Below are 57,671 nucleotides of genomic sequence, written 5' to 3'. Positions count from 1 at the left end.
GGCAGACGGTTCCGGTGCTCATGCGGATTCCTCCCGGATGTTCCCGGGGGTGAACTCGACGGCGCAGGGACGGTGATCGGTGAAGACCCGGTCGAGCTCCCAGCGGGAATAGCCGTGCCTGCTCGGTGGGCCGGGGGCGATCCACAGCACGCGATCGGTGAGATCCATGACCATCGAGTAGACCGTTGCGGTCTGCTCGGCAACGGGCACCGCGGGATCGGGGTGGCGGCAGATCCCGTCCGGGAAGGACCACTCATCGCGCAGCGCGGACACGATGTGCTCGACTCCCACTCGGTGTTCGGTCAGCGCGTCCTGCAGCAGATGGCGGGCCCGCAGTGGTCGCAGGAGGGTGAGCGCGCTCGTGGCGGCTTTCCGGTCACCGACTGGAATGTCGGTCTGGAAATGGTTGGCGTGGGTGATCAATCCTTCCTCGGGATACTGGGCGCCGAAGGCATCCGGGGCCAGTTCGAAGTCGATCGATTCCCCACCGCTGCCGTCCGCGAGCAGCGCGTTGCCGGAGGAAATCCGGTCCACGGCAAGCAGTTTCCGGTGCGCCTCGGACATCGTGGCGGACTGCAGCGCGCCGCGGAGCAGGAAGTGATAGGGCACGCCACGGCCACCGCGGTCCCGGTCCGAGACGAGCAGATTGGCGCACACCCCGAGGCCCGCGGAGTTGAACCCGCTCTTGGCCAGCATGCCCGCCTCGGTCAGCGAGAGCACGCCGAAGCCGGATTGGTCCCGGGTTGCCAGCAGGAAGGTGACCTCCGCCTGCTCGGGATGCCAGTCCCAGTTCTGCGCGAGCAGCGTGTGCCCGTTCGCGGTGTATCGCGGCAGAACCGAAAGGGAGGTGCAGCCCTCGTCCCGGTAACCGGTGCCGTAGAGCATTTCGGTGCGCGCGTTGAGTGCGGCCAGCCGCGCGGCCGGGTGGCCCGATCCCTGTGCCATCCCGTCGAGCAGGGCGGCGATCTCCGGCGCGTAGTCGGCGGCGATGTCCAGGTACACCGCGCCCCAGCGATCGATGTCCTTCTGGGACAGCCCGGCATCCGTGCGGAATCGGTGGGTGTAGGTCTCCAGGCTGCGTGCGATGAGCTCGGCGGTTCGGGTACCGAGTTGTTCGCCCATCTGCCGGTAGCTGCCTTCGACCACGATCATCCGGGGTTGCTGCACGGTGAACCTCACTTCAGCTCGGACTTGTAGGTTTCCGGCATCGCGCACACCGTGGCGAAGGTGATGAGCGCGGCCGCGGTCGGGAGCACGGCCACCAGCAGTGCGTTCCCGGAGACATCGATCAGTGCGGTGGCGATGAACCCCGCGGTGCCACCGAAGGCCATCACGGAGAAGTTGTAACCGATCCCCAGCGCGGAGTACCGGACATTGGTCGGGAAGATCTCGGAAAGGGCAGCCGGTCCCGGTCCGGAGAACGCGGCGATGACCAGGGCGATGAGGATCTGGCCCAGATAGGCCCCGGCCGTGCTGCCGGTCTCGAACAGCAGCATCGCCGGGAAACTGAGCAGCACGAGACCGCCGGAACCGATGAGCAGCAAGGGTTTGCGCCCGATCCGGTCGGAGAGCCTGCCGAACAGATAGATCGCGACGGTGAGCACCGCGAGCCCGACCAGGTTCGAGGCCTGCACGGTGCCCGAGGACAGGCCGACCTGTTCACGCAGATGCGTCGGCAGATAGGTGAGGAAGAAGAAGTAGGCGACCGTCCAGCTGACGGTGAACAGGAAACCGCGAGTCATCGCGGCTTTCTGGGTACGGAAGGCGAGTGTGAGCGGGCTGGTGCTCGTGGTCCCGGCCCGCTGCTCGGCCTGATAGGCGGGAGTGTCCTCGAGCCCGAACCGCAGCACCAGGGCGACAAGGGTGGTGAGCACACCGAGCAGGAACGGTATCCGCCAGCCGAACTCGAGCATGCCCTGCTCGGTCCAGAACAGCGAGTTCAGCGCGACCACCGCGGCGGCGACGAGGAATCCGGCGGCCGTGCTGACCTGGTTGAAACTGCCGTAGCGCCCGCGTGCCCCCGGCGGCGCGTATTCCACGAGCATGGCCGCGGATCCGGCCCACTCACCGGCGACCGCGAACCCCTGGAACAGCCGCAGCAGTACCAGCAGTATCGGGGCGGCGAGGCCGATGGTGGCCGCGCCCGGCAGCAACCCGACCAGCACGGTGGCCGAGCCCATGAGGACCACGCTGGCGATCAGGGCGGGCCGGCGCCCGAGTTTGTCCCCGATATGGCCGAACACGATGGTGCCGAGCGGCCGGGCGAAGAACCCGACGGCGAACACGGCGAAGGTGGACAGGATGCCGGACAACGAGTCGCCGGAGGTGAAGAATTCGGCACTGAGATAGACCGTGGAGTAGGCGTAGACGAGATTGTCGTACTGCTCCATCAGGTTGCCGATGCTGCCGGACACGACCGCCCGGACCTGCAGCGTGGACCGATCGTCTCGGCCCGCCATGGACGCGCGCTGGGCACTCATACCGGATCCTTCGTGATGCGGGGGAAAATGGGCTTCAGCCGGCCGCGAGGTAGCCGCCGTCGACCGGAACCAGGGCACCGGTCACGAACGAGGATTGCTCCGAGGCCAGGAAACCCACCACCGCGGCGAGCTCGCCGACCTCCCCGGCCCGGGCCAGTGGCGCACCCTCGATGCGGGCCCGCAGCGCCTCGGCGGGCAGATCGTCGAGCAACGCGGTCCGGAACACCCCGGGCAGCACCGCGTTCACCCGGATACCGCGCGGGGCGAGCTCGACCGCCGCGACCTTGGTGAGCTGGTGCACCGCCGCCTTGCTCAGCTGGTACGCGATCGAGGAGGGCACGGTGCCCGGACCGCCCGGTGGCGTGGTCGTCCCGTAGATCGATCCGATGTTCACCACCGAACCCCGTGTCCGCCCGAGATCCCCGGCGAAGGTCTTGATCCCGCGCCAGGGGCCGAAGGCGTTGACCGCGAACACATCCTGGAAGTCCGCGTCCCGGGTGCCGAGCAGATCGGTGCGGGCACTGATCCCGGCATTGTTCACCAGCACGTGTATCGGGCCGAACCGGTCGTGCACCGAGTCGCGCAGCCGGTCCCAGGAAGCGCCGTCCCGCACGTCGAGTGACAGATGGTTGCGATCCTCCTGCGTCCCGGCGGGGTAGCCGATGTCGGCGCGCACCACGGTGGCGCCGAGCCGGGCGAGATTCTCGGCCAGCGCCGCGCCGATCCCGCGCCCGGCGCCGGTCACCACGGCGACCTTGTTCCGCAACTCCATGCACACCCCTGGCTGTCCGCACCGGGCCGGTCCCGGTGCGAGCGACGATAGGCAGCACAGCGGCGGCGGGCATCGGTCAACTGACCGATGCGGCGATCCGTTTCGTGGGATCGATCCGCAGTGCCGCGAGACCGCCGATGAGCAACAGCACCGCGGACAGCGCGAACGAGGCCACCCAGTCCCCGGTGAGATCGACCAGCAGGCCGAACAGGATGGGGGAGAGGATGCCCGCGATCCCGTAACCGGTGTTCATCAGCCCGCCCGCGGTCCCGGCATGACTGGGCGCGATGTCCATGGGAATGGTCCACAGCACCGGATTCGTGAGCTCCAGCAGGAAAAAGGCCACGGCGAGACAGATCGTGGTGAGCATCAGCTGATGCACGACCAGGGTGGGGATGATGAACGCGAACGAACCGAGCAGCCCGATGACGAGCACACTGCGCCGTGCGATCCGGAGGCTGCCGGTCCGGCGTAGCAGCGCGTCGGAGATGAGCCCGCCCGCCATGTCCCCGAGTACACCGGCGACCAGCACCAGGGTCGAGAAAAGCGCGAAACTGCCCAGGTTCAGGCCGTAACTGTCCTGGAAGAAGGAGGGGATCCAGGTCAGATAGACCCACAGCATCCAGCCGTAGCAGAAGTCCACGAACGTCACGGGCAGGATCCGGCGCAGCAGCGCACCCCACGGCAGGCGGGGGCGGGTGGCCGCGCGTTGTTCGGTGCTGAGCTCCTCGAGTTCGGCCGCGGTCATCTTCGGATGGTCCGCGGGACGGTTGCGATAGATCAGCGCCCAGGCGAGCGTCCACAGCAGACTGATCGCCCCGAACACGTAGAACGCCAGGCGCCAGTCGTAGAGGGCGATCAGTCCGGCGACCGCGATCGGCGCGATCGCGTTGCCGATCCGGGAGCTGGCATGGGTGATGCCCTGGCCGAACGCGCGCCGATCGCTCGGCAGCCAGGTGGCCATGGCGTTGGTCGCGGTCGGGAAGGATGCGCCCTCACCGAAACCGAGCCCCAGCCGTGCGGCGAACAGGGTGACCAGTCCGACCGCGAATCCGGTGCACACCGTGGCGATCGCCCAGAGCGCACCGACCACCGCGAGCACGCGCCGCGGGCCGAATCGGTCGCTGAGCACCCCGCCGAACACCTGGAAGAACGCGTAGGGGATGGAGAACGCGGAGAGCGCGAGTCCGAGCTGCGTGTCGTTGAGCCCGAGATCCGCCTTGATGTACGGGGCCGCGGTGGAGATGTTCACCCGGTCCAGATAGGTGATGAAGTACATCGCGCACAGCAGCGCGAGCACTCTGCCCCGGACCCGGTGCCGGAAGACGCCGAGCAGGCTGCGCGCCGCCGGGCGGGGAGATCCTTGTCGTGCGGTCCGTTTCGCGTCCTGGGTCATGACTCCTCCGCATGCGATGAAGATCGGGCGGATCACGGGTCGACCGTCGAGTCGAAGCGCATTCCATAAAGTGGAATAGGATTTCAAGGAACCGTAGGTCGGGTTCGGGACTGTGTCAACGGTCACTTCGCGCAGACCGGGTTTCCGTTCGTGCTTGCCATCGCCTTCGGACGACCGGGCGTGACGAGCGAATGTGAGTCACGTCATAGGTGAGGTTCAGGGGTGCACTGCTAGCGTCATGGAATACGTTGCCACATTGTGAAACAGCCAAAGCTTGCGCTGCGGGTGCGGTGAACCTGGTGGCGCGGTACCGGAGGGTTCCGAGATGACCGATCAACTCCAACCGGTGGAAACGGCCGAGGCGGCTACGGTGATCGAATCGATGATCGCCCGGGCGCGGATCGCGCAGGGGGTGTTCGAAACCTTTCCCCAGGACCGGGTCGACGATGTCGTCGCGGCGGTGGCCTGGGCGATCTACGAACCCGAACGTGCCCGTGCGCTCGCCGAACGTTCGGTGGCCGACACCGGTCTCGGCCGGGTCGCGGACAAGGTGGCGAAGAACCAGCGCAAGACCATCGGCACACTGCGCGATCTGACCGGGGCACCCTCGGTCGGTGTGCTCGGCGAGGACACCGAGCTGGGTCTCACCGAGTACGCCAAGCCGGTCGGTGTGGTCGCCGCGGTGTGCCCGTCCACGAATCCGGCCGCCACGCCCGCGAACAAGGCCATGATGGTACTCAAGGGCGGCAATGCCGTGATTCTCTCGCCGTCCCCGAAAGGAGCCTCCACCTGTGCCCTGCTGGTCGACTACATCCACGCCGAGCTGGACAAGGTGGGTGCACCACGGGACCTGGTGCAGTTCGTGGCACAACCGGACAAGGCGCTGACCAATGAGCTGATGCGGCAGGGGGACATGGTCGTGGTCACCGGTTCGCAGCGCAACGTGCGGCAGGCCTACAGCAGCGGGACACCGGCCATCGGTGTCGGGGTGGGCAACGCGCCGGTGATCGTGGAGGCGGACGCGGACCTCGCGGACGCCGCCGAGAAGATCAAGCGCAGCAAGGTGTTCGACTACGCGACGAGTTGTTCCTCGGAAAACTCGGTGCACATCAACGCATCGGTGTACGCCGAGGCACTCGAGCAGTTGCGCGCCAACGGCGGATATCTCCTCACGGCCGAAGAGAAACAACGGCTGCGTGCGGTGATGTGGCCGGCGGGCAAGCTCAGTTCCGCGGTGACCGCGCAGTCACCGCAGAAGCTCGCGGAACTCGCCGGGCTGGACTCCCCGGGAGCACGGTCCGCGGAGTTCTTCATGGTGGAGGAGGACGGTGTCGGCCCGGAGTATCCGTTCAGCGGGGAAAAGCTCTCCGTGGTGCTGACGGTGTACCGCTTCACGGACTTCGACTCTGCGCTGACCAGGATTCAGCGGCTCCTCGACCACCAGGGCGCGGGCCATTCCTGCGGTATCCACACGAGATCCGAGCAGCGCGCGCGAGAAGTCGCCCAGCGGTTGCGGGTGGCCCGGGTGCTGGTCAATCAGGCGCACTGTTTCGGGACCGGCGGCGGTTTCGACAACGGGCTCGGGTTCACGCTCACGATGGGCGCCGGAACCTGGGCGGGCAACAGCATCAGCGACAACCTCTCCTACCGGCATTTCCTGAACATCACCCGGCTGGCCAGGGTGATCGAGCCGCGTGTCCCGACCGAGGACGCATTGTGGGCCCGCTACTTCGAGACCTACGGACGGTGAATCGTGCAACTGCTGGAATACGAAGGAAAACAGCTGCTCTCCCGCGCCGGTGTGCGAACCCCGGACGGTGCCACGGTCAGCGATCCCGGCGAGGCGGCGACCATCGCCGCGGCACTCGGCAACCAGGTCGTGGTGAAAGCCCAGGTGCCCGCGGGCAAACGAGGAAAAGCCGGTGCGGTGCGGTTCGCCGACAGTCCCGGCGAGGCACGGGACGCGGCCGCGGAACTGCTGGGCCGCGTGGTCGGCGGGTTCACGGTCGGTGAGGTGCTCGTCGAGCGGGCCGCCGCGATCACCGGTGAGCTCTACGCCGCGATACTGAACGACCCGGCGAGCAAAGGTCCACTCCTGCTGTTCTCCACCGAGGGCGGGATGGACATCGAGGAGGTGAACGCGCGGAATCCGGAACGCGTCCGCCGCCTCCCGGTGGACATCCGTGCGGGACTTTCCCAGGCGGCGGTGGAAAATCTGCTGGCGGACAGCGAAGTTCCCGCGGCCGCGCGGGAACCGCTCGCCGAGACGTTGGTGACCCTCTACGGCCTTTACCGGGAAGCCGATGCCGAACTGGTGGAGATCAATCCGCTCGCGCTGACCGAGAACGGCGGCATCCTCGCACTCGACGCGAAGATCGCGCTCGATCCCGGTGCGCTGGCGCGCCACCAGGGCACATTGCCCCGCCGTTCGGGAACCGGTCCCGCGGCGACCGAGACCGGGCTCGAACGGCAGGCACGCGAACTCGGGCTGCAGTTCATCGAGCTCGGGGGCAGTGTCGGGGTGCTCTCCAACGGCGCCGGACTGACCATGACCACGCTGGACGCGGTGCACCACTACGGGGGGAGCCCGGCGAACTTCCTGGAGATCGGCGGGGACGCCTACACCAAAGCGGTCCCGGCGCTGCGGCTCGTGCTCGGCAATCCGAACGTGCGCAGCCTGCTGGTGAATTTCTGCGGCGCCTTCGCCCGGACCGATGTGATGACCGAGGGCGTGCTCGACGCGATCGAGGAACTACGCCCCGGGATCCCGATCAGTTTCTCCATTCACGGCACCGGGGAGGCCGAGGCCATCGCCATGGTCCGGGACCGGCTCCGGGTCGAACCGTACGAGCACATGGACGACGCCGTCCGCGCCGCGGTGGCGGCCGCGAGCTAGGAGGAAAGGCATGCTGACCACTCGGCACGACGCGGTCGTGGTGCAGGGAATCACCGGGAAACAGGGATCGTTCTGGACCGAGCGGATGCGCGAGGTCGGGACGAACGTGGTCGCCGGGGTCAGTCCCGGAAAGGGCGGACGGCAGGCGGCCGGTGTTCCGGTCTACGACTCCGTCACGGAGGCCGCGCGGCAGCACCCGATCGAGGCCAGTGTGCTGTTCGTCCCGCCGATGGCGGCGAAATCCGCGGCACTGGACGCGATCGCGGCCGGGGTGCGGGACATCGTGTTCCTCACCGAGCACGTGCCCTACCAGGACGTGATGCACGTGCTCGCCGAAGCGCGGGACGCGGGAGCAAGGGTGCTCGGACCGAACACCGCGGGACTCGTCCTTCCCGGCCGGGCATCGCTCGGCATCATGCCCGCCTTCGCGGAGAACATCTTCCGGCCCGGCAGCATCGGGGTCGTCTCGCGCAGCGGCAGCCTCGGCACGCTGCTCGCGCTCAACCTGGTGACCGGCGGATACGGCGAATCGGTGTTCCTCGGTATCGGCGGGGATCCGATCCTCGGCACCACAACCCTGGACGCGGTCCGCATGCTGGACGCGGATCCGCGCACCGAGGCCGTCGTGCTCGTCGGCGAGATCGGCGGCACCATGGAGGAGGACGCGGCGGGGTACATCGCGGGAATGAGCAAACCCGTGGTGGCCTTCATCGCCGGGCGCAGTGCCCCGCCGGAGCGGCGGATGGGCCATGCGGGGGCGATCGTGAGCGCAGGCAAGGGCGACGGCGCATCCAAGGTGGCCACCCTGCGCGAGGCCGGGGTCACCGTGCTGGATGTGCCGAGCCAGGTCACGGCGGCGCTGGCCGAGCGCGGGGTGCTGCCCGCCGAGGTCTGTTCGGGTACCTGAGCCGATGCGTACTCGCCGCCGCTTGTTAGATTGATTTCAGCATGTGGAAGGGCGAGAGTGTGGACACCACCGGGGAACAGACGCGGTCGGAGGCCGAACAGGTCGCCGGCACCCAGACGATCACGCGGGCGCTCGCGGTCCTCGGGGTGCTCCGGGACGCCGAGGACGACGTCGGCGTGACCGAGCTGGCCCGCGCGCTCGGCCTGCACACCAGCACCACCCATCGCATCCTGCGCGCCCTGGCCTCGGCCCGATACGTGGTGCAGAACAGCCAGACCGAGCGATACCGGCTCGGCCGCGAAGCGCTGCTGCTCGGGCGCGCCGCGAGCCGTGCGCTCGGCTTCGACGCCGCGCTCCCGCTGCTCGAACAGCTCGCCGAGACCACGGGGGAGTCGGTGAACCTCAGCGTGCGGGACAACGACGACGCGGTGGTCGTGCTGCGCGTCGAATCCGCCCACCCGCTGCGCTTCATCCAGCCCGTCGGCACCCGTATTCCGCTCTACTGCACCAGCACCGGCAAAGCGCTGCTCGCGTTCGGCGCGGACCTGTACGCCGAGCTGGCCAAACTCGGTGAGCTCGCGCGACTGACCCCCGACACACTCACCTCGCCACGTGAACTGCTCGCCGATCTGGAGCAGACCCGGGAACGCGGCTACAGCGTGAACTACGGCGAACGCATCCCCGGCGTGTGCGGCGTCGCGGCACCGGTGCCCGGCGAGGTCGGTCTTGCCATGGGCGCGGTCGCGGTACAGGGGCCCGAGGTGCGCATGCCCGGGGAGCGGATCCCCGAACTCGGCCGGCTCGTCATGCAGACCGCCACCGCGGTGACCGCGACGATCCCTTCCGGGTACTGGATCTGAAGGCACCGGCGTCGAGGTCCAGGCACGCTAACCGAGCGCCGCGAGTTCCTCGTCGGTCAGCAGCCGGGACCGGATGAGGAACCGGACGCCTTCCGGTGCCTCCAGGGAGAATCCACTGCCCCTGCCGGGGACCACGTCGATGGTGAGGTGGGTGTGTCGCCAGTATTCGAACTGGGCGGCCGACATCCACACCTCGATGGATTCGGGGATGCCGTCCACGAGCAGTTCCCCGAGGAGCACATCCGAGCTGCCGGTGCGGAATTCGCCTGCGGGATAGCACATCGGCGCACTGCCGTCGCAGCAGCCGCCGGACTGGTGGAACATCAGCGGTCCGTGCTGTTCGGCGAGCCCGCGCAGTAGTTCGGCCGCGGTTTCGGTGAGCTGGACGCGTTGTTTCCGGGCGGGCTGGTTCATCGTTCGCTCCCTCGAAACGGTCCGGCCGGGACAGCCGCCCCGGCCGGGCCGTGTCACTCTCGCTCGCGTGCCCGCCCTAGAACAGGCCCTGGGCCTGCTGGGCGTAGGAAACCAACAGGTTCTTCGTCTGCTGGTAGTGCTCGAGCATCATCCGGTGGTTTTCCCGCCCGATCCCGGACTGCTTGTAACCGCCGAAGGCGGCGTGCGCCGGATAGGCGTGATAGCAGTTGGTCCAGACCCGCCCGGCCTGGATTTCCCGGCCCGCCCGGTAGGCGGTGGCGCCACTGCGCGACCAGACACCGGCGCCGAGACCGTAGAGGGTGTCGTTGGCGATCTTGATGGCGTCGTCGTAATCGTCGAATTTGGTGACGGCCACGACGGGTCCGAAGATCTCCTCCTGGAAGATGCGCATCTTGTTGTCGCCCTCGAACACCGTCGGCTGAATGTAGTACCCGCCGGAGAGTTCGCCGCCGAGTTCGGCTTTCTCCCCACCGGTGAGCACCTTGGCGCCTTCCTGTTTACCGATGTCGATGTAGGACAGGATCTTCTCGAACTGGTCGTTGGATGCCTGCGCACCGATCGTGGTCTCGGTGTCCAGCGGGTGGCCCTGTTTGATGGTGCCGACCCGTTCGACGGCATCGCCCAGGAACTTGTCGTAGATCGAGGACTGGACGAGCGCGCGGGACGGGCAGGTGCACACCTCGCCCTGGTTGAGCGCGAACATCGTGAAGCCTTCCTGGGCCTTGTCGTAGAAGGCGTCCTGGGTGTCGGCGACGTCGGCGAAGAAGATGTTCGGGCTCTTGCCACCGAGCTCGAGGGTGACCGGGATGATGTTCTCCGAGGCGTACTGCATGATCAGCCGCCCGGTGGTGGTCTCACCGGTGAAGGCGACCTTGCGGATCCGGCTGTTCTGGGCGAGCGGTTTCCCTGCCTCGACACCGAACCCGTTCACCACGTTCAGCACGCCGGGTGGGAGCAGATCGGCGATGAACGAGAGCAGCACGTGAATGGAGGCCGGGGTCTGCTCGGCGGGCTTGAGCACCACGGTGTTGCCCGCGGCCAGCGCCGGAGCGAGTTTCCAGGTGGCCATGAGCAGAGGGAAGTTCCACGGGATGATCTGCCCGACGACGCCGAGTGGCTCGTGGAAGTGATAGGCGATGGTCTCCGGGTCGATCTCGGAGATGCCGCCCTCCTGTGCGCGGATGGCGCCCGCGAAGTACCGGAAATGGTCGATGGCCAGCGGGATGTCGGCGGCCAGGGTTTCCCGGACCGGTTTCCCGTTCTCCCACGCTTCGGCGACCGCGATGGCCTCCAGGTTCTGCGCGATCCGGTCGGCGATCTTGTTGAGCAGTTCGGCGCGCTCGGCCACGGGGGTACGCCCCCAGCTCGCCGCCGCACCTTCGGCCGCGCTGACCGCGCGATCGATGTCTTCGCCGGTGCCCCGAGCGAGCTCGGTGAACACCTGTCCGGTCACCGGGGTCGGGTTCTCGAAGTACTGTCCCTTGGCCGGGGCAACATAGTCCCCGCCGATGAAATGGTCGTAGCGGGAACGGTAGGCCACGACACTGCCCGGCTCACCCGGCGCGGCGTATTTCGCCATGTGGAAACCCTCCTTCTGCTCGGGCTCGGCACGAATACCGGGAAGGTAGGCTCCGCTACGTTGCAGTCACGTTGCACGGCGCACTTGCCCCTCGGGCCGCAGGTAGGCATGCTTGACCGTGGGCTGAACCACAACGGAGTGCGGATGAGCGGATCGACGTTTTCCGACCTCGCTGCGGATCCGGGTGCCCAGCACACCCTGTTGCGCGAGGTGCACGAGGCGACGCTGGCCGGGGACATCCCGCCCACGTCGCCACGTTCGGTGATCTCGGAATCCTGGGAGCGGTCACTGGCCGCACACGTCGATCCGGAGGATTTCCGCCCGCCGATCGTGTACGGCCGTGGCGAGGTGGACGAGGTCCGCACGGTCCACCCACTGCACGCGGTGGTTCCCGTACTGCGCGAGATGCTGGTCAGCATCGCCGACGAGGCACACCACGTGATGATCGTGACCGATGCCGACGGCACCATCCTGTGGCGGGAAGGGGCCGTGGAGCTGTGCCGGCGCGCCGATCCGGTCGGGCTGTGCGAAGGCACCCGCTGGGCCGAGGAGGCGATCGGCACCAACGCCATGGGCACCGCGCTCGCCCTGGACGCGCCGGTGCAGATCTATTCGGCCGAACATCTGGTGCGCACGTACCACTCATGGACGTGCGCGGCCGCGCCGATCCATGATCCGGACACCGGGGCGGTGCTCGGATCGATCGACATCAGCGGACAGCTCGACCGCCTGCACCCGGCGACGGTCTCGCTGGTCAACGCCACCGCTCGGTTGGCCGAGGGGCACCTGCGCAGCGAGATGGAGGCCAACGACGAGCGGTTGCGGGCCAGGAACCTTGCGCGCCTGTCCGCGCTGCGCGGGCAGCCGGGTGCGCTGCTGACCCCGAGCGGGCGGGTGATCGCCGCCGAGCCGCACGGTCCGTGGCCGAGCCGGATCGCGCTGCCCAGCGGTGCCGAACGGGTCGCGCTCGACGGCGGCCGGGAAGCCATCGTGGAGCCCGTCTCCGGTGGCTACCTGCTGCGGCTGCCCCGTTCGGCCGCGCAGCGAGACCGCTCCCGCCTTCCTGCCCTTTCGCTGTCCTTCCTCGGCGAGCGCCCGACCGCGGTACTCGACGGGGAACCGCTCGCGCTGACCCTGCGCCGTGCGGAGCTGCTCGCCCTGCTCGCGCTGCGGCCGGACGGGCTCACCGCCGATCAGCTCGCCCTCCAGCTCTACGGCGAGGTCGGTAACCCCACGACCGTGCGCGCCGAGGTGCACCGGCTGCGCAGCCAGCTCGGCGACGCGGCGATGAGCGCGAAACCGTACCGGCTGCGCGCCGAGGTCGACGCCGATTTCCTGACGGTGCGGGACGCCCTGCGGCGTGGCGAACTCCGCGCCGCCGTGCAGGCCTGCCGCAGCCCGCTGCTGGTGCGTTCGGATGCCCCGGCGATCCGGGCCGAACGCGAGCAACTGCTTGTCACGCTGCGCTCGGCGGTGCTCGGCCAGTCGGACGCCGATCTGCTGTGGCAGTTCGCCCAGACCGAATCGGGGCGGGACGACATCGAGGTGGCCGAACGGCTCACCGAACTGTTGTCCCGGCACGATCCGCGGCGTTCCGAAGCCGAAGCCAGGCTCACCTGGTTACTCGGCGAACACGACTGATCGAACGGCCCACGTAGCGCGGCGCCGGTGCAACGTCGCTGCAACGTGGGAGTTCGTAGCGTTCCTGCTGCCTCGACCGCAGTCCCGAGAAGGGCAGGATGCGCCATGGCCGAACTCGACCCGGCACTCGATTACCCGCTGGCCGCACGCCGGCCCGAACTGTTGCGCACCCCGACCGGCAAACGCATCGAGGACATCACCATGCAGGCGGTGCTCGACGGCGAGGTAGGCCCGGAGGATCTGCGGATCGCCCCGGAAACCCTGCGCCTGCAGGCCGAGATCGCCGACGGTTCCGGCCGTCGTCAGCTCGGCGAGAATTTCGCCCGCGCCGCGGAACTGACCAGGGTCCCGGACCAGACCGTGCTGGAGATCTACAACGCCTTGCGTCCCTGGGCATCGACCAAGCAGCGGCTGCTCGAGATCGCCGAGCAGCTCGACCGCGAGTACACCGCGCCGGGTTGCGCGGAACTGGTGCGGGAGGCGGCCGAAGTGTACGAGCGCCGCGACATTCTGGCCGGCTGAGCGGAGGACGACGTGAGGCATTCGAAGCGCACCGAGATACTCGAAGCGAAACCGGTGAATCTGGACGGTTTCGTCGAGGAATGGCCCGAGGTCGGCATGGTCGCGATGGACAGCCCCTACGATCCGGAACCGGGTATCCGGGTCGAGCAGGGGACCGTCGTGGAGATGGACGGCAAGCCACGCGCGGAGTTCGATTTCATCGACCAGTTCATCGCCGATCACGCGATCGACGCCGATATCGCGCCGGAGGCGATGGCGCACAGTGCCGAGCACATCGCGCACCTGCTGATCGATGCCACGGTGTCGCGGCGCGCGGTGCTCGGCGTGGTGCGCGGACTGACCCCGGCGAAGCTGCTCGCCGTGGTCAAGACGATGAACGTGGTCGAGATGATGATGGCGCTGCAGAAGATGCGTGCCCGGCGCACACCGTCGAATCAGGCGCATTCCACCAGCGCGCGGGACAACCCGGTGCAGATCGCCGCGGACGCCGCCGAGGCCGCGCTGCGCGGCTTCCGGGAACTGGAGACCACCCTGGGCGTGGTGCGTTACGCCCCGCTCGCGGCGATCGCGCTACAGGTCGGGGCGCAGGCCGCCCGGCCTGGTGTGCTCACCCAGTGCGCGCTGGAGGAAGCGACCGAACTCGAACTCGGCATGCGCGGCATCACCGGCTACGCCGAGACGATCTCGGTCTACGGCACCGAACCGGTGTTCTGCGACGGGGACGACACCCCGTGGTCGAAGGCGTTCCTGGCCTCCGCCTACGCCTCGCGCGGGATCAAGATGCGGTTCACCTCCGGGACCGGATCCGAGGTGCAGATGGGCAATGCCGAGGGAAAGTCCATGCTGTACCTGGAAATTCGCTGCATCCTGGTCACCAAGGGCGCCGGGGTGCAGGGGCTGCAGAACGGTTCGATCAGCTGCATCGGCGTTCCCGGCGCGGTACCGGCGGGTATCCGTGCGGTGCTCGCGGAGAACCTCATCGCGAGCACCGTGGATCTGGAATGCGCCTCCGGCAACGATCAGTCCTTCTCCCATTCGGACATGCGCCGCACCGCGCGGCTGCTTCCGCAGTTGTTGCCCGGCACCGATTTCGTCTGCTCCGGATATTCCGGTGTGCCCAATTACGACAACATGTTCGCCGGGTCGAACCTCGATCCAGAGGACTACGACGACTGGAACACCATCCAGCGCGATCTGCAGGTGGACGGCGCGCTGCGACACGTCCCGGAGGAGCGGATCCTCGCGGCGCGCGCCCATGCCGCACGCGCACTGCAAGCCGTGTTCGCCCACCTGGAACTGCCGCCGGTCACCGACAAGGAGATCGAGGCGGTCACCTACGCGCACGGCAGCCAGGAGCTGCCGCTGCGGGATGTGCTGGAGGACCTCAAGGCAGCGCAGTCGGTGCTGGACCGCGGCATCACCGGGCTGGACATCGTCAAGGGGCTCGAAGCGGGCGGTTTCACCGAGGTCGCCGAATCACTGCTGACGGTACTGCGCCAGCGGATATCCGGGGATCTGCTACATACCTCGGCGATCCTGACCCCGGAGATGGAAACGCTGTCCGCGGTCAACGACGCCAACGACTACGCCGGGCCGGGCACCGGTTACCGGCCGAGCGGGCAGCGCTGGGAAGAGATGAAACGGCTGCGGCACGTGGTCAGCGCGAGCAATCCCGAGGAAGAGGTGAGCTGAATGGGCCGCACGCTGTCCCTGACCGAACGGGGGCCCGCCACGCCGGGGCGGCATTCCGATGAGGTGGTGATCGGGATTTCGCCCGCCTTCGGGGCGTTCTTCAGCAAGACGATCGTCGAGCTGCCGCATGCCGAGGTGTTGCGTGAACTGCTCGCCGGTATCGAGGAACAGGGCATGCGCGCCCGGGTGATCCGGTACCGGAGCGGTTCCGATCTCGCGGTGATCGCGCACACCGCGGCGCGGTATTCGGGCTCGGGTATCGGTGTCGGCGTTCTTTCCCGTGGCACGACCATGATCCACCAGAAGCAGCTGCTGAAGCTGTCCAATCTGGAGCTCTTCCCGCAGGCGCCGCTGCTGGATCTGGAGACCTTCCGCAAAGTCGGCCGCAACGCCGCGCGCTACGCGAAGGGAGAATCACCGGAGCCGGTCCCGGCGCGCAACGACTACATGGCCCGACCGCGCTGGCAGGCCAAGGCGGCGCTGCTGCACATCAAGGAAACCGAGTTCGTCACGCCACGCGCGGAACCGGTCGAGCTCGAGGTGGCCATCTCGCTGGCCGACGCGGGGTGAGCCGATGCTCGTCGTCGGGGTGGACATCGGTAACTCGACCACCGAGGCCTGCGTGGCCGAACTCGGTACGGGGCCAGCGGTCTACCTCGGTTCGGCCCTGGCGCGCACTACCGGAGTGAAGGGCACGACCGAGAACGTGCATGGTGCCGAGCGCGCGATTCGTGCCGCACTGACCGAGGCCGGCCGCGGGATGGACGAACTCGCGACGGTGCTGGTGAACGAGGCCACCCCGGTGATCAGCGGGCTGGCCATGGAGACCATCACCGAAACGATCATCACCGAGTCAACCATGATCGGGCACAATCCGGACACGCCCGGTGGGGCGGGCCTCGGAGTGGGCACCTGCGTGGCCTTCGCGGAACTGCCCGGCCGCGTGGCGGGGGAGGAGGTGGTCTGTGTCATCGGCACGGGCGTCGATTTCGAGGACGCCGCCGCGGGAATCAACGCCGCCACCGCGCGCGGCGTCGTGGTCACCGCGGCCGTGGTGTGCGCGGACGACGCGAACCTGATCGTGAACCGGCTCGGCCGGCCGGTCCCGGTGGTGGACGAGGTCACCCTGATCGAGAGGGTGCCACTCGGTATGCGGGCGGCGGTCGAGGTGGCCGAACCGGGGCGCACCATCCGCACGCTGTCCAATTCCTATGGCATTGCCACCGTTTTCGAGTTGGACGCGGAGCGGACCAGGATGATCGCTCCGGTGGCGCGCGCCCTCGTCGGGAACCGTTCCGCGGTGGTCGTGCGGACCCCCGCCGGGGACGTCACCGACCGCCGCATTCCCGCGGGAAGCCTGACGCTGCACGGGGAGCGGGGACGGCGCACGGTCGGTATCGCTGAGGGGGCCGAGGCCGTGATGGCGACTGTACGCGGTATCGCACCGGTGATCGATGCGCACGGCGAGCCGGGAACCCACGCGGGCGGAATGATCTCCCAGGTGCGGGACACCATGTCCGAGCTGACCGCCTCGCCGGTCGACGAGGTCCGTATCCGGGACGTGCTCGCTGTGGACACCTTCGTTCCGCAGCGGATGACCGGCGGACTGGCGGGCGAATTCGCGTTGGAGAACGCGGTGGCGCTCGCGGCGATGGTGCGCACCAGCCAGGGCCCGATGGCGCTGCTGGCCGAGGAACTGCGCCGCGCTCTTGGTGTCGAGGTGCGCGTCGGTGGGGTGGAAGCGGATATGGCCGTGCTCGGCGCGCTGACCACGCCGGGCACCGACCGCCCACTCGCGGTGCTGGATCTCGGTGGCGGCTCCACCGATGCCGCGCTGGCCGCCGGCCAGGTGCACTCGGTGCATCTGGCCGGTGCCGGTGATCTGGTCACCAAACTCATCGACGCCGAGCTCGGACTGGACGACACCGAACTGGCCGAGCAGCTCAAGCAGCATCCGCTGGCGAAGGCGGAGAGTTTCTTCCAGTTGCGCATGGAGGACGGCACCGTCCGATTCCGCGATGAACCACTGCCCACCGAGTGCTTCGCCCGGGTCGTGGTGCTCGGTGAACACGGCTTCCTTCCGGTGCCCACCAGCCATCCGGTGGAGAAGATCCGTAACGTGCGGCGTTCGGCGAAGCATCGGGTGTTCGTGGTGAACGCGGTCCGCGCGCTCGAACGGATCGCACCGGGCGGCGATCTGCGCGGTCTCGGTTTCGTCGTGGTGCTGGGCGGTTCGGCGCTGGACTTCGAAATCCCGGACATGATCGCCGAGGCGCTCGCCCCGTACGGCATCGTCTGCGGCACCGGAAATGTGCGTGCCAGTCAGGGACCGCGCAACGCGGTGGCCACCGGGCTGGTCACCGCACACGCGGCCCGTCCCGCCGAGGCCGCCCGGTGACCCGGCCCGCGGTGCTGGTCTGGCAGCACGACGCGCCCGCCGAATGCCTGCGCCAGCTGACCGCCGGTCTGGAGGAGGAAGGCGTGCCGTTCCTGGTGGAATCGCACCGCGGGGCGGCGGCCGAACTCGCCGAAGGTGCCGCGGCGGCGTCCACAGTGGACATCGGGATCGGGGTGGACGCCCATGGGCGGATCTGCGCCCAGCACGCGAAGCTGACCGGCCGGGTACCGCTCGCGCCGGAGACCGCCGAGCACGCCCGGCTGCTCGGGCACAACGCCGCCCGCCTGGCGGTGGGTATCCCGTTGAAGCGAAAGGAACAGTAGCGGTGACCGCGAAACTCTCCCTTGCCGAAGCGCAACGTGCCCTGAACGGCGCACTGGCCAAGGCCGACGAGATCGGGCAGCCGATGAACGTGGCGATCGTGGACGACGCCGGCCATCTGGTCGCCTTCGCCCGCCAGGACGGCGCGATCCTCGGCAGCATCGACATCGCGGTGCGCAAAGCACGCTCGGCGGCCTATTTCCGGATGACCACCGCCGAACTGGGTGCCGCCGCGGCGCCCGGTGCCCCGCTGTACGGCATCGAGCACACCAACGACGGACTGGTCATCTTCGGCGGCGGGATCCCACTGGCCAAACAACGCGGCGGGCCGCTCGGCGCGATCGGGGTCAGCGCGGGTTCGGTCGAACAGGACACCGTGGTCGCCGAGGCCGGGCTCACCGCCTTCCGCGGCAGGTAGCGCGGCTCGGTGGGGTGAGGCAGGCAGACCCCTCCAGCTGTCCGCGGCGACGGCCTCGCGCGACGCCTACCCGCTCTGGTCCAGATGCTGGCCCCGGGCTTTTTCGGATGGCCAGCGGAATACGGCAAATGGGCTGGGGCTGGTCGGCGCGGCAATCCGCGGATCTTCACGAGCCTGGGCAGGAAGTAGATGCCGTAACCGGCCTCGACGAAAACGAGAACGCGGTTCGAGTCGGTGGCGTAGTGCGCGATCGCGGCCGGAAACCGGCGGCGGTGCATCCGCTGAGGGCGAGCGCATGCCGGTCGGTGCCGGTGGGCTCGGGCACGATCCAGTTTTCCAATGCCGCCTCGTCGAGCAGCGAGCTCTGGTCGTCCCAGGTCGGGCTGTTCGCGTTCGGGACGATCACCGCGAGATCTGTTGCCTGCCGCGGTGCGAGCTGGGCGGCCGGGGTGCGCTTGACGTTCCGGCCTTCGCGGATCGACAGCTCAGCCCCGAGATCCGGGACGAGCGCCCGGACTTGCCGGGGCACCGCGAACGGGGCCAGGTACAGTGCCCGGGCGACGGTGGTCACGCCACCACACTGCTCGAGCGCGTAGCACCTGCAGACGACGCAAGCCGATCGGTCAAGCGTCGGACAACAGAATCATGCGATGACCGAGTCGGGTGGTAAGAATGGGTGCGTGTCGAAGAAGGTCAGCGCTCCGCGCACGCGTAACCGTTGGGGGGAGGGCGAACGGCTGCGCGGGGAGATCCTGGTCGCGGCCAGCCGGTTGCTGTCCGGGCTCGACGGCGAGGACGGGCTGACCATCCGGGGTGTCGCCCGCGCCGCCGATATCGCACCGGCTAGTATCTACCAGCATTTTACCGATCGTGCCGCGCTCGTCGCGGGCCTGACCGACTACGAGTTCGCCCGGCTGCATGCCGCGATGAAGGCGGCCCGGGACCGCGTCGACGTCGGCGACGTGGTGGGCCGTGTGCGGGCGATGTTGCACGCCTCCTGCCGGTTCGCGATGGACAATCCGGGGCACTACCGGCTGATGACGGCCAACGGGCCTCCGCAGGCCGCGCCCGGTGTTCGGCAGGCCGGGCCGCTGGCCGACGTGATCGAGCTGCTCGTGGACGGCTTCGCGTGCTGCGAAGCGGCGGGGATCACGCTCCGCTCCTCCGCGCGGCGAGCGGCGGTGATCGCGTTCGTCGGCGCGCACGGTCGTGTCGTCCTCTTCCAGAACTCGGCCAAGCATGCCGATGCGGACTCCGTGACGTCGTTCGTGGACGAGTTCCTTTCGCTGGTTTTCGCCTGAACACGGCAGTTTCTCCCCATTTCCTGCCGTTGGACAAGCACCGTCAAGTCGCCTAACATGTGTCCGGTAAAGTCTCCGAACAATTGTTTGGTAACTGTCCGTGGGAGGGCTGCGATGTCAGAGCTCGTGTCCGGGGCTCACCGGGACCCGAGGATCGTCGATGTGCACGCCCATTTCTTGCCTGCTGCGTATCGGCCTGTGCTGGAGACGTTGACCGCGAAGTCCGGAACGCCGACCGCGACTCCGGAGAGTGCGGCACCGGAGGTGCGCCGAGTGTTCGCGGCGATGTCCGATGAACCGGGGATGATCGATCAGCGTCTCGACATGATGGACGACGCCGGAGTGGCGCGGCAGATTCTCTCTCCCGGCAGTATGGCGCCTTACGGACGGGAACCCCGGATGGCGGTCGAGGCGGCTCGGCTGCTCAACGACAGCTACCGCGAACTGACCGGCTCCCGTACGACCCGTTTCTCGTCCTTCGTTTCGCTACCCTTGCCGCATATCGATGCGTCACTCGAGGAACTGCGGCGCGGGCTGGACGAGTTGGGCATGGCCGGTGTGGCCCTCGGCTGTTCCGTGTTCGACCGCTCCACGGCCGAAGCGGAATTCGAGCCGCTGTACGAGGAAATGAACGCGCGCGGAACGACTCTTTTCTTTCATCCATGTCAGAACGGCATCTGTTCACCATTGATCAATGACTACGGCTTCACGACGGCGGCCGGTGCGTCCCTGGAGGACACCGCTATCGTGCTCCAGTTGATCAAGCGAAACATCCCGGCTCGCTACCCGGACATCAAGATCATCATTCCTCATCTGGGTGGCCTGATTCCGATGCAACTGGCGCGGCTCGATGCCCAGGCAAGCACGCCGGACCTGCTTGGACCCCCGAGCGTGATGGCTCGCAGCCTCTACTACGACACCGTCGGATGGGGTTCGCAAGCCGCTCTCCGGTGCGCCTGCGAGGCCTTCGGGGCCGACCATCTCGTGCCCGGGAGCGACTTCTCGGCCTTGCTGGCGGTCGAGTCCTATGCGCGGACGTTCGAGTACATCAAGGAATCCCGATTGTCCGAACAGGAAATCGAGAAGATCCTCTACGGCAATGCGCCGGCTCTGTTCGACTTCGACAAGCCGATCCCGGTGTGAACCAGGAAAGGGGCGACGTGTTTCACCTGGATCATCTCTGCCTCGGTGTCCGCGACCTGGCGGACGGGGTCCGCAGGGTCCATGCGGAAACCGGGCTCGCCTACTACGACGGCGGCGCGTTCGCCGCCGGTATCGCGAACACGATCTTTCCGCTCGGTGGGGACGCCTATCTGGAGGTCGAGGCGGTCACCGCGCCGGCGGCCGAGCAGGAACCCGGGGTCGCGTGGTTCGACCGGGTCGTCGCGGACGGCGACCGGTGGATGTTCTGGAGCCTGCGCGCCGACACCCTCGAGGAGATGACCGCGGTCGGGCAGCGGCTCGGCGGCGAGATGGCGCGGGTACCCGGCCGCGTCCAGCCCGACGGCACTCAGCGCATCATCACCACCGCGCCCGGTCCCGGCCGCGCGCTCGACACGTGCTGGCGCCGCGGACTGCCGAACTGGTTTTACCGCGCGGATCCGGCCACCAACCCCGACCGTGGGGTGACCGGACACGGTGACCGCGGGGCGGCCGTGGCCCGGTTGGAGATCGGCGCCGACACCGGGGAACTGCGCGAGCACATCGGCGCCAAGACCTTCGACCGGCTGCCGCTCGCCATCGTGCCCGGCCGGCCGGGCGTGCACGCGGTCACGGTGCGCACCGCATCCGGGCGTGAGGTCACGCTGCGCAGGGACCCGGCCGAGCTGTAGCAAGACCCGGCCGTTCATCGCCGGGCTCGGTCAGTGTCTGCAGTGGCGGGCATCGGTGGCAAACGCCGATAGTGGCGAGCCAGTGAAATGTCCGAGTCCGGGTGAATTTTCGCATTGTCATGGGCTTGCCATTTTTCGATGGCACTCCGATTCCGCGGTGCGGTGGATGAATACGGTCATCGCGCCCTTGCGTGTGATATCCGGACATGTCCACCGGCCGTTGTTACCGCGGAGTGGGCGGCCTGTGGAAAGGGGCAAGACCACGCTCCGTTTCGCGGCCCGGAGCGGCGGGCATCATCTCCCGTGCCCACCGGACTTTCGATGTGATCGACACACGACCGCACTGCGCGGCTCCGGTACTCGCCGGTGTGCCGCACCACGGGGCCGCGCCAGCACCCGAGCCGGATCGGAAGGCAGGCAATGACTACTGCGGAAGACCAGGACAGCGTCGGCGATATCGCCATCGTCGGCATGGCGGGCATCATGCCGGGCGCGCCCGATCTCGCCGCTTTCTGGGCGGATCTGTGCGCGGGGCGGGACGGGATCACGCGGATGACGCGCGAGGAGCTGCGCACCGCGGGTGTTCCGGCCGAGCTCGCCGATGATCCCGCGTTCGTCCCGGCCGCCGGTGTGCTGCCCGGTATCGATCGGTTCGACGCGGCCTTCTTCGGCTACGACCGTGGCGAGGCCGAACTGCTCGATCCGCAGCACCGGCTGTTCCTCGAATGCGCCTGGCACGCACTGGAGGACGGCGGGATCGACCCGGACCGCCTCGACGGCCTGGTCGGTGTGTTCGCCGGTGGCGCACCCAGTTCCTATCTGCTCACCAATCTTCTGGCGAACGACGAGATAGTCCACGCGGTCGGGCCGGACCAGCTGATGCAGATCAACGAGAAGGATCTGATCGCCTCGCGGCTTTCCTACGCGCTGAACCTCGGTGGGCCGTCGATGAGCGTGCAGAGCTGCAGTTCGACCGCGCTGGTCGTACTGGCCCAGGCCGCCACGAGCTTACTCACCGGCGAGTCCGATGTGGTCGTCGCCGGGGCGGTGTCGATCGTGGTCCCGCAGATCCCGGGGTACCTCTACCACGAAGGCAGTCGGCTCGCGCCGGACGGCGTCAACCGGGTTCTCGATGCCGGGGCGAACGGCAAGGTTCCCGGCAACGGTCTCGGCGTGGTGGTGATGCGGCGGCTGGAGGACGCGCTCGCCGACGGCGACCGGATCTACTCGGTGCTGCGCGGATGGGCGGTCAACCACGAGGGCTCCGCGGGACGCCGGGCGTTCAACCTGCCCGGCGTGCCCGGGCAGGCCGCGGTGATCGAACAGGCGCTGGCCGCCGCCGGGGTCGGCCCGGAGGACATCGATCACGTCGAATGCGATGTGATCGGCACACCGTTCGGTGACGCGGCCGAACTGTCGGCGCTGCAACGGGTATTCGATGTCGAGGGAGTGGATCAGGTCACGCTCGGCGCTTCGGACGGCAACACCGGGCACATCAACCAGGCGGCCGGGATCGCCCGGGTTCTCAAGGCGTCGCTCGAGCTGTACCACGAGAAACGGGTCCCCGCGGTCCACTTCGAACAGCCCAGCGACCAGATCGCGCACGCGCACGGCAGGCTGACCGTGCAGACCGGGCTCGGCGAGTGGCCGCGTGGCGAACGCCCACGACTGGCCGGGGTGACCGCGTACGGATTCGGTGGCACCGACGCACATCTGGTCCTGCAGGAGGCACCGGTACCCGAGGAAACCGAACGTCCACCGGCCCGGCCGCACCAGGTACTCGTCTGGTCGGCACGTACCGCGGCCGCGGCCGATGCGGCGACAACGCGCCTGCGGGAGTCCTCGGCCGAGTGGACGGACCTCGCGGACGTCGCCTATACGCTCCAGTTCGGCCGCAAGGCGTTCGGGCACCGGCGGATGGCGACCGTGTCCTCTGTGGACGATGCGGCCGCTGCGCTGGGCTCGGATACGCGGATGTCCGCGGGGGCGGAGGTCGTGTCCCGGCGGGCCGGGCTGCTGCTCGCCGGGGTCGGTGAGCAGTACTCGGGCATGGCGGGCGGGCTCTACCGAACCGAACCGGAATTCCGTGCCGCGATCGAGGAATGCTCCGCGCTGTTCCGCGCACACCTGGGGTTCGACCCGGTCGCGAGCCTGGTCGGCGAACGGGCCGGGAACGGAAACGACCTCGCCCGGTTGCTCGGCCGCGAGACCGGCCCCGAATCCGCCGACACCACTGTGGTGCAGCCGGGAGTGTTCTCGATCGGTTACGCGCTCGGCCGGCTGCTGCGGGCGTGGGGGATCGAACCGGAAGTCATCGCCGGGTACAGCGTGGGGGAATTCGCCGCCGCGACCTTGGCGGGCAGCCTCACCCTGGAAGAAGCGGCCGGGCTCGTCGCCGCCCGGGCACGACTCATCGCGCGGCTGCCCGCCGGTGCAATGGCCGCGCTCCCACTGTCCGCCACCGAACTGGGCGAGCTGGCCGGGGACTCGGCGGCCTCCGGTGTCGAGGTCGCCGCGGTGAACGGACCGCGGATGACCGTGGTCTCCGGCTCGGTCGAGGCCGTCGCGAAACTGACCGAAAAGCTCGCCGGGAACGGGGTTCCGGCGCGCCCGCTACGTACCACGCACGCCTTCCACTCGCGTGCCCTGCGCCCCGTCGCGGCCGAACTGACCGCGTGGGCGCGCGCCAATCTGGATCCGCGGACACCGGACGTGCCGTACCTGTCGAACGTCACCGGTGAGCCGATCACCACCGCTCAGCTCCGGGACCCGGGTTACTGGTCCGAGCACATGTGCCGGCCGGTCCAGTTCTCCACGATGATCCGGCAGTTGGCCACCGAACACCCCTCGACGGTGCTCGTCGAACTGGGCGCGGGGCAGTCACTCGGTTCGATGTTCCGCGGGCATCCGGACTTTCCCCGCACCGCCTGGGAACAGCTGGTGCCCTCGCTGCCCGGCGAAGCCGATCCGAAGACGGACACCGAGACGCTCACCGAGGCACTGGGCCGGCTCTGGCTGTCCGGAGTGGACCTCGATTGGGGCGCCTATCACGCGGGCCGGGCACCTCGGAAGACCTCCCTGCCCGGCTACGTCTTCGACCACCAGAGCTACTGGGTCGAGCCGAGTCCGCACGCGGCCGGGATCGGTTTCCCGTCCGGTGTGGGCGAGCAGCGGGTTTTCCTCGTCGACACGGACACCGATGAAGCCGGCCGCGCGCTGGCCACCCGGGTCGCCGCCGAGCTCGGCGCAGAGCTCGTGTTCGGTCAGGACGCCGAGCGCGTGCGGCGCGAACACGGGCGGCTCGACGGCGTCCTCGACCTCACCACCGTCGGCAACACGAGCACCGGGCCGCGGTGATCCGAACAAGGAGGTGTGCCAATCATGAATCCGGCAACCGGGTCCGCACCGATCGAGGTTCCCCCGTTCGCGGTGATTTCCGGGGCCCAGGTGCACGATGCCCTGCGGGGCAAGGAGAACGAGATCGTAGAGCTGGTCGAGCGGACCTATCGGCTGCACGGCGCCGGTGATTCGGTCAACCCGCCGTCCTATTTCCTGCGGTTCCCGGACCGCCCGACCGACCGGATCATCGCACTGCCTGCTTCGATCGGCGGGGCGGGGCGGGTCGACGGGCTGAAATGGATCTCCAGCTTCCCGGGCAACATCGCGTCCGGTATCGCCCGCGCCTCGGCGGTGCTGATCCTCAATGCACACGACAGCGGATATCCGTTCGCCTGCCTGGAAAGCTCCATCATCAGCGCGACGAGGACCGCGGCATCCGCGGCACTGGCCGCCGACCGGCTCAGTCGCGACCGGCCGCGGCCCACCCGGGTCGGTTTCGTCGGCACCGGCCTGATCGCCCGCCATATCCATGCCTTCCTGGAGGCGACCGGCTGGTCCTTCGAGCGGATCGGGGTACACGACCGGTCCCCGGAGCGGGCGGCCGAGTTCGGCGCGGACCTGGAGCGGTCGGGCACCTCGGGCAGCGTGGTCGTGCACGACAGCGCCGAGCGGCTGATCCGCGCCAGCGATCTGGTCGTCTTCGCCACCGTGGCCGGGAAACCGCACATCGACGATCCCGACTGGTTCGGCCACGGCCCGCTCGTACTGCACGTGTCCCTGCGGGATCTCGCACCGGAGATCCTGCTCTCCTCGGCCAATATCGTCGACGACGTCGACCACTGCCTCAAGGCGGAAACCTCACCGCATCTGGCCGAGCAGCGCACCGGCGGCCGCGAATTCCTGACCGGCACCCTCGACGAGGTCCTCACCGGGCGAGTGCGGCCACCGGCCGATCGGACCCTGATCTTCTCGCCGTTCGGCCTCGGCGTGCTCGACCTCGCCGTCGGCAAATACGTCTACGACCGGATCGCGGGCTCCGGCGCCTTGCACGTGATCGACGACTTCTTCCCCGAGCCGCGCCGGCAGGGTTAGCGCGGACGACCATCCGGTGCACTAGGAGACGATCGTGCCAGTCATCACCGCACCCGAGAACTACAATGCGGAAGAACTCTACGTCGATCTCCGCCCGAGCTTCGGGCAGCCGCTCTACTTGAAATGCGAGGGTTTCAACTTCGCGGGCTCGATCAAGCTCAAAGCCGCGACAGCCATGGTCGAGGCCGCCGAACGAGACGGCCTGCTGAACCCGGACTCGGTCCTTGTCGAATCCTCCTCCGGCAATCTCGGTGTCGCGCTGAGCATGCTGGCGGCCAGCAAGGGATATCGCTTCGTCTGCGTGACCGATTCCCGGTGCAACCTCGCGACCCGGCGAGCGATCGAGGCACTGGGCAATGACGTGCACATCGTCACCGAACCCACTCCGCAGGGAGGACTGCTCGGCGCCCGGATCGACCACGTCCGCGAACTCTGTGCGGCGGACCACCGCTATGTCTGGCTCAACCAGTACCGGAATCCGAACAACTGGCAGGCGCACTATCGCAGCACGGCACCCGCCATCGCCCGGATGTTCCCGGAGCTCGACACGCTTTTCGTCGGTGCCGGAACCACCGGCACGCTGATGGGCTGCGCGCGGTACTTCCGCGAATGGCGGCGGCCGGTCCGGATCATCGCGGTGGACGCCGTCGGCTCGGTCATCTTCGGCGGCGCACAAGGGCAGCGCAATCTGCCCGGCCTCGGCGCGAGTGTCCGCCCCGCACTGCTCGATGATTCCTATGTGGACGATGTGATCCTGGTGCCGGAACCCGACACCATCCGCGCCTGCCATCGCCTTGCCCACGCCGGGTTCCTTTTCGGTGGCTCCACCGGAACCGTGGTCAGCGGTGCCATCGGCTGGTTGTCCGCACACGGTCCCGGGGACGGCACCGCGGTCGCGATCGCCCCCGATCTCGGCGAACGCTATCTCGACACCATCTACCAGACGAACTGGATCCACGGCCTCTACGGCGAGGATGTCTGCGAATCCTGGCATGGTGCCGACAGTTGAACCGCCGCCGCAGCGTTCACCCGGACGTCGGCAGGCGAGCAGGCAGCTGGCCCGATGCCAGAAACCCGTCTGCATGGTGTCCGGCACCTGGCCCGGACCGTATGCTCGGAAAGTTGTCGGCGCGGTACGGTCCGGGGTGGCTGCGCGCAGTTCGATGAACCACCTGGAGTGCCGGTCGTGCTTATCGGAGTTCTGCAGGCCACCGGTGATCCGGCACGGCCCGCGCGCAATCTCGCAGTGCTGCGCTCGGCCGCGGCCGAAGCGTCCGCCCGGGGGTGCGGTGTACTCGTCACTCCCGAACTGTTCCTGCCGGGCTACGCGCCGCAGCTGGTCGCCGGGCGGGACGGGGCCGGACAGCGGACCGCCGCTGCGGGGCTGGCCGTCGAGTTCGGGCTGTATCTGGTCGTCTCCACCGTTGAGCACGACGGTTCGAACCGATACATTTCCGCGCATCTGTTTGCACCGAACGGTTCTCGGGTGCTGCACTATCGGAAAACACATCTGTTCGGCGACGAGAACGAGGTGTTCGACGCGGGCGATGCACCGTCGGCCGTGGCCCGGATCGAGGGGATCGCCGTGGCCCTCGGCATCTGTTTCGACGTGGAGTTCCCGGAGTACGTCCGCGCCCTGGCCGATGCGGGGGCCGAGTTGTTGCTGGTGCCCACCGCGGTCCCGTGGCTCACGGCGGCCGAAGCGGAGCTCTACGAGGCAGATTTCGTCGTGCAGCGCATCGTTCCGACGCGGGCGATGGAGAGCACCGTCGCGCTCGCGTATGCCAACCAGGCAGGGCCGGGGTTCATCGGCGCCAGCAGGATCGTCGGGCCGGCCGGTGATGTCCGGGCGAGCGCGGGCCGGGACGGGCCGGAACTGTTCGTGGCCGAGGTGGACGGGGCCGAGGTGGGGTATGCCAGGGCGGTGTTGCCCTATCTGTCCGCGCGCCGTCCGCGGATTTACCAAGCCCCGGCGCCGGAATCGAGCGGGGGCGACCCACCGGAGAGTCGGCTCGGTGTGCCGCGCACGGGCGCCTCGTCGGCCGCTCGAAAGCTCTGCGCCGGCGAAATGTAATCCAGGGCTCGACCGGTGCCCGGTTTTGTGGGAATTCCGGATGTAGATCTGTGTTTGAGTTATTCCGGTGAGTGCGGTATTAGGAAATTGCTTCTCATGCATTTATGGTTCGCGTTCGAACGGGCACTGGGAGTCGTATCCGGGGGTGCGCGGGGCTCCCGGAAAGCACTCGACCAGCTGTTTCGTTTGTTTCAGCGACGATACCGAACCTTCGGTGCGGCTAGCTCGTAGTGGGGGTTCGGGCGGCCACGAACTTCTGTTCGGGGCGCTCGAATTAGTTGACCATGCGAATCAGGTGTTCGTAGGCTTGTGTCACCGATGCACCGTCGGGTGGGTTCAGCGAATGTGATATTCTTCAATGGAGGATTTCTTCATGGTCGGCGTCCGGACGATTTCTTCGCTCGCCAATCGCGGCACCGAGCTTGGTCGTGGTGCGGTGCCGAGTGCACGATCCGGAGATGTCGGTGACTTCGTCGAAGAAACCGATTCATTGTTGGCGGTGGTCGACTCCGAGCTGCGGGTCAGTGGCGGAAATGCCGCGTTTCTCCGATGGTTCGGATGTAAGGAAACGGACATGCTCGGTGAGCCGTTTCCCGAACTGGTGACGACCGATCCCGCGTACCTGCGGGAGCGTCTGGGGCAGATCGGCGACGGCCGGGCACGGCGGTTGCGCGCCACGATCACCGGACCGAGCCCCATCGGTGCCGGGCGCATGACGATCGACGCCGTCCAGATGCCCGCCGATGACGGAGCGCTCCTGCTTACCCTGGTACCGGCCGAATTCACCGGCAACGGCCGGGCCTGTCTGGTCACGAGCCTCGAAGCGAAGATCCTGCAGGGCATGGCCCGCGGCCTGTCCAGTGTGCAGATGGCATCCCGGTTGTATCTGAGCCGTCAGGGGATCGACTACCACGTGGCCCGGCTGCAGCGGAGGTTCAAAGCGGGCAACCGTCTCGAACTGATCTCGCGTGCCTTCGCGGCCGGACTGCTCGACGCGACCACCTGGCCTCCCCGGGTTCCGGAATCTCGTTTGGCGAGCTGATCCGGCGATGCGCCGGAACAATCCGTGCGGAGAGGTATGAATTTTATTCACCTTCACTTTCCTTTTTGTTGAACGGGAGAGTGCCGCGCCGTATCCGTTGAATGGTAAAAGCTTTCGGTTCGTGGTATGGGACAGCGGCCGGTGCGCAGGAGACGGGAAATGTGAGGGATAACCCTCGCCGGGCCGGAGATCCCCTGGCCGCCCGGATGATCACGCGATGAGATGACCGATGTGGGGCACCCGTACCTGGTACGTGCCGCCACGTGAGGTACTGCGGTCAGCGGAGGGGCAGTGCATGGTGGGCCGGGAAGACAGGATGTTCGGACTGGGGACGACAGGACGGGATTCCGAACTGCGCTGGCTCGATGCGCGCCTGCATCCCGGACGGCCCCGCCGCACACCGGCCGTCGTGGTGGTCCGTGGGCCGATCGGTATCGGCAAGACCAGCCTGGTCCGGGCCGCACTGGCGCAGCACCCGGACAGTGTGATCTGCCGGACCACCGCCGTCCGAGGCGGGGAAGCCGGCCCGGAGCTGTTCGCCGCCCTGCGGGAGGCGGGTGTCCGGCAACCGGAACTCGACCCAGATGCGTTCGAGGACTGGTACACGGATTTCACGGTATGGGCCCGGAATCGTACCGGTCTCGTACTGGTGGTCGATGACGTGCAGTGGTGCGAGGAGCCGCTACTGCACTGGTTGGGCCTGCTGGCCAGGAGAGCGGCCGGACTACCGGTGCGGATCGTCCTGCTGCGCTCGAGCACGGCGGCCGAAGCCCGGGTACCGGATCTCGAATGCTGGTATGGCACCGAGGTGCTCGATCTCGGTGGATTGCCGGAGCACGCGGTGAGTCGGCTGGTGGCCGCCGCCGGAAGGGAAGCCGGGGAGTCGTTCGTGCGCTACTGCCTCGAGCGCACCGGTGGCAACCCGCTGCTGCTGGGCCAGTTGCTCGGCGGGGAAGGTGGCGAGCCCTCCGGGACCTCGGTCCTGCGTTCGCTGCTGGAGCGCCTGCCGGAGTATGTGCGGCTCGTCGCCCTCGCGGCCGCCGTGCTCGGCGACCGGGATCTGTTCCTCGTGGCCCGGCTGGCCGAAGTGCCGTTGCACACGGCCGAAACGGCGGTCGGCATGCTGCGCGCCCAGCAGATACTCGCTCCCGAAAGGCTGGAGTTCCGGAACCGCGCCGTGCGTGCGGGCCTGCTCGACGGAACCGGGCCCGCGGAGCTTGCCCGGTTGCGGCGGGCGGCGGCAACGCTGTTGAGCGATGCCGCCGAGCCCGCCGAGGTGATTGCCGAGCAGATACTGCAGCTGGCGGAACCGGAACCGTGGATGGTGGACCTGTTGTGCGATGCGGCGGGCGGTGCGACCGAACGGGGCGCGCCGGAGACCGCGCTGCGCTACCTGAGATCGGCCGTGGCAGCCCGGGCCGAGGATGTGGACCTGCTCGTTCAGCTGGCCGAAGCCGTTGCGCGGGTGGAACCGGGCGACGGCTTCGAGCTTCTGCACCAAGCGCTCGAACGGGAAGGTGATCCGGTCAAGCGGGCCGATATCGCGGTGCGGCTGGGCAGGCTGGCCCTGGTCGTGCGCCGGTGCGGTACCGCGGTGCGAGTCCTGGAGGACGAACTGACCCGGCTGGACGAGGAACTGCGTCCACCGGTGCAACGGCACCTGCACGCGCTGCTGGGCCTGGTGGGCATCGAGCACCGGGACAGCGTGGAAAGGCTGGACACCTGGCTGCGCGCCGATCACGTCCGCCCCCGGGCCGGTCTGGCCGAGGCCGGACACTTCGCGGTCCGCGCGGTGGTCACCGCGCTCGAGGGAGTCGAGCCGGAACAGGCCGCGGACTGGGCCGCACGCGCGATCCGCCGCTCGGACGCGACGGTGGACGACTCGCCGGTGAGTGCCGCCGTGCTCGCGCTGATGCTGGCCGACGAGGTGGACCTCGCCCGCGGCAAGCTGACCGAAGTGATCGACCTGGTGCCTGCCAAGCGCAGCGAATACCTGGCCTTTCGCGGGCTGGTGAGCCACTGGTGCGGGAACCTGACCGGAGCGGGCGCCGACACCGAGCGGGCTTATACGCTCGCTTCCCAGGAGACGGGCCGTACCGCGGCGGTGGTGCCCCGGATCGCGCTGGCGACCGTGCTGGTCGAGCAGGGCGAGGCCAGCCAGGCGGACCGGGTGCTGCGCGAGACGGACAGCATGCAGCTGCTCGAACATACGGTGCTGCGTCCGTGGTTCGAACTGATCGACGCACGGGCGCGCTGGGCGCTCGGCGAACAGGATGCCGCGCTCGTGTTGTTCCATCGTTGCGCGGAGAGCCTCACCGAGGTGGGGATCACCAACCCGCTGCTGGCTCCGTGGTGGTTCGAGGCCGCATGCCTGCTCGCGGACGCGGGGCAGCACGAGGAGGCGGCGGAACTGGCCGCCCACGGTGCCGCCCCGGCGCTGCAGTGGGGTACTCCCCGGGCGATCGGCATGGCCCGGCTCGCCGCCGGACTCACCGCGGAGCCAGGCGAGCGGGTCGGTCTGCTCGAGGAAGCGAGCGGCACCCTTGCCGGATCGCCGGCACGGCGCGAAGCGGCATTGGCGGAGTTCGAACTCGGCCGCGCGCTGATCGACGTGGGCGAGCTGGGTGCGGCGCGACAGCGGCTGCGCCGGGCCACGCGATCGAGCCTGCGCCTTGGTGATCGGCAGCTGCCGCGACGGGCGCGACAGGCTGCCGCGGCGGCGGGTATTCCCCGCCAGGAGTCGCCCCTGGCCTCGCTGAGCCCGGCCGAGCGCCGCTCGGTGGAACTGGCCGGGCGCGGGGTGAGCAACCGGGTGATCGCGGAACGGCTGTTCGTCACGGTCCGGACCGTGGAGACCCATCTGACGAGCGCCTACCGCAAGCTGCAGGTCAACAGCCGGGGTGAGCTGGCAACGGCGCTCGGCCAGACGTCGGACTGCCCGGAGTGGACGGGGACGAGCCGGTGAACACTGCCAGAACACCTGAGCCGGGGACCACGGCACACCTGGTGGAGCGGGAGACCGAGCTGCGCGCGATCACCGGGTTGATCGAGGAGCTCGAGCACGGCCGCGGTGGTCCTGCCCAGGTGATCGGCCCACCGGGAACCGGACGGACGGCGCTGCTCGAGCGCGCCGCACAGCTGGCCGCCGAGCGAGGGCTGCAGGTGTTCACGGCCCGCGGTTCGGTCACCGAGGCGGCCCTTCCGTACGGCGTGCTGTCCCAGCTGCTGAGCGAGGTGCCGGAGCTGAGCGGCGTCTCGTGGTTGCCGGAGCTGCTCGAAGACGGCGCGGACGCCACGGTCACGCACGAACTGCTCTGCCAGCGGATGCTGGCGTCCGCCCGGCGCTGTCCGGTGCTGCTGGTGGTCGACGATGTCACCCTGATCGACGAGCAGTCGGCCGGCTGGCTCTCGGTCCTGCGGCGCCGCCGGGCGGGAGTGCCGATCGTGCTGCTGGGAGCCCAAGCCGGGCTGCCCGCCGCGGACGGTCGCCTTGACCCGCTGTCGTCCGCGGAGGTACCCGGTGAGCAGCAGCGCGTGGTCCGGCTCGGTCCGCTCAGCCAGACCGCGGTGCACAGCGTGGTGGGTTCGGTGCCCGCGCCACGCCCTCCGGCCGAGGAGCTGTACCAGGCCACGAGGGGAAATCCGGCGCTGCTGGCCGAGGTGCTGACCCGCTCCGCCACCGGCGGGGACGGCGAAGAGGGCATTGACACCCTTGTCGCGGACACCCGGCGGACGAATGTGCTGAGCCTGCTCGCGCGACTGCCCGCGGACCTCGCGGCCCTGGTGCGGACGATCGCGGTGGTGGGCACCGCCGATGAGGCCGGTCTGCGCCCGCTCATCGGCCCGCTCGGTATGACGATCACCCGTGCGCTGGCGGTGCTGACCGAGCTGGGCCTGCTCGGAACGGACCGGTACGAGCCGATGGACCCCGAGCTCGCCACATGGGTACTGGCGGCCACCGGCCGGCACGACCGGGACCGGATCCGGCGCAGTGCCGCGGAACTCGGCCACCGCAGGGCGGTCCCGGAGGCCGAGGTCGCCGAACTGCTCGTGGAAGCTCCGCCGATCGGCCAGACCTGGGCGCTGGAGACCCTGCAGTTGGCCGCCCGCCGTCGCCGGGAGGCCGGCGACCATGCGAGCGCGGCCCGCTACTACCGCCGCGCACTGGCCGAACCGGCCTCCGAAGGCACGGCCGCGCGGCTGCGCCTGGATCTGGCCACGGTGGCGGCGACATCCTGTGCGTTCACCGGTGAGCTGCGCCTGGCCAGGGCGATTCCGTCCGCCGTTGACGAGGAATCCGTCCGGACGAGGCTGTCAGTCGCGGACCTGTTGCTGCTGCACGGACGAGCGGAGAACGCGACGCAGGCGCTGGCCGGGTTCGACGCCTCCGGCTGCGGTGCCCGGGAGCGCGCGGACCTGATCGCCCTGCACTGGCTCGCCGAGCCCGGCGGACATGGTTCGGCGGGCCTCGGCGTGCCCGCGGTGACCGAGGTGGATCCGGCGCAGATGAGTCCGGCACAGGCGGCCGTCGCGGCGTGGCTGACCATGGCCGCGGGCCGTGATCTCCGCACGGCGCGTCTGCTGGCACAGCGGGCGATGGAGACCGGGAAGGAGCAGCCCTCGTTGTACGCGCCCCGCCTGGTGCTGGCGATGACCTTCGCCCAGACCGACGATGTGCTCACCGCGGCCTCGGTCTACGACGGAGTGATCGCCGCGGCCTCGGCGGCCGGTTCGCGGGTCCCGGTGGCGCTGGCCCTCACCGGTCGCGCGTGGATCGATCTGCTGCGCGGGCGCGTGCAGGCAGCCGAGGACGCGCTGGCCCAGGCACGCCGGTTGATCCCGCCGGAGGGCAGGCCGCCGACCGTGGCCGGTGCGTTGAGCACGATCGCGATCGGCGCCGCGCTGAGCCGGGATGACCTGGTGGCGGCCCAGCAGGCGGCGGACGAGATCGATCGGGCCACCGAGTCCGGCAGCGTGAACCCGATCCTGCTGTTCATGCTCGGCCTGCTGGAACTGGAACTCGAACAGCATCAGCGCGCGCTGCGGCTGTTCGAGGAATGCGGGCGGCGCATGCACGCGTTCGGCTGGCTCAATCCCGCCCTGGTGCCCTGGCGCTCCCAGCTGGCCGTGGCCGCGCAGGCGCTCGGCGATGAGCAGACCGCCGCCGCGATGATCAAGGAGGAGTGGCGGCTGGCTCAGGCGTGGGGCACGCAGACCGTGATCGGGCGCACCCAGCTCGGCGCGGGTATCGCCGAGGGATCGGATGATGTGGTGTTCGGGCTGACCCAGGCGGTGAACGCGCTCCGGTACTCCCCGGCCAGGGTGCTGCACGTCGAGGCGTTACTGCTGCGCGCCGCAGCACAGCTGGACCGTGGCCAGACCGGTGGAGTCGCTCGCGAGCTGCGGGAAGCGGAGCGGTTGGCCGCTGCGTACCAGCTCGGCTGGGCCCGGCCGCGACTCGCCGAACTCAAGAGGCGGCTTGCCGAACGCCCGCGCTCCGAACCGAACCACCGCGCCGCTCTCCGGCGCTGGCGCTCGCTGAAACCGGAGTCCGCGGCGCTCGTCCGGCGGGTGCTGGCGGATGCCTCGAACGCCGATCTCGCCGCGGAGCTGGGTATCACCAAGCGGGCCGTGGAGCTGCGGCTGACCTCGATCTACCGGCAGCTCGAGGTGACCGGCAGGGCCGAGCTGCGTGAGGTCTTCGCGGCACTGGACAAGGAGCTCTGATCGGGCGTGACCATGATCGAGCGCGATGACCGGCTTGCTTCGATCAGCACGGCGATCGCCCGGGTCGAATCGGGCCATGGGGAGTTCGTCCTCATCCGGGGCGGGTTCGGCACCGGCCGCTCTGCCCTGCTGCACGCGGCCGGCGAACAGGCGACCGCCCATGGCCTGCGTGTCGTGTGGACCGTGACGACACCCCTGGAGCGTGAGATCGACTACGGCCTCGCCCGGCTGCTGCTGAACCCGTTGCGCGAGGCAGGGTTTTCCGACGAGCTTCCCGAACAGGCCCGGCTGGATCAGCCGTTCTCCACGATGCCGGTCAGCCCGCAGCGTGCCCACCTGGTGCTGCACGAACTGCTGGGCGTGATCACCGAGGCGGTGTCGCACGGTGGTCCGCTGGCGCTGCTCGTCGATGACCTGCAGTGGGCGGACGCGGCCTCGTTGCGGTGGCTCGCCTACCTCGCCAACCGGATCGCCCGGCTGCCCGTGCTGCTGGTGGCGACCCTGCAGGACGGCGCCGGTGGCACCGAGGAGATGGTGCTCGAGGATCTGGTCCGTGCCGCGGGGCGGCGGCTGCACGCCACCGCGCTTTCGGTGGATGCGGTGCACACCTACCTCGCCGCACGGTGCCCGGAAGCCCCGGAACGGGTGTTCACCGAGGCCTGTCATGCGCGCACCGGCGGGCTTCCCGTGCTGCTGGACGCACTGGTGCGCGCCATGTTCGAACAGGGACTGCGCCCGGTCGCGGGCTCGGTGGCCGAACTCGCCGCGCTGCGCCCGCCTTCGGCGGCCACGCGGTTGGCGCGGTGCCTGGACGCGCAGCCTGCGGGCGTCGGCACGGTGGCCAGGGCAATGGCGGCGCTGGGCGAGGAGACCGGGACCGAGGTGATCGGCGATGTGGTGGGGCTCGACCGGCCGGACTTCGATGCCGTGCAGCATGCGTTGCGCAGGCTCGCGCTTGTCCAGGAACCGGCAGGCGATGGGCGGTTGCGGTTCCGCGGCACGCTGACCGGGGAACTGATCGCGGAACGGCTGACCGCGGCCGAGCAGGACCGGCTGCACTTCCGAGCCGCGAAGGTCCAGTACCGGCTCGGCAGGCCGGTGCAGCAGGTCGCACGGCAGCTGCTGGCGACGGTAGCCGAGCCGAGGCCGTGGGCGGCCGGGGTGTTACGGATCGCGGCCCGGGTCGCGCTGTCCGAGGGGGAGCCGCGCGTGGCGGCCCAGTATCTGCGGCACGCCCTGGCCCATCCCAATGCCGAACGGGCGGAGTTGCTGGTGGACCTCGCCAGGGTCGAACGGCGTCACGACCTGACGGCCGCGCGCAGGCACCTGCATCAGGCGCTGGAGATGCTGGGCAGTCCGGTGAGCCGGGCGTCCGCGCTCTGCGTGCTGCCGGTGCTGGCCGGGCCCGAGCCGGCCTCGGATGCCGAGCCGATCCGGCGCTGTCTCGAGGAACTGCGCGGTTGCCGGGGCCGGGGCACGGCCGAAGCGGCGCTGCGCCTGGAAGCGCGCCTGCGCTACCTGGAACGGGATACGCCGGCGGCCGGGCCCGAGGCGGCCGAGCGGCTGGCCGGACTCGGCCCGGAACCGGCGGGGGAGTCCTCCGCGCAGCGCGAGCTGGTGGCGGTGCTGGTGTACCTGGCGGCCACGACCAGCGCGATACCCCGCGAATCCGCCGTGGCGCTCGCCCAGCAGGTGCTGGCCAGGGAACCGGGTTCCCCGGAGCAGATGTACACGGCACTGCCGCTGCTGGTGCCGCTGCTGACACAGGCCGATGCGATCGAGGGCGTCGAATCGTGGCTGGCGGCGGCCGGTGGACCGGAGGACACCCCGGATGTGCCGAACGCGGTGGCGTGGACAGGGCAGGTGCTGCTCGCACACGCCGCCGGCCGCTTCGGCGAGGCGCGGGAGCGTGCGCTGGCGGTGCTGACCGTGGATCCCTCCGCGCGCAGCCGGCTGACCTCGGTGGTGCTGTGGGTGCTGACCGAGATCGTCGTCGAGCGGCGCACCCCCGAGCTCGCCCGCAGGATCATCGAGTACTGCGAGCCGGACCAGGATCCGTGGCTGAGGTCGCTGACCCACGGCGGGCTGGCGCTGGCCGAGGGAAATCTGGTGCTGGCACTGGAGTACTTCCAGGACTGTGCGCACCAGCTGGAGTCCGCCGGATGCACCAGGGTCGCTCTGCCGCCGGTACGTGGCCGGATCGCGACGCTGCTCGCCGCCACCGAACAGCCGGAGCAGGCCGAGGCGATCGCGCAGGAGGTCGTGGCCCGATCGATGTCCTGGGGCGCCACGGCGGCGATCGGCAGGGCGCTGCGGATCAGGGCCGCCCTGCTGGACCGGGACGAGGATGCGGTCCCCCTGCTGCGTGAGGCGGCGGAAATGCTGGAGGGCTCGGCCGACCGGCTGGAGCTGGCCAGGGTGCTGTTGTTGTTGGGGGAGCGGGAATCCGGACCGCGGGCGCGGGAGTGCCTGAAACGAGGCCAGCAGCTCGCGGCCGAGTGTGATGCGCGGTGGCTGTTGCGCCCGGATGGCGTCGAGCTGGTCCCGAGTGGTTCGCTGACGGCCACCGAGCAGCGGGTGGTCGAACTGGCGGTGGCCGGTGGTCGCAACCGGGAGATCGCCGAACAACTGGCGGTGACGGTGCGTGCGGTGGAGAAGCATCTCACGAGTGCGTACCGCAAACTCGGGATCAGCAGCAGAGCCCAGCTGGCTCAGGCACTGAGCGGGCATCGGGCGGGCTGACCGCCGTGCTCCGCCCGGTTCAGTGGGGGAACACGGGGGTGTCGAAGTAGCCCTGCAGCCACGCCGTGGTCAGCTCGACGCGGGAATGCCGTCCGGTGGACTCGAACAGCGCGGTCAGCCGTGCCTCCACGCGCTTCTCGCTGATCTGGAGGGTCGCCGCGATCTGGCGGTTCGTGCGGCCGCCCGCCACCAGCTCGGTGATGCGCCGCTCCAGCGGGTCGAGCGAGGTCCGGTCCGCTCGGTCCTGCGGGATCGCGATATCGCGGTGGGACAACAGTTCCGCGATGCGCGCCGTTTCCCGGACCGCGCCGAGCTGTGTCAGGATGCGGTGCGCCTCGAGCAGCCACCGCCGCGGTTCCGGGCTCAGCTCGCCGAGTAGCCCGCAGGCATCGGCGTACCGGAAGGCATTGCCGGATTCGTGGGCCAGTTCGGCCCCGGCACGTACCGCCTCGAGGTCCCACCGCACCGAGCCACCGTGCACCAGCAGCATTTCCCGGACCGTGGGGACCGGACGGCGCTCGGCGAGTTCTTCCAGCGCGGCCAGGGCCCGCCGGACGATGCGTTCGTTTCCCGCCGTGCGCGCATAGTTCAGCAACCGCCCCAGCAGGAACTCGATACCGATCTGCGCGCCCTTGGCCAGGCAGTCCTCGTACTCCCGCCAGCCCTGCTCGACCGCTCCCGCCAGCCCTTCGGTGAACCGGCGCCGCGCACAGTCGACGCAGGCCAGGTAGCTGGCGGGGACCTCGGCGAAGCGCCCCCGTTCCAGCCACTGCGCCGCACGGTCGAGCTCGCCGCGCTGGATGCTGATCTCCGCGGCCGCCAAGGCATAGAACTGGTGCTGGCGCGGGACCGTCCACAGGTGATCGCCTTCGAGCTTGCGGGCCAGCGAGAGCGCGGCGTCCCATTCGCCGAAGTGGTAAGCCCGCCGGAGGGCGTGCCAGTCCGCGGCGAACCCGCTCGGCGGCGGGGTGTAACGGTCGGGACGCAGTTCCTTGAGGACGTCGACGAAGTCCATGAAACCGGCGGCCTCGTTCGCCTCGATGTTCGTGGCGTGGTCCTCGGGAAGACAGGCGAGCAGCACCCCGGCACCGAAAGCGAACAGGTCCTCCTCGCTGGTCCCGTGCTTCTCGCCGAGGATCCGCAGGTTCGCGGCGGACATGCCCCGGTCACCCCGGCCCACGGCGTCGAGCAGTTCCCGGGCGGCGGTGTGCTCGAGGGCATCCGCCAAAGGACGGACGAGATCCAGCTCGTAGAGCCGGTGTTCGTGCGCCAGGGCCGCGAGCCAGTAGACCAGCGCGGTCACGATCAGCTCGGCAGGGAGCCCGGGCCGGGCAAGGCGTGCGGCGCTGACGCCGGCGAGTTCGTCGGCGAGCCGGTCGTAGCGCCCGGCCGCGAAACTGTCGGCGAGCACCGCCTTCAGCGCCGCGCGATGACGTCGGTCCTCCGGTGGCAGGGCCCGCATCGCGGTCGTGCGGTAGCGGTGCGCCGCCCTGGCATCGGTGCACTCCCGCGCGCTCGCGAGCAGGATGCCGACGGCTTCCTCGTCCAGGGTGGCCGGTGGCAGCTCGGCGAGATGGCGGGCGATCCGCTCCGGTACCACCCGGCCGTCCTGCCGGTGCAGCTCCAGCAGCCGGTGCGCGATCCTGCTGTGCAGGGTGCGCCGCCAGCGGGGTCCGCGATCGGTGCGCAGCCGTTCGGCGAGCGCGGGCACGGTGAACTCGACCGCACCCGCTGCGCCGAGCCGCAGGATTCCGGCGCGCACCAGGTCGTCGAGCACCCGTCCTGCCGTGGGCAGCGACAGCCCGGCCGACGTAGCCAACTCGGACAGGTCGTCGATGTCGGGGATGCCGCGTTCGCTGAGCACCGCGACGGCCGCGGCCAGCCGGTGCGCGGCGAGGCCGAGGCCGCGCAACCGCAGGAGCAGCGGATGGCCGGGCGGCAGCGCGATCGGGATGTCGATGCCGCCGAGGCAGACGTGGCCGTCGATCACCTTGAGGCGGTCCTGGGCGCGCAGGTCGGCGACGGTGCCAAGGACCGTGGCGGGATTGCCGAACAGCGGCCCGAGAGCGGCACCGAGCGCGTCCACGAATCGGGGATCGCTCGGGGTGGGGCCGCCGGGTGTGGTCCACGCGGGCAGTAGTGCGGTGGTCTCGGCCTCGGTGAGCGGCCGCAGTTCGATGGTGCCGTCCGCAAGGGGATGCAGTGCGGTGTCCGCCCCTCCGGGACGGGTGAGCACGGTCGCCACGGTGCTCACCCCAGCCGGGCGCGCCCCGTCGGCGACAAGGGACACCGTCGCGGCCGCCTCCGGGGGGAGCAGATCGGCATCGTCGAACTGCAGTACGATCCGGCCCGATTCGGCGAGCGTGCCGAGGACATTGAGCAGGTCGTTCGCGAGCGGGACCGGATGCGGTTCGGCGGCGAGCCGCCCGCGCAGCCGCGCCACGGTGCTGTGCAGGCTGATCAGTTCGGGCTGCGCGAGCGCGGTGTTCAGGTTGTCGATCAGGTCGGCGAGCCGGAGCAGTGCGCTGCCGGGGTCTTCGCGGACGGGTACCGAGAGCACCGTGACGCCGCGGCGGCGACGTTCGGAGAGCGCGGCCAGCGCCCTGCTGCGGCCGGACCCCGCGGGACCGCTCACCACCCAGATCTCGCCCGGGCAGGTGAACAGGCCGCCGAGGGCGGCGAGTGTTTCCTCGGGTCCGGCGTGTGTGATGTTCGTGGCACTCATGTCCGTCCTCGGCTCGGTTCCTCCAGTACATCGGATAGCACACGCGGTGCCGAAGGCGGGAGCCGGATCGGCCGAGCGGGGCTTGCTCGACTCGTGCCGCGGGTATCCGCTACTTTCGGAAACTGTTCCGGTACGGACACGCACAGTGGGCATGTGGAAGTTGTCGATGACGGGGGTCGAGTGGCCGTCGGTTGGGTATCGCCGTGGTGACAGGCGCGGGCGCGCGTCGCGCGACGACCGGTCACTTCGCCGAGGACGCCGAGCAGGACGGCACTGTGCTGACCGTGCTCGCCGGGGAACCGGGAAGCGGCCGCAGTACGGCACTCGACCGGCGCGTCGAGGAGCTGGCGGATTCGGCGACCGTGCTGGTGCTGCGGTTGACCGAGGCCGAAAGCGAGCTCGCGTTCGGTGCGGTGTTCCGGCTGCTCAACCAGCTCGCGGCGGGCGATCCCGGGCGGATCCGACCGGTACTGGCGATGCTGGCCAGGGAGAGCGCGGCCGCCGGGCGACGGCCGGAGGCGCTGGCGGCCGTGGCGAGCGCGGTGCTGCCGCTGCTGCGTGACAGCGGTCCGCTGGTACTCGCCGTCGACGATGCCCAGTGGCTGGACGAGAAGAGCGCGCGGCTGCTCGATCCGCTGCTGCGCGATCCCGAGGTGCGCTCCCGGGTCTCGGTGGTGGCGACGGTTTCGCTGACCGATGGCCGGCAGCCGGACACTGGATCGGGAGCGGTCCTCACCCGGTTGCGGGACGAGGGCCTGGCCCGGCTGCGGCTGCTGCGGCCGCTGACCCGGTCCCGGGCACGGTCGCTGATCGCCGCACTCATCTACGCGCAGCCGAGCGGCGATCTCGTCGATGAGCTGCACACGGCCACCCGGGGCAATCCGGCGGCGCTGACCGCGCTGGTCAACGGGTATTGCGCGGCTGGGGCGCTGCAGGTCGTGGACCGGGCCGCCTATCGCTCCCACTGCGCGGATTGGCCGGTCGGCAGCGAAGAACACCCCCTGCTGCGCGCGGTGACCGGTGCGGGAGCCGAACTGCGCGAGCTCGCCGAAGCGCTGGCCGTGCTCGCCCCGCTCGGCGCGCAGCTGGTGCCGGTCGCGGCGGTCGCTCTCGGTCGTGCGGAGACCGCCGTCGCCGAGGCGCTGGACCTTCTCGTCGCCCGGCGAGTGCTGGTCCGGCACCAGGACGGCGGACATCGGTTCCGGGTTCCCGCCGTCCGGGACGCGCTGTTCTGCCGGCTCGGGCCTTACGCAGCGCGGAACCTGGCCGCGTGCGGCGTGCGCGCGGTGTGGGAACAGGACCTGCACGTGCCGGAGGAGGTGCTGCTCGACTGGATCGCCCAAGCCGGGGCCTTCATCGATGCGCGGCATGCCGCCCCGCGGCTGCTCGAACACGCGGGCCGGGTGCTGCTCACCGACGGGCCCAAGGCGGAACGCTGGCTCAGCGCCGCGGCGGCACGGGCGACGGCCCCGGATCAGCGGGCCGGGGCGCTGTTGCTGCTCAGCGCGGCACGAGCGGTGCACCACCGGCACTCCGCGGCGGGGGACTGTGCGTTCCGGGCGCTCTCCGAACACGCCGCGGACCTGGAGCCGGTACAGCAACAGGAACTCTCGATCGTGTTCCTGACCGGGCTCTCCGAGCAGCAGAAGTCCCAGGAACTGGCCGAGATCGCCGAGGAGGGTTCCGCGGTTCTGCCGCAGGATCCCGCGTCCTCCGCGGTCACCAAGGCCTATGCGCTGATCATGTGCGGACGGTGGAAGGACGCCCGCGAGCTGCTGGCCCGGCTGCGATCGGTGTGGAGCGAGAGCAATCCGATCACCGCCGACTTCGGGACGATGTTCCTCGCCTGTTGCGAGGTGGTCGCCGGGGACACGGCGCCGTTGTACACGCTGCTCGAGGATCCGCGGTTGTGGCGGGCCGGCCGGTTCCCGAGCTATTGGCTGGAGGAACGGCGGTTCGAGCTGGACATGCTGCTCCAGCTCGGGGAGCGGGGGCACACCGAGCAGCGGATGGCGGAAGTCGGGCTCGAGGCCGAGCACCTGTCCGGTATGGATCGGTTCCACCTGAGTCACTTGGCCGGGGACTGGCCGGAAGCAGTGGAATTGGCGCACCGGGCGATGCTGCAGGGCATCAGCTCGGCGCCGACCGCGTACAGCACGATGGTGCAGGGGACGATCGGGATACTGGCCGCGCAGGGTTGGCTCGTGCGGGCGCGGGCGCTGTTCGATTACGGCCGCGCGCTTTGCCTCGAGCACGTGATCCAGCACGCCGGGTCCATCGTGTTACGCGAGTCCGGCGACACCGATGGCGCCGAGCAGCTGTTGTTCGCGGCCGCGCGCAGTGCCGAGCAGGGCGAGTATTTGCTCGGCACCGAGCAGTTGTGGGCCGATCTGGCCCGGTCGGCGTTGCGTCGGGGCGAGCACGGCGAGGCCGAGCGGTGGGTGGAGTGCGCGGCGCACGCGGCGAAGCGGATGGGGACCGCTCGCGCTCGGCTGTGCCACCTGCTGGCGCTCGCGGCGGTGCACGGTGATCAGCGCGCGGCACGCGAAGCCGTGGAGATCGCCGAGGAACGCCGGGATGTCCCGCATGAGGCGGCGATGGCATTCGCGCACGCGGGTCTGGCCGGGTACCGGACCGAGCGGATGCTGCGTGCCTCGTACGAACTGTGCGGGGTGGTCGGAGCTTGGTTCTGGCGTGCCCGGCTGCGCGCGATGCTGCGGGTGCGCGGGTTCGCGGGCCCGGGGCGGGCCGAGGCGACCACGGAGAACGAGCGGTTGCTGGCGATCCTGGTTGCGGAGGGGCTGACCAACCAGCAGCTGGCCGTGGTGCTGGGCACCAGCGAGAAAAGCGTCGAGGGGCGGCTGACGCGGCTGTTCTCCCGGACCGGGTTCCGGTCGCGGGTCGAACTCGCGGCGGCGATCCTGACCGGGGAGTACACGTTCTGAGCCGCCGCACCAGGGTTCACCGCGGTTGGTCCGCCTCCCGCTCCGGAGCGTCCAGCGGGTTCTCGATCACCTTCGGCACGCGCCGCAGCGTCCGCAGGGCAATCAGGGACAGCACCACCATCACCACCGCACTGCCGAGCATGCTGGCGCGGATTCCGCCGACGAAGGACTGCTCCGCGGCCAGCCGGACCGCGCTCGCCACCGGCTCCGGCAGGCCCGCGGCCACCGCGGCGGTCGCGCTGAACGATTCCTGGACCCGCGCCGCGAGGTCCGGGGGAACGCTGTCGGGCAGCACCAGCCGCGCCTGGTAGACCGCCGTGAGCACGCTGCCCACCACCGCGATCCCCAGTGACCCGCCGAGCTCGTAGGCCGTGGTGGAGATCGAGGCCGCCGCCCCCGCACGGTCCCTGGGCACCGTGCCGAGGATCGTGTCGCCGGTGACCGTGAGGGTCAGGCCCGCGCCCGCGCCGAACGCCACCTGCGCGATCATCACCAGGGTGAAGTCCGAGTTCGTGGTCACCGCGCCGTAGAGCCCGAATCCGAGCGCGGCCAGGGCCAGTCCGCCGGAGACCGCCCACGCACGGCCGAACCGCCACACCACCTTCGCCGCGAGCACCCCGCCCGCCAGGAGCGCGGCCAGGGCACCCGGTACGAAGGCCAGCCCGGAGCGCAGCGGATCCCAGCCGAGCACGAGCTGGAAGTACTGGCTGTTGATCAGCGCGAACGCGGACATGGTGAACACCGAGATCAGGTTCGATCCGACGGAGGCGGCGAACCCGCGGTTGCGGAACAGCTCCAGATCGATCAGGGGTTCCTCGAGCCGGTGCTGGCGCCGGGCGAACACGATCAGGCAGATTCCGCCGATGGCGAAGGCCAGCAGCACATCCAGGCTCCACGGTCCGGCGTAGAAGACGGATTTGAACGCGTAGACGATCCCGATGATGCCGACGATCGAGAGCAGCACGCTGAGCGGATCCAGTCGCAGCTTCCGGCTGCTGCGCGATTCCGGGACCATCCGGGCGACGAGCAGCACCACCGCGGTGACCGGGACGTTGACCAGGAACACGGTGCCCCACCAGAAGTGGTCCAGCAACAGACCGCCCACGATCGGGCCGATCGCGAATCCCGCCGCGGACACCCCGGAGCTCGCCCCGATCGCCGCCGTACGCGCGCGCTGGGTGGTGAACACCGCGCGCAGCAAGGAAGTGGCCGAGGGCAGCACCGCGGCGCCCGCGACGCCCAGCAGTGCGCGCGCTCCGACGAGCATCCACACCGAAGGCGCGTAGGCGGCCAGCAGTGAGCCGCCGGCGAACGTCGTCGCGCCGATGATCAGCATGCGGCGCCTGCCGAAGCGGTCACCGAGGTTGCCCATCGTCACCAACAGCCCGCCCATGGCGAAGCCGTACACATCGGCGATCCAGAGCAGTTCCTCGGAGGTCGCGCCGAGCTGGGCGGTCAGCGCGGGAATGGCCAGGTGCAGCACGGTCATGTCGATCGCGACCATCAGCTCTGCCAGGCAGGCCACGAAGATGGTCGCGATCTTGCTCCTCCTCGAGGTCATACCGGTACCGCCCTGGCGAGTCGGGAACGTGGTGCGGGGGAGAGTGCGGCCCGGAGATCGGCGCGCAGCAGCTCGAACCGGCCGGTGAGGGTCGGTAATCGGTGCAGCAGGTGGTCCGGGCCGGCGACCAGGACCCGCGCGACGCCGAGCCGGGAGAAGCGCTCGACCAGTTCGGGCAGCCGCACCGCGGTCACCGTCGATTCCAGCAGCAGCCCGGCGGCCTCGGCGCCGGTGTGGATCGGTTCCCCGTCCTGGTCGGACACGATCGGCAGGGCGGGATCGGCGAACACGAAATCCGCGAAGATCTCCGCCACTTCCTCGCGCAGCGGACCGAGTGCCCGGGCATGGGCTGCCGGGCGCATGGTGGTCAGCGCGTAGCCCCCGGCGGCCCGGACTCGCCGGACGAACTCCTCGAGTTCGCGCTCCCGCAGGGTCACCAGGTGCACGTCCTGGTCGAAGCGGCCGGACAGTTCGTATTCGCCGAACCCGTCGAGAATGTCCGCGAGCACCGGATCGGGTACGCGCACGATGAACTGGCTTACCAGATCCTGGTGTGCGCGGGTGAAGTAGTCATGTTCCTGCCGGGCGACCCGCGCGACCAGCCGCACCAGTTCCGCCAGCGGCAGTGCCCCGGACCGGACGAGGGCGGCGCGCTGGCCGAAGCTCGCCCCGCCGACGGCCGCCGGGTCCAGGCCGTGTTCCTGTTCGGCCCGTTCGGCGACCGCAAGGCAGGCGAGCACGAACGCGAGCTGGGTGTGTTCGGTGTACTCCTCGCCTTCCCTGGCGAGCGGGTCCAGCAGGGAGTAACCAAGGGACTGTTCCGCCACACCGAGCAGTCGTCTGGCGCGGCGGTCGATGACGAGGAACCGCCCCAGCTCTCCGGCGCGGGCCGGGCCCATGCCGGGGAACAGGAGTGCGTCGGAAGTAGCGTCCATGGTGTCCTTCTCGTTCCGTGGTTGCGCGCCGCTATTCGGTCGTGGCCAGCCGCTCGATCTGGTCCCGGTCGGGTTTTCCGTTGCGGTTCAACGGGAATCGTTCGGTGACGAGCACGCGGTTCGGTTGTTCGGCCGGTGGCAGCAGATCGCAGATCCGCGCACGCCAGTAGTGCGCGTCGTGCTGCGCGTCGTCCTGGACGACGAACACCAGGCTCGATCCGCGCCGCTGGTCGGGCAGCGCGATGATCGCCGCCGAGCAACCGCACTCGGCCAGCCGGTGTTCGATCATCGCGGGGTGCAGGGTGTGGCCGTTGCGGTGCACGGCGCGCTTGCGGCCGACGACGAACAGGTTCCCTTCGGCGTCCAGCCTGCCGAGGTCGCCGGTGGGGTACCAGCCGCGGTCCACCGGCCGGACCTGGCCGTGCTCGTCGAGATAGCCCTCCATCAGGTCCGGATCCAGCACGAAGAGTTCGCCGACCTGATCGGCGGGCAGCACGCTGCCGTCCTCGGTGCGCACCTCGATCGCCAGCCCCTCGACCACCTGCCCGCAGCCATGCGGGTTCTCCAGGTTGGCGAAGGCGACATTGCCCATCTCGGTGCTGCCGTAGCTGTCGAGTAGCGGCAGACCGAACAGTTCCACGGCCCGCTCGGTGACCTCCGGTTCGAGCGGGGCCGCGCCACTGCAGAGCATGCGTGCCCGCGCGAGCCCTTCGCGGAGGGACGGGCGCTTGTCGATCAGATTGAACAGGCTGCGATAGGTGGACGGGGTGGCGTCCACGACCGTGGCCCCGGCCCGCCCCGCGAGGCGCAGCGCGCGATCCGGACGGCGGTACGGGGCGATCACGAACTCGCACTGCCGCAGCCAGGCGATGAACACCATCGACAGGCCGTACTGGTGGTTGAACGGCAGCAGCGGCAGGAGCACGTCTCCGGCCCGGTGGCCGACCAGATCGGCATTGCGTTCCAGGTTCGTCAGGAATTTCGCCCCGTTCTTCGCGACGCCTTTGGGGGCGCCGGTCGAACCGGAGGACCACATCACCAGACTGTCCGGCAGTTTCTTCCAGTCGTCGAAGCTCAGGCGCGCCTCGCCGGGTGCCCGTTCGGCCGCGGACACCAGGATCTCGTAGGTCGAGACCGAGCGGGCCTGCGGCGGCATCGGAGCATCGTCGTCGACGACGGCGAGCGTCACGTCCGAGGAGGCGATCGTGGCTGCGGTGCGGTCGGCGTGCTCCATGTGGTCCACGAGGACGATCGAGGCGCCGAGGTGCATGAGCGCCAGCAGGATGGTCAGGTAGCCGAGCGAGTTCTCGGCTTTGAGCAGCACGCGATCGCCGGCGCCGATGTTCTCCTCGCGCAGTGCCTCGGCCACCCGCAGCGCCTGCTGTTCGAACTCGGCGCCATCGGTGACCACGTCGGGAGAGTAGATCCTCGTGAACATGCCGTGTTCCTTTCCGCTCAGTCGAGGTCCACCGGGGCGAGCCGGTCGAAGAGGTCGCCCGGTCCCGGGTTGTCCGGGTGGGTGCTGCCGCCGAGGTGATCGACCACGCCCCAGACGGCGTTCAGTGCCGTGCTCGCCGCGCTTTCGGAGAACCCGGCGATCCAGGCGACGTCGTCGCCCGCGAGGAAGAACCCGCGGTGCCGCGGGTTCGCCTCGCGCTGCACGAACTGGGTGAACAACTGCCGCTGATAGCGGTAGCTGCCGGGCAGGCAGGACTTGAACGCGCCCTTGAAGTGCGGTTCGGTCTCCCAGGTGATGGCGACCGGCGGGCCGATCAGATGGGAACGGATGTCGACGCCGGGATAGATCTTGGCGAGCGCGTCGAGCATCAGGTCCAGGCGTTGCTCGGCGCTCAGCGCGGCGACTTTCAGGGAGTCGTCGTTCCAGGTGTAGGACAGCAGCATTACGCCGGGCTCGTCCGGTCCGTCGTCGATGAGATAGACCCCGCGGGGGAAGCGGTCCGTGAGGGTCGTGCTCATCCTCTCGCGCCCGGTCGCGGGATCCCGGTCGAGCCAGAACGGCCGGTCGGTGACGACGTACAGTTTCGACGAGCCCATGTAGTGCGTGCGCTCGAGCGCAGTCCAGATCTGTTGCGGCAGCAGGCTTTCGTCCGCTTTGATGCCCGAGATCAGGTTCCAGTTCTGCGCGGCGAAGATGGCCGCCGGATAGCTGCGTACCCCCGAGGCGGAGTCCTCGATGGTGAATCCGCGGCTGGTGCGGTCGACTCGCACCACGCCGGGGCGTGGCGTACCGCCGTGCAGTCGTGCGAGCGAGGTGCCTTCCGGCCAGTACGCGAGCTCGCGCGGTTCGTCGTTCCAGAGGCCCAGCGGCAGCTGCTGGCAGCCGCCGAGGATCCTGTGGTGTTCGTCGCTGGTGTCGGTGCAGATCACGCGCAGGATCTCGAGCACGGAATTGGGGAAGTCGGTGTCCCAGCCACCGCAGCCGAAACCGACCTGGCCGAAGATTTCCCGGTGCTGGAACGAGGAGAACAACGGTGACGAGGCAAGGAAACCGTGGAAGGAGACGTCGTCCAGCGTGGCCACCAAACGGTTCCACAGCGTCTTGATCGCGGAGACATCGCGGCGCCGGATGGCGTCCTCCATCAGCGAACTGTCGGCCTGTTCCTGGAGGATCTTCGTCCAGGCGTCGTCCACCTCGCGGTACACATCCGGAAGGTCGGCCGCGGTGCGCGCCCAGTGACTGCGGCCGTGCAGGTTGATCACCGTGCTCGGCGAGGCGGGGGAGAGCGGATTGGGGAACGGGGCGGTACGCAGGCCCAGCTTGTCGATGTAGTGGAACAGGGTGCCCGAGGAACGGGGGAACCGCATGGCGCCGAGTTCCAGGACCGAATCGGGGTAGCCGTCCAGGGTGACCGAGCGCATCCGGCCGCCCAGCTGCTCGGCCTCGTACACCACCGGATGCAGGCCGAGCCGCATCAGTTCGTAGGCGGCCACCAAACCGGAAAGGCCGCCGCCGATCACGGCGACCTCGGTGCCCAGCGCCTGCTCGGGCAGCCGCCCGAGACCGGCGGGGTGGGCGAGCCAATCGTCGTAGGCGAACGGGAAATCGGGGCACAGCATGCCCGTCCGGCCCGTTTCCGCGGTCTGGCCGTCCCGCGTGAGTTCTTCGACGGGGAGTGCGGTCATGGACGTTACCTCCGGCTTGGATTGGCCTCGCGCGAGCCACCGCTGGCGGCCACGCCATAGCGGAAGGAGGTCTTTCGCAGTGGCCGATGTGGTCGTACGGGTACGGGCCTCGGCGCTGAGATCCGGTTCGCCGGTGCGCAACACTAATGACTTCGCGAGGTCTGGCCGGATACCTTTTCCACCGTTCGCCCACACCCGGGGAACCGGCCATCGGTTACCCGCCGGTGGAACTGTTCCTCTCGCCCGGCGGGGCGGGCGTGGATAGCTTGACCGGCGAGATCCGTGTGCCGGTCGATCTGAGGTGGCGAGTGCGGGCATGAGTGAGGTGGAATACCTGCGTCGGCTGGAGAACCGGCCGCGGCCGGAGCGGCGGCGGAGCCTGCTCTCTCTGGTGCGGAGGGCGACCGCGGCGGTGCTGGACACCGCGGCGCCCGCGGCGGGCCGGACCTTCGTCGAGCTCGGCTTCGACTCGCTGCTCGCGGTACGGCTGCACGAACGGCTGAGCACCGCGACCGGGTGCGCCTTGCCGGTGACCCTGGCCTATGACTACCCGGATCCGGGCGCGGTCGCGGATTTCCTGGACGAGACGCTGTTCGGCACGCGCCCCGCGGCGGCGGACGCGGCTGCCGTACCGGACAACGCGGATCTCGTGGTCATCGTCGGGATCGGCTGCCGGTTCCCCGGCGGGGCGGATTCACCCGAGCAGCTGTGGTCCATTGTGGACAGCGGCCTGGATGTGATCTCGGAGTTCCCCACCGACCGGGGCTGGGATACCGGCGGTGTGTACGACCCGGTGCCGGGCACACCCGGCCGTACCTATGTGCGGCATGGCGGTTTCCTGCGGGACGCCGCCGAGTTCGCCGCCGACTTCTTCGGGATCTCGCCGCGTGAGGCGCTGGCGATGGATCCACAGCAGCGCCTCGCCCTGGAGACCGCCTGGGAGGCGCTGGAACGCGCCCGGATCGACGCGGGCACCCTGGCGGGCAGCGCGACCGGGGTGTTCGTCGGGGCCGAACCGCAGGAGTACGGCACCCGGCTGGCCGAGGCTCCGGAGGGCTTGGAAGGCCAGCTGCTCACCGGAAGCGCACCGAGCGTGGTCTCCGGGCGGATCGCCTATACGCTCGGCCTTCAGGGACCGGCGCTGACCGTGGACACGGCCTGTTCCGCGGCACTGGTCGGCCTGCATCTGGCGGTGCGATCGCTGCGCGCGGGGGAATGCGACCTCGCCTTGGCCGGTGGGGTCGCCGTGCTGGGCACGCCGGGCCCGTTCATCGCCTTTGCCCAGCAGCGCGGCTTGGCCCCGGACGGGCGGTGTAAACCGTTCTCGGCCGCGGCCGACGGCACGGCGTGGGCCGAGGGCGCCGGGATGTTCGTGCTGGAGCGGCTTTCCGATGCCCGCCGCAACGGTCACCCGGTACTGGCGGTGGTACGAGGTTCCGCGGTGAACTCCGACGGTGCCTCGAACGGGCTCACCGCACCGAACGGGCCGTCCCAGCAGCGGGTGATCCGGGCCGCGCTGGCCGACGCCGGACTGACGGCAGCGGAGGTGAGCGCGGTCGAGGCGCACGGGACGGGCACGTCCCTGGGAGACCCGATCGAGGCACAGGCGGTCCTGGCCACCTACGGCCGGGACCGGAACTCCCCGGTATGGCTCGGCTCGGTGAAATCCAATCTGGGGCACACTCAGGCGGCCGCCGGTGCGGCCGGGGTCATCAAGATGATCGGGGCGCTCACGCACGAACGGCTGCCGCGGACGCTGCATGCCGAGGAGCCGACAGGCGCGCTCGACTGGGATGCGGGTGCGGTGGCGCTGCTCACCGAAACCGTGGCGTGGCCCCGCGGCGAGCATCCCCGGCGTGCCGCGGTCTCCTCGTTCGGGATCTCGGGCACCAACGCGCACCTGATCGTCGAGGAACCACCGCCGGTGCAGCCTGCCCTGGAACCGCCGATGCCCTCGCCGATCGTGTTCGGCTTCTCGGCGGCCGATGCGGATGGCCTGCGCGACCGGGCCGCTCAGCTCGCCGGGCTCGAGGCTCATCCGGCCGATGTGGCGCACTCCCTCGGCCGCACCAGGGCACTGCTGTCCGAGCGCGCCTTCGTCACGGCGACGGATCCCGCCGAGCTCGCCGATGCGCTGCGTTCGTTCGATGCCCGTGTGCTGCGTGGCGCCCCGCCGCCGGATGGTGCCGAGCTGGCGCTGCTGTTCACCGGACAGGGGGCGCAACGACTGGCGATGGGCGCGGAGCTCTACGACACCTTCGCCGTCTACGCCGAAGCTTTCGACGAGGTCTGCGCGCACGTCGATCTGCAGACCGAGGAGCCGCTGCGGGATGTCGTTTTCGGGCCGGCGGATCCGGCGTTGCTGGATCGCACGGATTACGCGCAACCGGCACTGTTCGCCATGGAGGTCGCCCTCTACCGGCTGGTGCAGAGCTGGGGAATCGCCCCGGCCTACCTGTGCGGGCATTCGGTCGGCGAGTTCGCCGCGGCGCACGTCGCCGGGGTGTTCTCCCTCGCCGATGCCGCCATGCTGGTCGCCGCGCGCGGCCGGCTCATGCGCGCACTGCCCGAGGACGGGGCGATGGTCTCGTTGCGGGCTTCCGAGGAGACCGCCCGGGCTTTGCTGGCCGGACACGAGGACCGGGCGGGGATCGCGGCGGTCAACGGTGCGCAGTCCGTGGTGCTCTCCGGGGATGCGGCGGTGCTGCGGACCGCGCTCACCGATTTCGACGGCAAGACCTCCTGGCTGAACGTCAGCCATGCTTTCCACTCGCCGCTGATGCGGGACATGCTCGAGGAGTTCGGCAGGATCGCGCGGCTCGTCGAGTACCGCCCGGCGACCATCCCGATCGTGTCCTCGGTGACCGGCGAGGTCGGCGGGCACGACACGGCGGAGTACTGGATCTCCCACGTCGAGTCGGGTGTGCGCTTCGCCGACGCCGTGGAAACGCTGAGCGAGGCAGGCTGCGGCACGTATCTGGAACTCGGGCCGGACGGAGTGCTCTCCGCTCTCGTCGCAGAGGATGCGGTGGCCCGGCCGCTGTTGCGCCGGGGCCGTCCCGAGGTGGCGGAACTGCTCGAGGCGGTGGGTACCGCCTATGTGCGCGGGGCGGAACTCGATCTGGCCACACTGGCCCCGGGCGGGCGTCCGGTCGATCTTCCGACGTATCCCTTCCGCCGCAAGCGGTTCTGGCTCACGCCCGCGGGTTCCGCGGACGCGCGCGGGCTCGGGCTGCGGGAGGCGGGGCACCCGCTGCTCGGCGCCGTGGTCTCGATGGCCGAGGGCGACACCGTGTTCACTGCACGCCTCTCGGCAAGCGAGCCTTCCTGGCTGTCCGGGCACCGTGTCGGCGGACGGATCCTCTTTCCCGGCACGGGTTTCCTCGAACTGGCGCTGCACGTGGGTGCCGAAACCGGCTGCCCGGCCGTCGAGGAACTGACCCTCGGTACTCCGCTCGTTCTTTCGACCGCGGTCGAGTTGCAGGTGGTGGTGTCGGCAGCCGAGGAGGATGGCCGGCGCAGCATCGGTATCCGGTCGAGGCCGGAGAACGCCGAGGAATGGACCCGGCACGCCACGGGAACCCTCGCCGCGGGCGGTTCTCCGGCCGGCGCGCCGCCGCCGGGCTGGCCGCCGCCCGGGCGAGCCGGGGTACTTGACTACGAGGCGCTGGGCGGATTCGATTACGCGGGCCAGTTCCGCGGCCTGCGCACGGCCTGGGTGGACGGGGACGAGGTGTACGCCGAGGTGGAGCTTCCCGAACCCGAGGACGGCTTCGGGATGCATCCGGCGCTGCTGGATTCGGCCCTGCACGCGCTTTTCCTGCATGACTCGGCGGAATCCGCGGGCGGGCTGCCGTTCTCCTGGTCGGGGGTGTGGCTGGCGGCGACCGGCGCCACCTCGCTGCGGGTGCGCCTCTCGTTCCGCTCCCCGGACACCGTGTCGTTGACCGCCACCGACACCGCGGGCGCGATCGTGCTGAGCGTCGACTCGCTGGTGCTGCGGACTCCCGCCGAACAGCAGCGGGCCGCGCCGACGGGCCTGCTCACCGTGCACCGGGTCGCGGTCCAGGCCGGGGAACCGGTGGCGTGGACGAGATACCCGCGGGTCGAACCGGGGAAGCCCGCCGTGTTCACGGTCGAACCGGAAGGCGATCCGGTGACCGCGACCCACGAACAGACCGCGCGGGTGCTGGAGGTGATCCAGGAATGGCTCACCCGGGAGGAATCCACTCTGGTCGTCCACACCCCCGGCCGGGATCCCGCCTCGGCGGCGGTGCACGGGCTGGTGCGCAGTGCGCAGGCCGAGCATCCCGATCGCCTCGTCCTCGTCGAGGCGGCCACCGAGGACATCGGCCTCGCCCTCGGCACCGGGGAGCCCGAGGTCGCGGTGCGCGAAGGCGTGCCGCTGGTGCCGCGGGCGACCGAGGCGGGCGCTCGGCTGCTGCCCCCGGAAGGCCCGTGGCGGCTGGACAAGGCGGGCGAGGGCACGGTCGATCAGCTGGTGCTCACCGCGACCGGGGAACCGGAGCTGAAGCCCGAGGAGGTAAGGATCGCGGTGCGGGCGGCCGGTCTGAACTTCCGCGATGTGCTCAACGTGCTCGGTATGTACCCCGGTGAGCCGGGGCCACTGGGGTGCGAGGTCTCCGGCACCGTGCTGGCCGTCGGTCCGGCGGTCACCGACCTCGTACCCGGGGACCGGGTGATGGGCATGGTGCACGGTGCGATCGGACCGGTGGCCGTCGGCGAGCGGCCGATGCTCACCCACGTTCCCGAGCACTGGAGCAATGAACAGGCGGCCACGGTGCCGCTGGTGTTCCTCACCGCCTATTTCGCGCTGGTCGATCTCGCGGGTCTGGCCGCGGGCGAGTCGGTTCTGATCCATTCGGCGGCGGGCGGTGTCGGCATGGCGGCCACCCAGCTGGCGCGGCAGCTGGGCGCCGAGGTGTTCGGCACGGCAAGCGCCGGGAAGCAACACGTGCTGCGCGCGGCCGGGCTGGACGAGGCACACATCGCTTCGAGCCGGACCCTCGAGTTCGCCACCGATTTCCGCGCGGCCACCGGAGGACGCGGTATGGATGTCGTGCTCAACGCGCTCACCGGCGAATTCCTCGACGTCTCCCTGGACCTCACCGCGGCGGGCGGGCGGTTCCTGGAGATGGGAAAGATCGACATCCGCGAGCCCGAAGGAGTCGCCTACCGTGCGTTCGACCTCATCGAAGCGGGCCCGGAGCGGATCGCCCAGATCTGGAACGAGCTGGGTGCCCTGTTCGACGCCGGCGCGCTGACCCCGCTGCCGGTGCGGTCCTGGGATGTCCGCCAGGCACCCGAGGCGTTCCGGTTTCTGAGCCAGGCCAAGCACATCGGCAAGATCGCGCTGACCATCCCGCGTCCGCTCGATCCGGATCGGACGGTTCTGATCACCGGCGGAACGGGCGGGCTGGGTGCACTGCTCGCCCGGCACCTCGTGGCCGAGTACGGGGTACGCGATCTGCTGCTGACCAGCCGCCATGGGGCGGCGGCACCGGGGGCGACGGAGCTGGTGGCCGAGCTCGCCCGGCTGGGTGCGCACGCCGAGGTGGTCGCCTGCGATGTCGGTGATCGGGATGCGCTGGCCTCGCTGCTGGACGGTATCGAGCTCACCGGTGTCGTGCACACCGCGGGTGTGCTCGACGACGGGGTGCTCCCCGCGCTCACTGCGGAGCGGCTGGCCGGAGTCCTGCATCCGAAAGCGGACGCCGCCTGGTATCTGCACGAGCTGACGAAGGACCGGGATCTGGCACTGTTCGCGCTCTACTCCTCGGTGTCCGGGGTACTCGGCTCGGCCGGCCAGGCCGCTTATGCGGCAGCGAACACCTTCCTCGATGCGCTGGCCGAACACCGCCGCGCCGAGGGGCTGCCCGCGGTCTCGCTGGCGTGGGGACTCTGGCGCGAGGGCATGGGCGGCTCATTGGCCGAGGCCGACATCGAACGGATGGCCCGCGAGGGACTTCCCGCACTGAGCGCGGAAACCGGTCTGACGCTGTTCGATGCCGCCATAGCCGGTGGATTCGAGACCGTACTGCCGATCGAACTGGACCGGGCCGCACTGCGCGCTCATGCCCGCACCGCCGTGATCGCCCCGGTCCTGCGCGGGTTCGCCGCGGCAGCCGGAATCCGCCGGGCCGTGGACACCGCGGAACGGGCCCCGGATCTGGGTGACCGGCTGGCCGGGCTTCCCGCGGACGAGCGCTCCGCTCTGCTGATCGATCTGGTGCGGCAGAACGTCGCCGCCGTGCTCGGCCACGAGGCGGATGCGGAGATCGATTCGACCCGGGCGTTCAAGGATCTGGGCTTCGACTCGCTGACTTCGGTGGAACTGCGCAACCGGGTGAGCGCCGCCACCGGGCTGCGGCTCTCGGCGACGGCGGTGTTCGATCATCCCACTATCGCCGCGTTCGCCGCCCATCTGCTCGCCGAACTGGCGCCCCCGCCCGTGGATGTCACCGAGTCGGTGCTCGCCGAACTCGACCGGCTCGAAACCCGGCTGGGCACGCTCGAGGATGGTGCGGGCCGCAGCGCGGTCGCCGCCCGGCTTCGCAGGCTCGTGGACGGCATCACTGCCGGGGACGGGGATGTCGGCGGCAGGCTGGAGGACGCGAGCGCCGATGAGGTCGTGGACTTCCTCGCCACCGAGCTCGGGATTTCGTGATGGCGGACGAGGACCTCGAGCGGGTGCGCGCCGAGATCGAGGCGCTGCGCCGGAGCCTTGCCGCGCTGCCGCCCAAAGACCGCAAGAAACTCGCGAAGCCACTGAAGAAGCTGCTGCTGGAGTACGCCGCCGGTGAACACGGGGAGAAGTTCGACGAGATGCTTCTAGACGCCGCCGTCGACAAGGCGCTCGACTACCTGACCGACGAGCTCTTCTGAACTGTTGCCGACCGGCCGAGGCCGTTGAGAGGGAATGATGGCGGACCAAGAAAAGCTCCTGGACCTGCTCAAGCGCGTCACCGGCGACCTGCACTGGACCCGGGACCGGCTGCGTGAGGCCGAATCGCGCCAGCACGAGCCGGTCGCGATCATCGGCATGGCCTGCCGGTTCCCCGGCGGCGCCGATTCTCCGGCCGCGCTGTGGGAACTCGTGGAGAACGGGCGGGAGGGGATCGGCGAGTTCCCCGAGGACCGGGGCTGGGATGTCGGCGGACTGTTCGACGAGGACCCCGAACAGCGCGGCACCACCTATGTGCGTACCGGCGGATTCCTGTCCGGCGCGGGCGGTTTCGACGCGGAGTTCTTCGGGATAGCACCGCGCGAGGCGCTGGCGATGGAACCGCAGCAGCGGCTGCTGCTGGAGACCTCCTGGGCGGCCGTCGAACGCTCCGGTATCGACCCGGACAGCCTGCGCGGCAGCGCGACCGGTGTCTATGTGGGTGTCTCCGCGCAGGAATACGGACCGCGCCTGCACAATCCGGGCGAGGCCGTCGACGGCTATCTGCTCACCGGGACGACCTGCAGTGTCCACTCCGGACGGATCGCCTACCAGCTGGGTCTGGAAGGCCCGGCCGTCTCGGTGGACACCGCGTGTTCCTCCTCGCTGGTGGCGCTGCACGCGGCGATACGCGCGCTGCGCTCGGGGGAGTGCACGATGGCGCTGGCCGGTGGGGTGAATCTGATGGCCTCGCCGGGTATCTTCGTCGATTTCGCCCGGCAGCGGGGGCTTGCTCCGGACGGCCGCTGCAAGTCGTTCTCCGACGGAGCCGACGGAACCGCCTGGGCGGAGGGCGTCGGCATGCTGATGCTGGAACGGCTCTCCGATGCCGAGCGCAACGGGCACCGGGTGCTCGCCGTGGTGCGGGGCTCGGCGGTGAATCAGGATGGTGCCTCGAACGGGCTGACCGCGCCGAACGGTCCTTCGCAGCAGCGGGTGATCCGTGCGGCGTTGGCCGATGCGCAGCTGGCCGCCTCGGACGTCGATGCGGTGGAGGCGCACGGTACCGGTACTCGGCTCGGCGACCCGATCGAAGCCGAGGCGCTGCAGGCGGTTTACGGCGCGGACCGGAACCGGCCGTTGTTTCTCGGTTCGGTGAAGTCGAACTTCGGGCATGCGCAGGCGGCAGCGGGGGTCGCGGGGATCATCAAGATGGTCGAGGCGATGCGCCGCGGCGTGCTCCCGCCAACGTTGCACGCCGAGACCCCGAGCCGGGAGGTCGACTGGTCGGCGGGTTCGCTGTCCCTGCTGACCGAGCGCGCACCGTGGCGCGATGGCGCGGAACCACGGCGGTGTGCGGTGTCCTCCTTCGGGATCAGCGGGACGAACGCGCACGTCGTCCTGGAACAGTCCGCCCAGCAGGAGGCGGAGCCGCAGGGCGAACCTCCCGCGGTCGTTCCGCTGGTGCTTTCCGCGGCTACCGAACCGGCGCTGGCCGAGCAGGCGGCCCGGTTGCGGGAGGTATCGGGGGCACCGATGGATGTCGGCCGCACCCTCGCCCTGCATCGGGCGGCTTTGCCGTATCGCGCGGTGGTCACCGGCACCGACTGGGACACCCTGACGGCTGGTTTGCGTGAGCTGGCTGAGGGTTCTGGTGTGGTGGGTCGTGTGTCGGGTGGTTCGTTGGCGTTTTTGTTTACGGGGCAGGGTTCGCAGCGTGCCGGGATGGGATCGGGGTTGTACCAGGCATTTCCGGTGTTTGCGGCGGCGTTTGATGAGGTTGCCGGGTTGTTGCCGGTGGTGCGGGATGTTGGGCGACTTGATCGGACGGGGGTGGCGCAGCCGGCGATTTTTGCGTTTGAGGTGGCGTTGTTTCGGTTGGTGGAGTCGTGGGGTGTTCGGCCGGATTTTGTGGTTGGGCATTCGGTTGGGGAGATCGCGGCGGCGCATGTGGCTGGTGTGTTGTCGTTGGAGGATGCGGCGAGGTTGGT

General features: G+C 69.6%; 38 protein-coding genes and 1 pseudogene (1 of these 39 running past the window's edge). 26 read left to right on the top strand and 13 right to left on the bottom strand.

Annotated features, from left to right (window positions below; translation table 11 throughout):
- The 5 genes from A37U_RS0100195 to A37U_RS0100175 all read right to left on the bottom strand — a co-directional run.
- Positions 1 to 22, bottom strand: partial view of a polysaccharide deacetylase family protein gene (locus tag A37U_RS0100195; protein ID WP_020494573.1) — the start only. Its footprint begins 815 nt before the window's first position; only the first 22 of its 837 coding nucleotides appear in the window; it begins with the start codon at positions 20 to 22; its stop codon lies beyond the left edge, outside the window.
- On the bottom strand, positions 19 to 1,167 hold the full coding sequence (locus A37U_RS0100190; protein WP_205622842.1) for a C45 family autoproteolytic acyltransferase/hydrolase: 1,149 nt from the start codon (positions 1,165 to 1,167) through the stop codon (positions 19 to 21). Before A37U_RS0100190 ends, A37U_RS0100195 begins: the two co-directional genes overlap by 4 nt.
- Before the next feature lie 8 nt (positions 1,168 to 1,175).
- Positions 1,176 to 2,480 (bottom strand): MFS transporter, encoded by a 1,305-nt coding sequence (locus tag A37U_RS0100185; protein WP_205622841.1) that lies wholly within the window; start codon positions 2,478 to 2,480, stop codon positions 1,176 to 1,178.
- 34 nt (positions 2,481 to 2,514) lie between these two features.
- Positions 2,515 to 3,252 (bottom strand): SDR family NAD(P)-dependent oxidoreductase, encoded by a 738-nt coding sequence (locus A37U_RS0100180; RefSeq protein WP_020494570.1) that lies wholly within the window; start codon positions 3,250 to 3,252, stop codon positions 2,515 to 2,517.
- A gap of 76 nt (positions 3,253 to 3,328) precedes the next feature.
- Positions 3,329 to 4,648 carry an MFS transporter gene (locus A37U_RS0100175; protein WP_083933203.1) on the bottom strand — a complete coding sequence of 440 codons (1,320 nt, stop codon included), beginning with the start codon at positions 4,646 to 4,648 and terminating at the stop codon, positions 3,329 to 3,331.
- 325 nt (positions 4,649 to 4,973) lie between these two features.
- Between A37U_RS0100175 and sauS the strand changes: the two genes are divergently transcribed.
- From sauS to A37U_RS0100155, 4 genes are read left to right on the top strand one after another with little or no spacing between them, the layout of a single operon-like run.
- Positions 4,974 to 6,398 (top strand): acylating sulfoacetaldehyde dehydrogenase, encoded by a 1,425-nt coding sequence (gene sauS / locus A37U_RS0100170; protein WP_020494568.1) that lies wholly within the window; start codon positions 4,974 to 4,976, stop codon positions 6,396 to 6,398.
- Between the two features lie 3 nt (positions 6,399 to 6,401).
- Positions 6,402 to 7,544: a succinate--CoA ligase subunit beta gene (locus A37U_RS0100165; RefSeq protein ID WP_020494567.1), complete on the top strand. Its 1,143-nt coding sequence runs from the start codon at positions 6,402 to 6,404 to the stop codon at positions 7,542 to 7,544.
- A 10-nt stretch (positions 7,545 to 7,554) separates the two neighbouring features.
- On the top strand, positions 7,555 to 8,451 hold the full coding sequence (locus A37U_RS0100160; protein WP_020494566.1) for a succinate--CoA ligase subunit alpha: 897 nt from the start codon (positions 7,555 to 7,557) through the stop codon (positions 8,449 to 8,451).
- A gap of 41 nt (positions 8,452 to 8,492) precedes the next feature.
- The gene (locus tag A37U_RS0100155) at positions 8,493 to 9,311 is read left to right on the top strand and encodes an IclR family transcriptional regulator (protein WP_020494565.1); all 819 of its coding nucleotides are present in this window, start codon (positions 8,493 to 8,495) and stop codon (positions 9,309 to 9,311) included.
- A 27-nt stretch (positions 9,312 to 9,338) separates the two neighbouring features.
- Here the strand turns inward: A37U_RS0100155 and A37U_RS0100150 are convergent, their stop codons facing one another.
- Positions 9,339 to 9,725, bottom strand: a complete 387-nt coding sequence (locus A37U_RS0100150; protein WP_020494564.1) for a DUF779 domain-containing protein — start codon at positions 9,723 to 9,725, stop codon at positions 9,339 to 9,341.
- Positions 9,726 to 9,801: 76 nt separating this feature from the next.
- Positions 9,802 to 11,325 (bottom strand): acetaldehyde dehydrogenase ExaC, encoded by a 1,524-nt coding sequence (exaC, locus tag A37U_RS0100145; RefSeq protein WP_020494563.1) that lies wholly within the window; start codon positions 11,323 to 11,325, stop codon positions 9,802 to 9,804.
- 144 nt (positions 11,326 to 11,469) lie between these two features.
- Here exaC and A37U_RS0100140 point away from each other — a divergent pair, with 144 nt between their 5' ends.
- The 7 genes from A37U_RS0100140 (at position 11,470) to A37U_RS0100110 (ending at position 18,317) form a co-directional block, all read left to right on the top strand.
- A complete protein-coding gene (locus A37U_RS0100140) occupies positions 11,470 to 12,966 on the top strand; it encodes a GAF domain-containing protein (protein WP_020494562.1) in 1,497 nt (498 codons plus the stop codon).
- 105 nt (positions 12,967 to 13,071) lie between these two features.
- On the top strand, positions 13,072 to 13,488 hold the full coding sequence (locus tag A37U_RS0100135) for a diol dehydratase small subunit (protein WP_020494561.1): 417 nt from the start codon (positions 13,072 to 13,074) through the stop codon (positions 13,486 to 13,488).
- 12 nt (positions 13,489 to 13,500) lie between these two features.
- The gene (locus A37U_RS0100130; RefSeq protein WP_020494560.1) at positions 13,501 to 15,180 is read left to right on the top strand and encodes a propanediol/glycerol family dehydratase large subunit; all 1,680 of its coding nucleotides are present in this window, start codon (positions 13,501 to 13,503) and stop codon (positions 15,178 to 15,180) included.
- Positions 15,181 to 15,750: a propanediol/glycerol family dehydratase medium subunit gene (locus A37U_RS0100125; protein ID WP_020494559.1), complete on the top strand. Its 570-nt coding sequence runs from the start codon at positions 15,181 to 15,183 to the stop codon at positions 15,748 to 15,750. It abuts the gene before it with no gap.
- 4 nt (positions 15,751 to 15,754) lie between these two features.
- Positions 15,755 to 17,578 carry a diol dehydratase reactivase subunit alpha gene (locus tag A37U_RS0100120; protein ID WP_020494558.1) on the top strand — a complete coding sequence of 608 codons (1,824 nt, stop codon included), beginning with the start codon at positions 15,755 to 15,757 and terminating at the stop codon, positions 17,576 to 17,578.
- Positions 17,575 to 17,901 (top strand): glycerol dehydratase reactivase beta/small subunit family protein, encoded by a 327-nt coding sequence (locus A37U_RS0100115; RefSeq protein ID WP_020494557.1) that lies wholly within the window; start codon positions 17,575 to 17,577, stop codon positions 17,899 to 17,901. Before A37U_RS0100120 ends, A37U_RS0100115 begins: the two co-directional genes overlap by 4 nt.
- Before the next feature lie 2 nt (positions 17,902 to 17,903).
- Complete coding sequence (locus tag A37U_RS0100110) at positions 17,904 to 18,317, top strand: GlcG/HbpS family heme-binding protein (RefSeq protein WP_020494556.1); 414 nt, start codon at positions 17,904 to 17,906, stop codon at positions 18,315 to 18,317.
- Positions 18,318 to 18,483: 166 nt separating this feature from the next.
- On the opposite strand, the pseudogene A37U_RS0100105 reads toward A37U_RS0100110, so the two are convergent.
- Positions 18,484 to 18,897: pseudogene (locus A37U_RS0100105) on the bottom strand (LysR family transcriptional regulator); the annotation flags it as partial.
- Positions 18,898 to 18,967: 70 nt separating this feature from the next.
- Between A37U_RS0100105 and A37U_RS0100100 the strand changes: the two are divergent.
- The 11 genes from A37U_RS0100100 (at position 18,968) to A37U_RS0100050 (ending at position 37,466) form a co-directional block, all read left to right on the top strand.
- Positions 18,968 to 19,618 (top strand): TetR/AcrR family transcriptional regulator, encoded by a 651-nt coding sequence (locus A37U_RS0100100; RefSeq protein WP_157182550.1) that lies wholly within the window; start codon positions 18,968 to 18,970, stop codon positions 19,616 to 19,618.
- 114 nt (positions 19,619 to 19,732) lie between these two features.
- Positions 19,733 to 20,761 carry an amidohydrolase family protein gene (locus tag A37U_RS0100095; RefSeq protein WP_157182549.1) on the top strand — a complete coding sequence of 343 codons (1,029 nt, stop codon included), beginning with the start codon at positions 19,733 to 19,735 and terminating at the stop codon, positions 20,759 to 20,761.
- Positions 20,758 to 21,450, top strand: coding sequence for a VOC family protein (locus tag A37U_RS0100090; RefSeq protein ID WP_020494553.1), 693 nt, complete (start codon positions 20,758 to 20,760; stop codon positions 21,448 to 21,450). Before A37U_RS0100095 ends, A37U_RS0100090 begins: the two co-directional genes overlap by 4 nt.
- 420 nt (positions 21,451 to 21,870) lie before the next feature.
- Complete coding sequence (locus A37U_RS0100085) at positions 21,871 to 24,807, top strand: type I polyketide synthase (RefSeq protein ID WP_020494552.1); 2,937 nt, start codon at positions 21,871 to 21,873, stop codon at positions 24,805 to 24,807.
- A gap of 24 nt (positions 24,808 to 24,831) precedes the next feature.
- Positions 24,832 to 25,881 (top strand): 2,3-diaminopropionate biosynthesis protein SbnB, encoded by a 1,050-nt coding sequence (gene sbnB / locus A37U_RS0100080; protein ID WP_020494551.1) that lies wholly within the window; start codon positions 24,832 to 24,834, stop codon positions 25,879 to 25,881.
- Between the two features lie 34 nt (positions 25,882 to 25,915).
- A complete protein-coding gene (gene sbnA, locus A37U_RS0100075; RefSeq protein WP_020494550.1) occupies positions 25,916 to 26,890 on the top strand; it encodes a 2,3-diaminopropionate biosynthesis protein SbnA in 975 nt (324 codons plus the stop codon).
- Positions 26,891 to 27,067: 177 nt separating this feature from the next.
- Entirely contained in the window at positions 27,068 to 27,955 is an 888-nt protein-coding gene (locus A37U_RS41760) for a nitrilase-related carbon-nitrogen hydrolase (protein ID WP_157182548.1), read from the top strand.
- A gap of 358 nt (positions 27,956 to 28,313) precedes the next feature.
- A complete protein-coding gene (locus A37U_RS0100065) occupies positions 28,314 to 28,997 on the top strand; it encodes a LuxR C-terminal-related transcriptional regulator (RefSeq protein ID WP_020494548.1) in 684 nt (227 codons plus the stop codon).
- Between the two features lie 229 nt (positions 28,998 to 29,226).
- Positions 29,227 to 31,962: a helix-turn-helix transcriptional regulator gene (locus tag A37U_RS0100060; protein WP_240437459.1), complete on the top strand. Its 2,736-nt coding sequence runs from the start codon at positions 29,227 to 29,229 to the stop codon at positions 31,960 to 31,962.
- On the top strand, positions 31,959 to 34,724 hold the full coding sequence (locus A37U_RS0100055) for an AAA family ATPase (RefSeq protein WP_157182547.1): 2,766 nt from the start codon (positions 31,959 to 31,961) through the stop codon (positions 34,722 to 34,724). Before A37U_RS0100060 ends, A37U_RS0100055 begins: the two co-directional genes overlap by 4 nt.
- Positions 34,725 to 34,736: 12 nt before the next feature.
- Positions 34,737 to 37,466, top strand: a complete 2,730-nt coding sequence (locus A37U_RS0100050) for an ATP-binding protein (RefSeq protein ID WP_040586381.1) — start codon at positions 34,737 to 34,739, stop codon at positions 37,464 to 37,466.
- Positions 37,467 to 37,485: 19 nt separating this feature from the next.
- Here A37U_RS0100050 and A37U_RS0100045 read toward each other — a convergent pair whose 3' ends face one another.
- Positions 37,486 to 40,191, bottom strand: coding sequence for a LuxR C-terminal-related transcriptional regulator (locus A37U_RS0100045; RefSeq protein WP_020494544.1), 2,706 nt, complete (start codon positions 40,189 to 40,191; stop codon positions 37,486 to 37,488).
- Positions 40,192 to 40,394: 203 nt separating this feature from the next.
- Between A37U_RS0100045 and A37U_RS0100040 the strand changes: the two genes are divergently transcribed.
- A complete protein-coding gene (locus A37U_RS0100040; RefSeq protein WP_169526793.1) occupies positions 40,395 to 43,136 on the top strand; it encodes a helix-turn-helix transcriptional regulator in 2,742 nt (913 codons plus the stop codon).
- 16 nt (positions 43,137 to 43,152) lie between these two features.
- Here the strand turns inward: A37U_RS0100040 and A37U_RS0100035 are convergent, their stop codons facing one another.
- The 4 genes from A37U_RS0100035 to A37U_RS0100020 are packed head-to-tail and all read right to left on the bottom strand — an operon-like array spanning position 43,153 to position 48,776.
- On the bottom strand, positions 43,153 to 44,697 hold the full coding sequence (locus A37U_RS0100035; protein WP_020494542.1) for an MFS transporter: 1,545 nt from the start codon (positions 44,695 to 44,697) through the stop codon (positions 43,153 to 43,155).
- A complete protein-coding gene (locus A37U_RS0100030) occupies positions 44,694 to 45,632 on the bottom strand; it encodes an ACP S-malonyltransferase (protein WP_020494541.1) in 939 nt (312 codons plus the stop codon). Before A37U_RS0100030 ends, A37U_RS0100035 begins: the two co-directional genes overlap by 4 nt.
- 31 nt (positions 45,633 to 45,663) lie before the next feature.
- The gene (locus A37U_RS0100025; protein WP_020494540.1) at positions 45,664 to 47,070 is read right to left on the bottom strand and encodes a class I adenylate-forming enzyme family protein; all 1,407 of its coding nucleotides are present in this window, start codon (positions 47,068 to 47,070) and stop codon (positions 45,664 to 45,666) included.
- 17 nt (positions 47,071 to 47,087) lie between these two features.
- On the bottom strand, positions 47,088 to 48,776 hold the full coding sequence (locus A37U_RS0100020) for a flavin monoamine oxidase family protein (RefSeq protein ID WP_020494539.1): 1,689 nt from the start codon (positions 48,774 to 48,776) through the stop codon (positions 47,088 to 47,090).
- Between the two features lie 316 nt (positions 48,777 to 49,092).
- Between A37U_RS0100020 and A37U_RS0100015 the strand changes: the two genes are divergently transcribed.
- The 3 genes from A37U_RS0100015 to A37U_RS0100005 all read left to right on the top strand — a co-directional run.
- Entirely contained in the window at positions 49,093 to 55,464 is a 6,372-nt protein-coding gene (locus A37U_RS0100015; protein ID WP_020494538.1) for a type I polyketide synthase, read from the top strand.
- Complete coding sequence (locus A37U_RS0100010; protein WP_020494537.1) at positions 55,464 to 55,682, top strand: hypothetical protein; 219 nt, start codon at positions 55,464 to 55,466, stop codon at positions 55,680 to 55,682. The genes A37U_RS0100015 and A37U_RS0100010 overlap by 1 nt, the downstream gene beginning before the upstream one ends.
- A 37-nt stretch (positions 55,683 to 55,719) precedes the next feature.
- On the top strand, positions 55,720 to 57,671 hold a 1,952-nt coding region (locus A37U_RS0100005; RefSeq protein WP_026196741.1), incomplete at its 3' end, for a type I polyketide synthase.

Source organism: Sciscionella marina DSM 45152 (genome assembly GCF_000379465.1).
GTDB classification, from domain to species: Bacteria; Actinomycetota; Actinomycetes; order Mycobacteriales; family Pseudonocardiaceae; genus Sciscionella; species Sciscionella marina.
The sequence above is the reverse complement of the archived record's forward strand: the minus strand, read 5'-3'. Positions and strand labels throughout refer to the sequence as shown.

Bases quoted from the DNA above. Each gene is read 5' to 3' on its own strand.
- A37U_RS0100025 (WP_020494540.1), bottom strand. From the start codon at position 47,070: ATGTTCACGAGGATCTACTCTCCCGACGTGGTCACCGATGGCGCCGAG.
- A37U_RS0100150 (WP_020494564.1), bottom strand. From the start codon at position 9,725: ATGAACCAGCCCGCCCGGAAACAACGCGTCCAGCTCACCGAAACCGCG.
- A37U_RS0100030 (WP_020494541.1), bottom strand. From the start codon at position 45,632: ATGGACGCTACTTCCGACGCACTCCTGTTCCCCGGCATGGGCCCGGCC.
- A37U_RS0100010 (WP_020494537.1), top strand. From the start codon at position 55,464: ATGGCGGACGAGGACCTCGAGCGGGTGCGCGCCGAGATCGAGGCGCTG.
- A37U_RS0100125 (WP_020494559.1), top strand. From the start codon at position 15,181: ATGGGCCGCACGCTGTCCCTGACCGAACGGGGGCCCGCCACGCCGGGG.
- A37U_RS0100095 (WP_157182549.1), top strand. From the start codon at position 19,733: ATGTCAGAGCTCGTGTCCGGGGCTCACCGGGACCCGAGGATCGTCGAT.
- exaC (WP_020494563.1), bottom strand. From the start codon at position 11,325: ATGGCGAAATACGCCGCGCCGGGTGAGCCGGGCAGTGTCGTGGCCTAC.
- A37U_RS0100175 (WP_083933203.1), bottom strand. From the start codon at position 4,648: ATGACCCAGGACGCGAAACGGACCGCACGACAAGGATCTCCCCGCCCG.
- A37U_RS0100085 (WP_020494552.1), top strand. From the start codon at position 21,871: ATGACTACTGCGGAAGACCAGGACAGCGTCGGCGATATCGCCATCGTC.
- A37U_RS0100020 (WP_020494539.1), bottom strand. From the start codon at position 48,776: ATGACCGCACTCCCCGTCGAAGAACTCACGCGGGACGGCCAGACCGCG.
- A37U_RS0100160 (WP_020494566.1), top strand. From the start codon at position 7,555: ATGCTGACCACTCGGCACGACGCGGTCGTGGTGCAGGGAATCACCGGG.
- A37U_RS0100060 (WP_240437459.1), top strand. From the start codon at position 29,227: ATGTGGGGCACCCGTACCTGGTACGTGCCGCCACGTGAGGTACTGCGG.
- A37U_RS0100180 (WP_020494570.1), bottom strand. From the start codon at position 3,252: ATGGAGTTGCGGAACAAGGTCGCCGTGGTGACCGGCGCCGGGCGCGGG.
- A37U_RS0100045 (WP_020494544.1), bottom strand. From the start codon at position 40,191: ATGAGTGCCACGAACATCACACACGCCGGACCCGAGGAAACACTCGCC.
- A37U_RS0100050 (WP_040586381.1), top strand. From the start codon at position 34,737: ATGATCGAGCGCGATGACCGGCTTGCTTCGATCAGCACGGCGATCGCC.
- A37U_RS0100120 (WP_020494558.1), top strand. From the start codon at position 15,755: ATGCTCGTCGTCGGGGTGGACATCGGTAACTCGACCACCGAGGCCTGC.
- sbnB (WP_020494551.1), top strand. From the start codon at position 24,832: ATGAATCCGGCAACCGGGTCCGCACCGATCGAGGTTCCCCCGTTCGCG.
- A37U_RS0100065 (WP_020494548.1), top strand. From the start codon at position 28,314: ATGGAGGATTTCTTCATGGTCGGCGTCCGGACGATTTCTTCGCTCGCC.
- A37U_RS0100015 (WP_020494538.1), top strand. From the start codon at position 49,093: ATGAGTGAGGTGGAATACCTGCGTCGGCTGGAGAACCGGCCGCGGCCG.
- sauS (WP_020494568.1), top strand. From the start codon at position 4,974: ATGACCGATCAACTCCAACCGGTGGAAACGGCCGAGGCGGCTACGGTG.
- A37U_RS0100140 (WP_020494562.1), top strand. From the start codon at position 11,470: ATGAGCGGATCGACGTTTTCCGACCTCGCTGCGGATCCGGGTGCCCAG.
- A37U_RS0100155 (WP_020494565.1), top strand. From the start codon at position 8,493: ATGTGGAAGGGCGAGAGTGTGGACACCACCGGGGAACAGACGCGGTCG.
- A37U_RS0100185 (WP_205622841.1), bottom strand. From the start codon at position 2,480: ATGAGTGCCCAGCGCGCGTCCATGGCGGGCCGAGACGATCGGTCCACG.
- A37U_RS0100100 (WP_157182550.1), top strand. From the start codon at position 18,968: ATGACCGAGTCGGGTGGTAAGAATGGGTGCGTGTCGAAGAAGGTCAGC.
- A37U_RS0100135 (WP_020494561.1), top strand. From the start codon at position 13,072: ATGGCCGAACTCGACCCGGCACTCGATTACCCGCTGGCCGCACGCCGG.
- A37U_RS0100035 (WP_020494542.1), bottom strand. From the start codon at position 44,697: ATGACCTCGAGGAGGAGCAAGATCGCGACCATCTTCGTGGCCTGCCTG.